The 56979-nt window shown below is 41.9% G+C and carries 59 protein-coding genes and 1 pseudogene (1 of these 60 cut by a window edge); 21 read left to right on the forward strand and 39 right to left on the reverse strand.

The annotated features are described in order from the left end of the window. The 9 genes from WJM94_RS07245 to WJM94_RS07285 form a co-directional block, all read right to left on the reverse strand. Positions 1-465: the 5' portion of a triose-phosphate isomerase gene (locus WJM94_RS07245; RefSeq protein WP_444493576.1), read on the reverse strand. Its footprint begins 306 nt before the window's first position; only the first 465 of its 771 coding nucleotides appear in the window; the start codon lies at positions 463-465; its stop codon lies beyond the left edge, outside the window. A gap of 22 nt (positions 466-487) precedes the next feature. Beyond that, a complete protein-coding gene (gene rpiB, locus WJM94_RS07250) occupies positions 488-946 on the reverse strand; it encodes a ribose 5-phosphate isomerase B (RefSeq protein WP_444493577.1) in 459 nt (152 codons plus the stop codon). A gap of 84 nt (positions 947-1030) precedes the next feature. Further along, positions 1031-1789 (reverse strand): DeoR/GlpR family DNA-binding transcription regulator, encoded by a 759-nt coding sequence (locus WJM94_RS07255; RefSeq protein ID WP_444493578.1) that lies wholly within the window; start codon positions 1787-1789, stop codon positions 1031-1033. Positions 1790-1821: 32 nt separating this feature from the next. Further along, a complete protein-coding gene (locus WJM94_RS07260; RefSeq protein ID WP_444493579.1) occupies positions 1822-3087 on the reverse strand; it encodes a TRAP transporter large permease in 1266 nt (421 codons plus the stop codon). Positions 3088-3089: 2 nt separating this feature from the next. Continuing rightward, on the reverse strand, positions 3090-3608 hold the full coding sequence (locus WJM94_RS07265) for a TRAP transporter small permease (RefSeq protein ID WP_444493580.1): 519 nt from the start codon (positions 3606-3608) through the stop codon (positions 3090-3092). A gap of 44 nt (positions 3609-3652) precedes the next feature. Further along, positions 3653-4639 carry a TRAP transporter substrate-binding protein DctP gene (gene dctP, locus WJM94_RS07270; RefSeq protein WP_444493581.1) on the reverse strand — a complete coding sequence of 329 codons (987 nt, stop codon included), beginning with the start codon at positions 4637-4639 and terminating at the stop codon, positions 3653-3655. 46 nt (positions 4640-4685) lie between these two features. Then, a complete protein-coding gene (locus WJM94_RS07275; RefSeq protein ID WP_444493582.1) occupies positions 4686-5522 on the reverse strand; it encodes a phosphogluconate dehydrogenase C-terminal domain-containing protein in 837 nt (278 codons plus the stop codon). A gap of 12 nt (positions 5523-5534) precedes the next feature. Continuing rightward, positions 5535-6749 (reverse strand): RuBisCO large subunit C-terminal-like domain-containing protein, encoded by a 1215-nt coding sequence (locus WJM94_RS07280; RefSeq protein ID WP_444493583.1) that lies wholly within the window; start codon positions 6747-6749, stop codon positions 5535-5537. 2 nt (positions 6750-6751) lie between these two features. Beyond that, a complete protein-coding gene (locus WJM94_RS07285; protein ID WP_444493584.1) occupies positions 6752-8080 on the reverse strand; it encodes a four-carbon acid sugar kinase family protein in 1329 nt (442 codons plus the stop codon). A 304-nt stretch (positions 8081-8384) separates the two neighbouring features. Here WJM94_RS07285 and glpX point away from each other — a divergent pair, with 304 nt between their 5' ends. Continuing rightward, a complete protein-coding gene (glpX, locus tag WJM94_RS07290) occupies positions 8385-9383 on the forward strand; it encodes a class II fructose-bisphosphatase (protein ID WP_444493585.1) in 999 nt (332 codons plus the stop codon). A 189-nt stretch (positions 9384-9572) separates the two neighbouring features. Here the strand turns inward: glpX and WJM94_RS07295 are convergent, their stop codons facing one another. The 4 genes from WJM94_RS07295 to WJM94_RS07310 form a co-directional block, all read right to left on the reverse strand. Continuing rightward, positions 9573-10670, reverse strand: coding sequence for an alkene reductase (locus tag WJM94_RS07295; RefSeq protein WP_444493586.1), 1098 nt, complete (start codon positions 10668-10670; stop codon positions 9573-9575). A 134-nt stretch (positions 10671-10804) separates the two neighbouring features. Next, entirely contained in the window at positions 10805-11686 is an 882-nt protein-coding gene (locus WJM94_RS07300; RefSeq protein WP_444493587.1) for a LysR substrate-binding domain-containing protein, read from the reverse strand. A 109-nt stretch (positions 11687-11795) separates the two neighbouring features. Next, positions 11796-12452, reverse strand: a complete 657-nt coding sequence (locus tag WJM94_RS07305) for a nitroreductase family protein (RefSeq protein ID WP_444493588.1) — start codon at positions 12450-12452, stop codon at positions 11796-11798. 201 nt (positions 12453-12653) lie between these two features. Then, positions 12654-13556, reverse strand: a complete 903-nt coding sequence (locus WJM94_RS07310) for a LysR family transcriptional regulator (RefSeq protein ID WP_444493589.1) — start codon at positions 13554-13556, stop codon at positions 12654-12656. A 476-nt stretch (positions 13557-14032) separates the two neighbouring features. Between WJM94_RS07310 and fdhA the strand changes: the two genes are divergently transcribed. Both fdhA and WJM94_RS07320 read left to right on the forward strand, forming a co-directional pair. Beyond that, positions 14033-15235: a formaldehyde dehydrogenase, glutathione-independent gene (gene fdhA / locus WJM94_RS07315; protein ID WP_444493590.1), complete on the forward strand. Its 1203-nt coding sequence runs from the start codon at positions 14033-14035 to the stop codon at positions 15233-15235. Between the two features lie 478 nt (positions 15236-15713). After that, complete coding sequence (locus tag WJM94_RS07320) at positions 15714-16640, forward strand: LysR family transcriptional regulator (RefSeq protein WP_444493591.1); 927 nt, start codon at positions 15714-15716, stop codon at positions 16638-16640. A 146-nt stretch (positions 16641-16786) separates the two neighbouring features. Here WJM94_RS07320 and WJM94_RS07325 read toward each other — a convergent pair whose 3' ends face one another. After that, a complete protein-coding gene (locus tag WJM94_RS07325; protein WP_444493592.1) occupies positions 16787-17128 on the reverse strand; it encodes a DUF3316 domain-containing protein in 342 nt (113 codons plus the stop codon). Positions 17129-17883: 755 nt separating this feature from the next. Between WJM94_RS07325 and WJM94_RS07330 the strand changes: the two genes are divergently transcribed. Together WJM94_RS07330 and WJM94_RS07335 are read left to right on the forward strand one after the other, a co-directional pair. Then, positions 17884-19518 carry a glycosyltransferase family 39 protein gene (locus tag WJM94_RS07330; RefSeq protein WP_444493593.1) on the forward strand — a complete coding sequence of 545 codons (1635 nt, stop codon included), beginning with the start codon at positions 17884-17886 and terminating at the stop codon, positions 19516-19518. A 203-nt stretch (positions 19519-19721) separates the two neighbouring features. Beyond that, the gene (locus WJM94_RS07335) at positions 19722-20057 is read left to right on the forward strand and encodes a DUF1840 domain-containing protein (protein WP_444493594.1); all 336 of its coding nucleotides are present in this window, start codon (positions 19722-19724) and stop codon (positions 20055-20057) included. An 88-nt stretch (positions 20058-20145) separates the two neighbouring features. On the opposite strand, the pseudogene WJM94_RS07340 reads toward WJM94_RS07335, so the two are convergent. Beyond that, positions 20146-20319 (reverse strand): annotated as a pseudogene (locus WJM94_RS07340) (helix-turn-helix domain-containing protein); the annotation flags it as partial. A 214-nt stretch (positions 20320-20533) separates the two neighbouring features. Between WJM94_RS07340 and WJM94_RS07345 the strand changes: the two are divergent. The 3 genes from WJM94_RS07345 to WJM94_RS07355 all read left to right on the forward strand — a co-directional run bounded on the left by WJM94_RS07345 (position 20534) and on the right by WJM94_RS07355 (position 23882). Continuing rightward, entirely contained in the window at positions 20534-21358 is an 825-nt protein-coding gene (locus WJM94_RS07345) for a bestrophin-like domain (protein ID WP_444493595.1), read from the forward strand. 490 nt (positions 21359-21848) lie between these two features. Further along, positions 21849-22823, forward strand: a complete 975-nt coding sequence (locus WJM94_RS07350; RefSeq protein WP_444493596.1) for a DUF1852 domain-containing protein — start codon at positions 21849-21851, stop codon at positions 22821-22823. A gap of 30 nt (positions 22824-22853) precedes the next feature. Further along, on the forward strand, positions 22854-23882 hold the full coding sequence (locus WJM94_RS07355) for a methionine synthase (RefSeq protein WP_444493597.1): 1029 nt from the start codon (positions 22854-22856) through the stop codon (positions 23880-23882). A 502-nt stretch (positions 23883-24384) separates the two neighbouring features. On the opposite strand, the gene WJM94_RS07360 is transcribed toward WJM94_RS07355, so the two are convergent. Further along, positions 24385-24945 carry a zinc-dependent alcohol dehydrogenase family protein gene (locus WJM94_RS07360; protein ID WP_444493598.1) on the reverse strand — a complete coding sequence of 187 codons (561 nt, stop codon included), beginning with the start codon at positions 24943-24945 and terminating at the stop codon, positions 24385-24387. Further along, the gene (locus tag WJM94_RS07365) at positions 24927-25286 is read right to left on the reverse strand and encodes an alcohol dehydrogenase catalytic domain-containing protein (protein WP_444493599.1); all 360 of its coding nucleotides are present in this window, start codon (positions 25284-25286) and stop codon (positions 24927-24929) included. The genes WJM94_RS07360 and WJM94_RS07365 overlap by 19 nt, the downstream gene beginning before the upstream one ends. A gap of 751 nt (positions 25287-26037) precedes the next feature. Between WJM94_RS07365 and WJM94_RS07370 the strand changes: the two genes are divergently transcribed. After that, positions 26038-26322 carry a putative quinol monooxygenase gene (locus WJM94_RS07370; protein ID WP_444493600.1) on the forward strand — a complete coding sequence of 95 codons (285 nt, stop codon included), beginning with the start codon at positions 26038-26040 and terminating at the stop codon, positions 26320-26322. Positions 26323-26629: 307 nt separating this feature from the next. Here WJM94_RS07370 and WJM94_RS07375 read toward each other — a convergent pair whose 3' ends face one another. Next, positions 26630-27535, reverse strand: coding sequence for a sugar phosphate isomerase/epimerase family protein (locus WJM94_RS07375; protein ID WP_444493601.1), 906 nt, complete (start codon positions 27533-27535; stop codon positions 26630-26632). A gap of 448 nt (positions 27536-27983) precedes the next feature. On the opposite strand from WJM94_RS07375, the gene WJM94_RS07380 reads away from it, so the two are divergent. Next, positions 27984-28469, forward strand: coding sequence for a DUF2938 family protein (locus WJM94_RS07380; protein WP_444493602.1), 486 nt, complete (start codon positions 27984-27986; stop codon positions 28467-28469). A gap of 113 nt (positions 28470-28582) precedes the next feature. On the opposite strand, the gene WJM94_RS07385 is transcribed toward WJM94_RS07380, so the two are convergent. The 12 genes from WJM94_RS07385 to WJM94_RS07440 form a co-directional block, all read right to left on the reverse strand. Then, complete coding sequence (locus WJM94_RS07385; RefSeq protein ID WP_444493603.1) at positions 28583-29173, reverse strand: TetR/AcrR family transcriptional regulator; 591 nt, start codon at positions 29171-29173, stop codon at positions 28583-28585. A 168-nt stretch (positions 29174-29341) separates the two neighbouring features. Next, the gene (gene trxB, locus WJM94_RS07390) at positions 29342-30289 is read right to left on the reverse strand and encodes a thioredoxin-disulfide reductase (RefSeq protein ID WP_444493604.1); all 948 of its coding nucleotides are present in this window, start codon (positions 30287-30289) and stop codon (positions 29342-29344) included. 16 nt (positions 30290-30305) lie between these two features. Next, positions 30306-30632: a thioredoxin family protein gene (locus WJM94_RS07395; RefSeq protein ID WP_444493605.1), complete on the reverse strand. Its 327-nt coding sequence runs from the start codon at positions 30630-30632 to the stop codon at positions 30306-30308. A gap of 99 nt (positions 30633-30731) precedes the next feature. Beyond that, positions 30732-31055, reverse strand: coding sequence for a thioredoxin family protein (locus tag WJM94_RS07400; RefSeq protein WP_444493606.1), 324 nt, complete (start codon positions 31053-31055; stop codon positions 30732-30734). A gap of 11 nt (positions 31056-31066) precedes the next feature. Beyond that, positions 31067-31495 (reverse strand): OsmC family protein, encoded by a 429-nt coding sequence (locus tag WJM94_RS07405; protein WP_444493607.1) that lies wholly within the window; start codon positions 31493-31495, stop codon positions 31067-31069. A gap of 40 nt (positions 31496-31535) precedes the next feature. Further along, positions 31536-32720 (reverse strand): MFS transporter, encoded by a 1185-nt coding sequence (locus WJM94_RS07410; protein ID WP_444493608.1) that lies wholly within the window; start codon positions 32718-32720, stop codon positions 31536-31538. Positions 32721-32971: 251 nt separating this feature from the next. After that, complete coding sequence (locus WJM94_RS07415; protein WP_444493609.1) at positions 32972-33286, reverse strand: ArsR/SmtB family transcription factor; 315 nt, start codon at positions 33284-33286, stop codon at positions 32972-32974. 121 nt (positions 33287-33407) lie between these two features. Beyond that, entirely contained in the window at positions 33408-34802 is a 1395-nt protein-coding gene (gene lpdA, locus WJM94_RS07420) for a dihydrolipoyl dehydrogenase (protein WP_444493610.1), read from the reverse strand. Positions 34803-35056: 254 nt separating this feature from the next. After that, positions 35057-35686: an ArsR/SmtB family transcription factor gene (locus tag WJM94_RS07425; RefSeq protein WP_444493611.1), complete on the reverse strand. Its 630-nt coding sequence runs from the start codon at positions 35684-35686 to the stop codon at positions 35057-35059. A gap of 350 nt (positions 35687-36036) precedes the next feature. Further along, positions 36037-36453, reverse strand: a complete 417-nt coding sequence (locus WJM94_RS07430; RefSeq protein ID WP_444493612.1) for an ester cyclase — start codon at positions 36451-36453, stop codon at positions 36037-36039. A 280-nt stretch (positions 36454-36733) separates the two neighbouring features. After that, entirely contained in the window at positions 36734-37078 is a 345-nt protein-coding gene (locus WJM94_RS07435; RefSeq protein ID WP_444493613.1) for a YajD family HNH nuclease, read from the reverse strand. A 450-nt stretch (positions 37079-37528) separates the two neighbouring features. Further along, a complete protein-coding gene (locus tag WJM94_RS07440; RefSeq protein ID WP_444493614.1) occupies positions 37529-38980 on the reverse strand; it encodes a RimK family protein in 1452 nt (483 codons plus the stop codon). A 73-nt stretch (positions 38981-39053) separates the two neighbouring features. Here WJM94_RS07440 and rimI point away from each other — a divergent pair, with 73 nt between their 5' ends. Further along, positions 39054-40163 (forward strand): ribosomal protein S18-alanine N-acetyltransferase, encoded by a 1110-nt coding sequence (rimI, locus tag WJM94_RS07445; RefSeq protein ID WP_444493615.1) that lies wholly within the window; start codon positions 39054-39056, stop codon positions 40161-40163. A 696-nt stretch (positions 40164-40859) separates the two neighbouring features. On the opposite strand, the gene WJM94_RS07450 is transcribed toward rimI, so the two are convergent. Next, positions 40860-41183: a heavy metal-binding domain-containing protein gene (locus WJM94_RS07450; protein WP_444493616.1), complete on the reverse strand. Its 324-nt coding sequence runs from the start codon at positions 41181-41183 to the stop codon at positions 40860-40862. 237 nt (positions 41184-41420) lie between these two features. After that, a complete protein-coding gene (locus WJM94_RS07455; protein ID WP_444493617.1) occupies positions 41421-42302 on the reverse strand; it encodes a LysR substrate-binding domain-containing protein in 882 nt (293 codons plus the stop codon). Positions 42303-42456: 154 nt separating this feature from the next. Between WJM94_RS07455 and WJM94_RS07460 the strand changes: the two genes are divergently transcribed. Both WJM94_RS07460 and WJM94_RS07465 read left to right on the forward strand, forming a co-directional pair. Then, complete coding sequence (locus WJM94_RS07460) at positions 42457-43656, forward strand: MFS transporter (protein ID WP_444493618.1); 1200 nt, start codon at positions 42457-42459, stop codon at positions 43654-43656. A gap of 480 nt (positions 43657-44136) precedes the next feature. Then, positions 44137-44748 (forward strand): START domain-containing protein, encoded by a 612-nt coding sequence (locus WJM94_RS07465; protein ID WP_444493908.1) that lies wholly within the window; start codon positions 44137-44139, stop codon positions 44746-44748. A 589-nt stretch (positions 44749-45337) separates the two neighbouring features. On the opposite strand, the gene WJM94_RS07470 is transcribed toward WJM94_RS07465, so the two are convergent. Next, entirely contained in the window at positions 45338-45691 is a 354-nt protein-coding gene (locus WJM94_RS07470; RefSeq protein ID WP_444493619.1) for a DUF1428 domain-containing protein, read from the reverse strand. Between the two features lie 166 nt (positions 45692-45857). Here WJM94_RS07470 and WJM94_RS07475 point away from each other — a divergent pair, with 166 nt between their 5' ends. Continuing rightward, positions 45858-46841, forward strand: a complete 984-nt coding sequence (locus tag WJM94_RS07475; RefSeq protein ID WP_444493620.1) for a zinc-dependent alcohol dehydrogenase family protein — start codon at positions 45858-45860, stop codon at positions 46839-46841. A gap of 69 nt (positions 46842-46910) precedes the next feature. On the opposite strand, the gene WJM94_RS07480 is transcribed toward WJM94_RS07475, so the two are convergent. Both WJM94_RS07480 and ppiC read right to left on the reverse strand, forming a co-directional pair. Beyond that, positions 46911-47495: an NADPH-dependent FMN reductase gene (locus WJM94_RS07480; protein ID WP_444493621.1), complete on the reverse strand. Its 585-nt coding sequence runs from the start codon at positions 47493-47495 to the stop codon at positions 46911-46913. Between the two features lie 312 nt (positions 47496-47807). After that, on the reverse strand, positions 47808-48149 hold the full coding sequence (gene ppiC, locus WJM94_RS07485) for a peptidylprolyl isomerase PpiC (RefSeq protein WP_444493622.1): 342 nt from the start codon (positions 48147-48149) through the stop codon (positions 47808-47810). 205 nt (positions 48150-48354) lie between these two features. Here ppiC and WJM94_RS07490 point away from each other — a divergent pair, with 205 nt between their 5' ends. Continuing rightward, positions 48355-49269 (forward strand): chemotaxis protein, encoded by a 915-nt coding sequence (locus tag WJM94_RS07490; RefSeq protein ID WP_444493623.1) that lies wholly within the window; start codon positions 48355-48357, stop codon positions 49267-49269. A 19-nt stretch (positions 49270-49288) separates the two neighbouring features. On the opposite strand, the gene WJM94_RS07495 is transcribed toward WJM94_RS07490, so the two are convergent. The 3 genes from WJM94_RS07495 to hutX all read right to left on the reverse strand — a co-directional run bounded on the left by WJM94_RS07495 (position 49289) and on the right by hutX (position 51067). Next, entirely contained in the window at positions 49289-49825 is a 537-nt protein-coding gene (locus WJM94_RS07495; protein ID WP_444493624.1) for an ATP:cob(I)alamin adenosyltransferase, read from the reverse strand. 89 nt (positions 49826-49914) lie between these two features. Next, positions 49915-50445 (reverse strand): heme utilization protein HutZ, encoded by a 531-nt coding sequence (gene hutZ / locus WJM94_RS07500; RefSeq protein WP_444493625.1) that lies wholly within the window; start codon positions 50443-50445, stop codon positions 49915-49917. Positions 50446-50563: 118 nt separating this feature from the next. Continuing rightward, positions 50564-51067, reverse strand: a complete 504-nt coding sequence (gene hutX / locus WJM94_RS07505) for a heme utilization cystosolic carrier protein HutX (RefSeq protein WP_444493626.1) — start codon at positions 51065-51067, stop codon at positions 50564-50566. A gap of 256 nt (positions 51068-51323) precedes the next feature. Between hutX and WJM94_RS07510 the strand changes: the two genes are divergently transcribed. Genes WJM94_RS07510 through WJM94_RS07535 form a run of 6 tightly spaced genes read left to right on the forward strand, consistent with a single transcriptional unit; the run spans position 51324 to position 55907 of the window. Continuing rightward, entirely contained in the window at positions 51324-52076 is a 753-nt protein-coding gene (locus WJM94_RS07510) for a TonB family protein (protein ID WP_444493627.1), read from the forward strand. Further along, a complete protein-coding gene (locus WJM94_RS07515) occupies positions 52076-52774 on the forward strand; it encodes a MotA/TolQ/ExbB proton channel family protein (RefSeq protein WP_444493628.1) in 699 nt (232 codons plus the stop codon). Before WJM94_RS07510 ends, WJM94_RS07515 begins: the two co-directional genes overlap by 1 nt. Next, on the forward strand, positions 52771-53184 hold the full coding sequence (locus WJM94_RS07520) for an ExbD/TolR family protein (protein WP_444493629.1): 414 nt from the start codon (positions 52771-52773) through the stop codon (positions 53182-53184). The genes WJM94_RS07515 and WJM94_RS07520 overlap by 4 nt, the downstream gene beginning before the upstream one ends. A 27-nt stretch (positions 53185-53211) precedes the next feature. Then, positions 53212-54078 carry a heme/hemin ABC transporter substrate-binding protein gene (locus WJM94_RS07525; protein ID WP_444493630.1) on the forward strand — a complete coding sequence of 289 codons (867 nt, stop codon included), beginning with the start codon at positions 53212-53214 and terminating at the stop codon, positions 54076-54078. A 9-nt stretch (positions 54079-54087) separates the two neighbouring features. Beyond that, positions 54088-55125, forward strand: a complete 1038-nt coding sequence (locus WJM94_RS07530) for a FecCD family ABC transporter permease (RefSeq protein ID WP_444493631.1) — start codon at positions 54088-54090, stop codon at positions 55123-55125. Next, on the forward strand, positions 55125-55907 hold the full coding sequence (locus WJM94_RS07535; protein WP_444493632.1) for a heme ABC transporter ATP-binding protein: 783 nt from the start codon (positions 55125-55127) through the stop codon (positions 55905-55907). The genes WJM94_RS07530 and WJM94_RS07535 overlap by 1 nt, the downstream gene beginning before the upstream one ends. A gap of 90 nt (positions 55908-55997) precedes the next feature. On the opposite strand, the gene WJM94_RS07540 is transcribed toward WJM94_RS07535, so the two are convergent. Further along, entirely contained in the window at positions 55998-56459 is a 462-nt protein-coding gene (locus WJM94_RS07540; RefSeq protein WP_444493633.1) for a TetR/AcrR family transcriptional regulator, read from the reverse strand. Positions 56460-56979 lie beyond the last annotated feature (520 nt).

The raw sequence follows: 56979 nt of genomic DNA on the forward strand, positions 1-56979 counted from the left end.
TACTTCGTGTAAAGCAATTTTTACCTGACGTACAACGGACTCTACTGAAACATTCCAATTTTTCTCTTGCTCGGTATCGCCAACACAAACCAGTGGTCGTAGACCATGTTTTAACGCTGCAAGTACTTTTTTATTTACAGTATCGTCATTTTCACCAAACATATGACGGCGTTCTGAATGCCCAATTTCTACGATGTCTATACCGCAGTCTTTTAACATCAGAGGAGAAACCTCTCCGGTAAAAGCACCTTGGTCTTCCCAGCCCATATTCTGCGCCCCAACCAAAATATTAGCAGACTGCGCGACTTTGCTAACACGCTCTATATATGGAAAAGGAGGAATAGTGAATACCTGACTTTTACAATCAATACTCTGCAAATATGTCGTAATAGTATCTATCCACTCATCGGCCTCACGGCCAATTTTATTCATTTTCCAACTAGTACCTACCCAAAAAGGCTTCATAGATCCTCCTTTATAACTGAGCTTACGCACGAATAGTGTGGAATTCTGAATCAATTTCATTGATCCGATTTACTTTAGGCGTAGAAGGACCATCCGAAAATTCAGATTCTAACCAGGTATCTAGAATACTTTTGGCGAGTTCTGGCCCAATAACTCTAGCTCCCATGGTAATGATCTGTGCGTTATTACTCTTTCTTGCACGCTCTGCCGAAAATGTGTCGTGGCAGAGAGCTGCGCGAATTCCCGGAACTTTATTAGCGACGATACATACACCAATACCGGTACCACATAAGAGTATCCCGCGCTCAAAGTCACCTTGACTTACTGCAACTGCAACATCTTTTGCAATATCAGGGTAGATATGGTCATCGCCTTGCTTGAGTCCCAAATCAGTGAACTCAATATTTTTATCTGACAAATGTTTTTTGAGAATTTCTTTTAATTCAAAAGCAGCATCATCACATCCAATTGCAATTTTCATATTACTTTCCTTTTTACGCGTACAGGGGTCTACGTGAAATAATTCACGCAGACATAATTAAATAGATATTTAAGTTAAGTGAAGTTAAATAAAATTAACTTTTGACTTTATTGATTGTAATAAATCTTTATTTTGAGGACTTATATTACAATCAGTAAATATTTCCTCAAATTGTTCCAACTCAGCAATTTTATATAAAGAGCTGTTGCCGTATTTACTGCTATCTGCTACTAACACACTCTTCTTAGCACTTTTCATCATATCGATTTTGAGTGTCGACTTGTGCTCAGTTGGTGCAGTAACACCATGCTCAACGTTCCAGAAATTACAACTTATAAAAGCAAGGTCTGTGATAATAGATTGAAGTAGCCTTCTTGCGTGTTCGCCAATACAAGATTGGCTAGAACTATCTATTTTTCCACCAAATACCGTTACTTCTATTTGCTTAAACTGGCTTAAAAATAACGCAATCCTTAAATCTGGTGTAATAACCCTTAGAGGTAAATGCGTAATATTTTTCGCAATTTCCATAGTTGTCGTGCCAGCATCAAGAATAATGGTATTTCCACCTTCAATTAATTTTGCAGCTTCTTTACATATTCGGATTTTTTCTGATTTAAATAATTCATTTTTCTCTTGAAAAGAAAGCTGTGTCGCAACAAAATTATTTAAAGTCACTCCTCCATGTGTTCTTCGAACTACTCCCTGGCTATCTAATTCAACTAAATCCCTACGGATAGTCGCTGGCGAGACATTGACATGAGGAACAAGCTCTTCTACCGTAGCGAGTTTTCTATCCTTAAGGTAGTCAACTATCTTATTAAACCTTTGCTCTTTCTTCATTGAGAACTAATACCTACTGCCAAATAACCTATCTAATTTACCCACATAAGCGTAATGCTTGGGAAGATTGTAATTACAACAAGGCAGCATATCAAAGTGATCAATGGGATAAGTGTCGATTTCACCACTTTTTCGACCTGAATATTCGCGACTTGGCTCGCTGCGAACAAAGTAACTCCCAAAGGTGGTGTGAACATACCGATCGCTAAGTTAACCACCATTACTACTCCGAAGTGCACAGGATCGATACCGTAGATCACAGCAATCGGTGTCAAAATCGGCGCTAGTAATAGTATTGCGGCAGAGGTTTCCACGAACATCCCAACAACTAAGAGTAAAACATTCACCGCCAGTAGAAATTGAAGCCCTGTGGAAAAGCTATCCGTTGCAAATGTTGCTAATGTTTGTGGTATATCTGAACGACTCACCAAAAAACTCAGTAAAGATGCTGCGGCAATAATAAGCATCACGGAAGTTGTCGCAATAGCTGAACGTTTCAAGATGTCAGGAATATCTTTAAGAGAAATTTCCTTGTAAACAACTAAACCTAAAAACAGACCGTATATAACAGCAACCGCTGAGGCTTCTGTTGGTGTGAATATTCCTCCGTAAATACCACCTAGGATGATCGTCGGCATCAATATCGCCAGAACTGCATCTTTTAGCGACGACCAGAAACTTTCTCGGCCGACAGAGTCATTCTTGCCATAGCCACAAACCCTACACCAAATAATAACCATGAGGATAAGAGCTCCACCCATAAGCAAACCAGGTCCTATAGCTGCGAGAAACAACTTACCAATTGATGTGTTAGTACTTACTCCATACATGATCAGTGGAACCGATGGGGGAATAACGATACCAAGATTTGCAGATGAAGCTTGTATTGCTGTTGCAACCTTCTTTGGATAACCGTGCATGATCATTGCTGGTAATAAGATCGAGCCAACTGCATACGTTGTAGCGACACTAGATCCCGAAACAGCGGCGAATATCATACTGGTAATAACGCAAGCCATCGCTAGACCACCTTGGATATTACCAACCAAAGATTTAGCAAACTTGACCAAGCGCTTCGAAACGCCACCCTGCCCCATAATATTGCCCGCAAGGATAAACAGAGGCACCGCCATCAATGGAAAGCTATCTAACCCAATAAACATCCGCTGTGGAATGATAACTAACGGAAGGTTACTGAAAGCATAAAGCCCAATCGCACATGCAATAACGATAGAAACTGCAATTGGAACCGACAACGTAATACAAGATAGTAGTAAAGAAACTATAGCTGTTGGCATAATTAAACCTCGCTTTCATTACTGGTTTTGTAATGGCCTAACTCTAAATGCGTTTCTACATTTAAAAGATGCCACTCTAGTAATGCCGGTATCGTTAACAAAGCGCCAACAGGGATACTGATATACAACCAGAAAGCTGAGATATCCACCATTGAAACATTCTGAGATTTTACTCTTACTGCCATTTCCCATCCGTACCAGATGAGGATTCCCAAGAAAAATATCACCAGTAGTGTCACCAATCGCTTCGCCCAAAGATTTAGGGAATTAGGGAGCAGGTCTACGAAGAAACCGATCGTAATCATGCTACCTTCTCTGAATACACAACTCATCGTGAGATAGACCATCCAAACCATCATGATCCTGGCGGTTATCTCCGACCAAGTGGAGGGCGAGCCAAATACAAATCGAGTAATTACCTGATAAAACACCAATATGGCCAGTAACCCTAACAATACCGCTGATAACATAAGTACTGAATGGGATAAAAATCGACTAAACCTAATTACAAGTTTCGACATCATCGACTCCTCAGGCCAAGGCTTGCGCCCTGGCCTTTACTTCGTTATTTCATTGCTTTGATTTCAGCCATACGGTCGGTAAAGCCCATTTGTCCTGCCAACTTGTTCCTTACGTCTTCTGTCGCTGCAATAAACGGTGTGATATCCACTTTTTCGATAGTCATACCTTTTTGCTTCAACTCATCAAACGCTTCGTTTTCTAGACGTTCGCGAGTGTTACGCATTACGATAGCAGCCTTGCTAGCTGAGGCTTGAACCCACTCTTGTTCTTGTTTAGATAATCCATCCCAATAGCTTTGAGACATCGCAATAACAGCAGGACTATACAAATGCTGAGTCAGAGACGCCTCTTTTTGCACTTCGTATAACTTAGAAGTTACTGCCAAGTTAATTGGGTTTTCTTGACCATCAATTGTACCCTGCTGTAATGCGGTGAACACTTCAGTCCACGACATAGGCACTGGAGATGCACCTAAAGCTTCAAATGTCGCAATATGTACTTTGTTTTCCATGGTACGAATCTTGCGGCCTTTTAAGTCTTCAGGTGTAGTGATTGGCTCACCGTTATACGTGATCTGTCTGAAACCATTTTCACCCCATGCAAGCCCTTTGATTTGGTGTGCAGACATACCATCTAGAATGGCCTGGCCTATGTGACTGTCCAAAACCTTATGTGCGTGATCATAGCTTTCGAAGACATAGGGAAAGTCGAAAAGATAAACATCTTTGTCGAAGTTGCCCAAAGGCCCAGTCGAAGAGATGGTCATTTCGATAATACCAAGCTGCAAACTCTCTACAACTTCTCGCTCTCCCCCAAGAGCCCCTGCGGGTTTAAGGTCTACGGTTAAGTCCTTGTTGCTTAGCGTCTCCAGTTCTTGTTTAAACGCTTTCGCCGCTTCACCGTGCTGTGAATCGAGGGTTTGAGTGAAGGCTATATTGATCGTCTTAGCCTGAGAAACCATCGGTATTAAAAGCAAACTTCCCAACGCAACGTACTTAGAAAATTTGCAATTTGTCATCTTCATTGTCATTGTCTCATCCTTGTTTCACGTCTTTTGTAGTAGTTGTTATCATTTATTAGGTAATTAGCTGAATACTGTGTGCAAGCTCGTCCTTGTTGAATACTTTTTTCCAGTCTGGATGAAGAAGTTTTTCCAAACCATTGTCGATGGCTTTATTACAGGCGTCAGAGAACTGACCTTCGATTTCATCAAAGATAACGGCAGCCAAAATGTTCATATGGCCAAGTAAAAAGTCACGTGCACAGTCGTATGGCACACCCGCTTCAACAACCTCGTCCATGGCTTGACGCATTGCAGTCAGTAGCGTTGCACACACTGTTTCGGACAGACCAGGTTCTAGCATCGCCATTTGATGTAAGGTCACTCGGTACGAATCTTTGATTGGCGCATAGATAGTTTTAGCAATATCTTCACCCAAGTCCCACGCAGAGTCAGGCCCTTGAAGCAAGGTAGAAACAACACTCTGCTTAGCATGTAGACCACCAAAATGGTCATTGAGAGCTTGTTCGTTCAACTCTTTATTAAAGATCACTGGATGGCACGGATGAGTAATGAAATAAACCAGATCTTCACGCTCAGGCAGATGCCCAGCGAAAGGCGCTGCGGCGTCAAGGATTACCACCATGGTTCCGGATTTTAACTGCTCACAAACTTGTGCAGCGATATTGCCGATTAACGTATCAGGGACAGCTAGAATTACGACATCTGATTGCTGCAAGGCTGCATTTTGATCTTGAGGACCAATGGCGTCTATATCCAATATTTCTTTTAAGCGCAGACGACCCGCTTCACTAATTTCCACGTGATTAACTTTGTAATCAGATGCTTTAAGGTTTTTTGACAGGCGCATACCCATTTTGCCACCTGCACCGATCAACGATATTGTTGTCATAAATACTCCGTTTTATTTACCGCTATTTGAAAAATAAGCCAATGCTTGAGCCAACTCTTCATGAGTTTCAGCATAGTCTTGTAAGCTTTTGTTAATTAAACAGGAATCCCATGCTTGCCTGATTGCTTTAACCCCACCTTGGGCGCCCATTGGGTGGCCATGGATCCCCCCACCGCCCAAATACATTAAGTCTGTTGATTTGTCAGTTCGTAAGTATGTCTCAGGAACTTGGCCGCCCCACTGACCAGAACAGAACACTGGTAATGCTGCTTTAGTCTCACCCAATGGAAGTATCATGTCGTTGTATGCTTGAATCACTGAGTCGTTGTCTTGCCAGTATTTACCGTCGATACCATTAATCTGTAGATGATCGATACCGAGTAAACGCCACACTTTTTGCCAAACTCGAAATGAGATACCCCATTCGCTCCGCTCATGAAATGCCAAGCCATTGGTGTGGGCATGCAAAATAACATCACTGAACTTATTGAGAGAATCCAATCCACAAATACCGATTTGGTTGACGTTAATAACCGCTGCATCGCCACCATTTTTGATTAAGTAATCATGGTTCCGCTCAATTTCACCAATGTCGGAGTGACAAATATTGAATGCGTAAATCACCTTCTTGCCTGATTTTTGTTGCCATTCATCAATAACAGGCATGATCGAATCAATTCGTTTTTTCACGTGAGAATAAGGAGGACTTTGTAGCTTCTCATCATCTTTGATGAAATCGATATCCGCTTCTAACAATTGCTTTACCAATTTAGCGCTATCGAACGGCGTTATACCGATATTTGGTTTTAATATTCCGCCAACAACCGGACCTCTGCTTATACCCAGTTTGGAGTAAGTACCTTCGATCCCAAACTTCGGTCCACGAAATTGACTAATAAATAAAGGGGAAAAGTAGATATCTTCAATCATCAAGCTTTTAATTGGTTTGATTGAAGAAACACCACCACAAGCAATAGTAAAAATAGCTGATAGATCATATCCCGAGAGATCAATAGGGTAAGAGATAATAATCTCACCTTCATACTGACAACCGTCGAACTTTTGCTTGATGCTGACAATATCCGCACAAAAGTTAATAAATGCTTCTTTGGAAACTTCTGGAATTTTAGTAAACGTACCAGTGGTTTGATCGTTACAAATTTTCTCTGCTATTTTTTCGAGGTTTAAATCACTACTCACTCGATATGTAACTTCAAATCTATCCATGATTATTCCTCACCCAAAAGTAATTTTACAAAAAAGTCGTCACCACCCATTTGCCCACCTTTAAGCGCCACTTCCAATCCATTGAAATTGGGTTGCTTTGAGTGCGTGCGACACAATGGAACGCCTGGAAATAATGGAGCGACAAAAGTCAGAGCGTCGACATCCAAGCTTTGTAAGCAGTAGCCAGATGTATCTCCACCAGCGACAGCAAGCCTGTCAATCAAACCGCTATCCGCGACTTTCGCCGCAATGTTCCCAAGGAACTGACCTAGAATTTGATCAAATGATTGGCAATCACTGCCTTGCACAAAAGCAAGTGTCTCTTCGCTTGGTCCCAGCGCTGAATAGACCAAAGGTGAGATGTTATCAGCGAGCAACTCTGTACAACGCTCAATAATTTCGCACAAGTAAGAACGACGAGTTGTCTCATCCAGAAGTCGGGCGACTTCTAGCTTGATTGGCGCAAACCCATGCTCAATCGCGTAGCTAATCTGCGCACTGGTGATCAATGAACAACTGCCAGATAACGCGAGCATCTTGCTTTTACTTGCAAATCCGCTGCTTTCGACTCTGTTTGAATCACAGTAGATGGCATCTTCAAATCCTGAAGACGAGACAGTGAAGTGCATACCATCATCGCTATTTTCACGAATCAATGTACCGGCTTGTGCCAGTGATGCCTCATCGTAACTATCGAATATCACCACTTTCTGTGCATTAATGTAGGTAGATAGCAACGATTGAGGAGCTTTCGCGCTGTACATCGCTAGATTGAAAGAAACACAATCATCACTGCCCAGAGCTTGCATATGTTTGATCAAATTCGATTGTGTCATTGGTGTTGCCGGATGACAGCTCATCACCGGGTGACGGTCAATCGGAAATACTTCACCTTTATAATCGGCAAACAGCTCACCAAAGCAGACATAACGTTTTATCTTTGGTGTACCGACAACAATTGATGTCCAAGCAGGTTTAATCACCTCAACCCCAACTTTTAATGCTGTCGAGATATTGCCTTTCGCAACGTTCGAGTCAAAGGTCGAGCACACTTTGTAGTGCACATACTTTGGCTCCACGGACTTCAGAAACTCAAACACAGCCGGAAGCTCAGTCTTCATCCAAACGGGGTCTTTACTTCGGCTAACACCAGCAAGTCCGACACAAGAATAGTCTTCGAATTCGGCAAGCTCTGAAGGCGTAGGTATGCGCAACCATAGCACTGTCTTTTTACCTTTTAGGCTTAAGCTCTCCAAAACATCAGTAGAACCAGTAAAGTCATCACCGTAATACGCCAATTCTTTTCCGTTAGTTAACATCGTACCTGCCATTTCCTAGATACCTATATCATCATATTCAAATCAACTATCGTTGAACCTTGCCACTTCAAATTGATTTTTTATAATCATTCAATCATTTTTAATCACAATAATCCCATTTACTTTTTATTCAACAGTGAACGTCTTGAAAGTTGATTTAACGCACACAAATCGGATAAAACGCTCTTTTATTGAATAAACACTCTACTAAAAGGTTAAAAACGATTAAAAATCGGACTTTTGATCAAGTTAACAGACAAGAACAAAGTGACTAAATATAGTCACGATGATTGAATTTAATCAAAAGGACGAAAACATGGATGAGAGACTTTCCTATGCATTTGTGAAAGTGACAGAATCTGCCGCACTTTCTAGCTTCAAACACTTGGGGCAAGGACGAAAAGAAATTGCAGATGCTGCCGCTGTTGATGCTATGCGTTCAACACTTAATCAAATGAGCATAAATGGACGTGTAGTCATCGGCGAGGGACAAATCGACCATGCACCGATGCTTTATATTGGCGAGCAACTAGGAAAAGGAGGTGAAGCTATCGACATTGCGGTTGATCCAATAGATGGAACTAGAATGGTTGCAACTGGGCAAAATAATGCGATCGCCGTTCTTGCCGCCGCACCAAAAGGTCAAATACTGGCTGCGCCCGACATGTATATGGAAAAGCTCGTAGTGAGCGCTAAAGCAAAAGGATCTATCGATTTAGAGCGTCCACTCATGACCAATCTTCGAGACATCGCGCAGGCTCTATATAAGCCATTAAACCAACTTCGTGTCGTGACACTTTCGAAGCCACGCCATCAAGACTTAATTAAAGAGCTACGAGAACATAGTGTGCAGGTATTCGAATATCCTGATGGTGATATTATCGCTAGCTTGCAAACGTGCTTACCTAGTGCTCCGTTCGATGTTATGTATTGTATAGGTGGTGCGCCAGAAGGCATCATTTCAGCCGCTGCCGTTAAAGCTCTAGGCGGAGACATGCAAGGCAGATTGTTACTTCGTAGCGAAGTGAAAGGAAAAAGTGATCAAAACTTAGCTTATGATGTTGCCGAACAACAGCAATGTGAGGCATCAGGAGCGACACCAGGTAAGGTTTACTCACTAAATGAACTTATTTCTGCCCATGAAATTCTGTTTTGTGCAACGGGAATTACTGATGGGCATATCCTATCTGGCATAGAAATAACCGATAAAACCATCAGCAGTGAAAGCATACTTATAGACGATAGCGGTAGTATCCGACTCATTCGAAATACAAAAGCGGCCAAACAGTACAATCAAACTGCTGTTGCTGTTTAGCGCTTATTTATGACACATCGATTCGATTTCTACGAGTGCTAGTAAACTAGTATCTTTTAATGAGGCTTAGCGGCATAAACCCGAGATAAAACTATTATGTTTCATCTCGGAACAGAGCACTTTACACTTAAATCGCCAACTACTCTTTGGTAATTGCCGCTAGTCTTTTGAAAACACTTACTAAATATTTTAAGCCGAGTAGACCGGATAATCGGTCAGCCCTTTCTCGCCGCCACCAAATAACGTATCAGGATCATGATTCGCCCACGGCTGACCATTTTTAATTCGAGCCGGGAGATCAGGATTTGATACAAATGGACGACCGAAACCAATCATATCAGCCAAGCCTGAATCCAGCGCTTGAACCGCTTTTTCAACGTTATATTTACCAGCGTAAATAAGCGCTCCAGAGAAAGCATTACGCAGTTCCTGTTTGAACGTGACTGGCATTAATGGTGCGTCTTCCCAGTCAGCTTCCGCTATGTGCAAATAAGCAATATTGTGCTGATTCAGTAACTTCGCGGCGGCCACATAGGTTTCTTCTGGATTCGCATCAACCGTACCGTTCAACGTTGTTAACGGAGCGAGTCGCACGCCAACGCGATCAGAGCCAATCGCTTCACACAACTCGGTTACGACTTCATCAAGAAAACGCAGGCGATTTGCTAAGCTGCCACCATACTGATCGGTGCGATTATTCGATTCAGAATCAATGAACTGGTTAACAAGATATCCATTTGCCGCATGGAGCTCGATACCATCAAACCCGGCCAACAACGCATTCTTAGCAGCTTGATGATAGAGGTCCAAAACATGTCGGATATCATCCAGTGTCATCTCTCTTGGTTCAGCAGTATCCACAAATCCAGGAGCGTCAGTACCATTATCAATAAAGACCTTTACACCTTCTGCACGAATTGCGGATGCAGAAATAGGTTGCTCACCATGAATATTGTCCGGATGAGTAACGCGGCCAACATGCCATAATTGAGCAAAAATGACTCCGCCCTCAGCATGCACGGCATCAGTCACCTTTTTCCAGCCAGCAATTTGTTCTTCACTGTAGATACCTGGCGTCCACGCATACCCCTTTCCGTTTGGAGCAATTTGGGTGCCTTCGCCCACTATCAGACCAGCGCTGGCACGCTGAGCATAGTATTTCGCCATCAACTCATTTGCCGCATCATTGGGTTGGGTTGCCCTCGAACGAGTCATCGGAGGCATAGCAATGCGGTTAGACAACTGAAAACGACCTACTTTAAGGGGTTGAAATAATGCGTCAGTCATAAGTTCCTCAACTAATCTGTGAATACTCGTTTATGCCGAGGATTCTAGCAGTGAACCATAGACCGATTAAGAAACGAAAGGACAAAACATTTTTGCAATTTTTGCAAAAATAACAAGTTCAAAGCAGGCAGTTATTAGAGCGTAAGCCGGGGTTTAATAAAATCTATGAACGCTGATATCCGACGAGCAACATGAGAGGATTTGTAATACACCGCATGGATCATTTCTCGGTCAGACGATTCTTTTGTATATGTGTCCAAAAGTGCAACTAAGCGCCCTGAAGCAATGTCTTTCTTTACCATATACCCAGATAAACAACTGATACCATTACCGGACAAAACGAGCTGACGAACCGTCTCACCACTGCTACAGGCGATTGTGGGTTCAATATAATCAACACCTTGTACTGGCCATACATTCAAAGCTCTGGGAGAGGTAAAGCCGATGATGTCGTGCTGGCTGAGATCTTCAGGTGTAAAAGGAAAGCCTCTTCTGGCGAGATAATCGGGAGATGCGACAACAAACAAAACACTCTTACCTAAGAATGAAGAATGCAGAGAGGAATCCGACAGCTTACCGATACGGATGGCCACATCCGTGCGCTTTTCCAGCAGATCGACGTAACCTTCGTTGGAAGACAACTCTAGCTCAATATCGGGATAGGTATTCCTGAATTCTTGGGCAATAGGAACCAGTTGATTCAACATAAACGGACTGGCGGCATCAACCCGAAGCTTTCCCCGCGGCAATTCTCGGCTAACGACCAAGTCTTCTTCGGCCTGACGAAGATGCTGTAAACCAGAGCGAACCGAATCTACAAATCGCTCACCTTCTTCCGTTAACTCTAAGCGACGAGTCGTTCGATTTAAGATGGTTATTCCCAGTTGCTTTTCTACTCGGCTCACTGAGCGGGAGACTTTGGCAACTTGAATACCTAACACTTCAGCGGCTTGTGAAAAACTGCCACTGTCTATGACATTTACCAGTATTTCGAGATCATCGGATCGTGTCAGCATCTCAATTCCGTTTATTGCAAAAATGACAAAATTAGTCTCGCTATAATAGCGAAACTAATTCGTATGAAAAGTGCTGAGTTGTCTTACTGCTGGCAGGTAATAGGGGAAATTACAACGTCGTGATTACGTCATCTAAAGCCAAACGCGCTTTTGGCAAGCCATAGTTGTAGTCTTCGTCATCTTTGTGATAACCAATCGCCAAAGCAACTTCACACACATGGCCATCCAGTTCTTCTTTGAACTCTTCACCAATTAGAGCAGCATCGACACCTTCCATCGGAGTCGAATCAATGCCTAGTCTTGCGAGTGTGTGCAATAAATTACCAAGTGCCAAATACACCTGAGCTTTAGTCCAGTTACCGTTATAACCTGCTTGATCCGTATTCGCTTGTGCGAAAGCGTATGCACCCATAAATCTGTCGTACATATCCGCAGGTAAATGACCTGATGTCACTTCTGCATCAACACGTTTTGCATATTTTTCTTTGGTAAATTTAGGATCGTATGCCAAAAGAATCGTGTGTGACGCTTCTTTAGCATGAGGCTGATTAAATTGGTGCATGTTCTCAAACGTATTGTGGAAACGCTCTTTAGCTTCATCACTCTCAATGACGATAAACTTCCAAGGCTGAGAATTAATAGATGATGCAGATAGACGAATCGCCTCTTTGATGATTGCCATGTCCTCTTGAGAGATGCGTTTCTCCGCATCATATTTCTTTGTAGTATAACGACGATTCAAATCTTTGATTACTTGATGAGACATTTTCATATCCTTTTTAAATACAACTATATAGAAGCGGAGCTTAGCATGACAACTAGAAGAGCTTCACCAATGACGCCATATTACAGCCATATTGAAAAGTTGATAATACCTACAACCTTTAAATCACTTTATAGATTTCATTGAAAATAGATTCCCCCACTCTCAACTCGTGATGAGTGAGACGTTTTATTGCTATCCGCTCTACGCTAGATTTACTTCCCAATACGTTGGGTGACCATAGTATTCAGCAAAATAATCGATAAACGCCCTCACTTTCGGCGCAATCAAACGTGAGCTTGGGTAAACAGCCCAGATGCTTGCATCCGCAGCCAGTGGATAATCTTGCAAAATTTCGACTAATTCACCGCGATCCAACTGCTGATAAACGCTCCATATTGAGTTGATAGAGATACCAAGCCCATCGATAGTCGCATCACGCATAGCATCACCATTATCCGTTCTAAAACGACCAGTCGTGCGAATACTCAATGGACCGTTACATGTTTTAAATACCCAGTTCTCCATTCCCATCAGGTTAATACATTCATGATTAACTAGGTTTTGGGGACGTTCAGGCGTGCCAAATTTCTCAAGATATTCTGGAGAAGCAACGACAATTCTCCGGTCGGAAGCCAACTTCCTTGCCACAAGAGCCGAATCTTTAAGCTCCGCAACACGTATTGCGACATCAAATCCGCCTTCAACCATGTCAATAATCGAATCGGAAAATCGAAAATCCACAGTAATTTCAGGGTACTGAGACATAAAACCTTTTAAGGCGGGAATCAAATGCATCCGACCAAACGATGCTGGCGCGGTCACTCGTAGTGTTCCCGTTGGATTGTAATGCCCAGCCCCTACAGCCCCTCTGGCGGCTTCTACCGAGGCTAATACTTCCTCCGCATAGGGTAAAAACGCCTGCCCCTCCTGCGTAAGGGCTACCTTCCGTGTGGTTCGATGAACTAAACGAACGCCCAAACTATCTTCTAGCTTGTTGATATGTGCACTGGCCACCGCTGGAGATAAACCGAGTTCATGCCCCGCCTTGCTAATGCTCTGACTGGACGCTAAACGAACGAATAGTTTTAAGTGTTCTATATTCATCTTAAATTCGTTCTCACCTACAAATCCTTAATCGATTTTTGCTCAAATCAGCGGGTCATTTTATCCAAAATTTAGCTCACCAGATTAATAATCTCGATTGTTGTACATACCAAATCAAACAATTAATGTGCCTGTTTAGCCAATTTTGACCTTGTTCTATCACTTTATTACACACTTGTGAGCTTGGTCTCAGCATGAATTTTCTTATCCCAATCGCGTCGTAAACGCACCAAAATGCGGCGCAATGCGACATATGTGTGCATTGCGTGAGCGCTATTCTCCGACATGAAAGTCAAACAAAAGCACCAATAAATCTTAACTAACATGAGCTGAGATGCTGTTTTCACCATGGGCTTAAGTCGCCAGTCGCCTTAATGGTTTGATAAATAGGATAATTAAAAGCTGTAGTCATCGTTAACGGATTTCACTGGTAAAGGAACCACTAGAACTATAATACGCCTCAACAAGGAGACCTTATGTCCTACGAAAAATCAAACCGTGCCGTTGTCTACAAAGGCCCGGGCAAAGTTGCTGTCGAGTCGATCCCTTATCCGGAGCTAGCACTGGGCAATCGTAAGTGTGAACACGGCGTGATCCTTAAAGTACTAACTACAAATATCTGTGGTAGTGACCAACACATGGTGCGTGGACGCACGACCGCAGAAGAAGGCTTAGTCCTGGGCCACGAAATCACCGGGATAATTCTAGAAAAAGGACGCGATGTCGAATTTGTTGATGTCGGTGATATCGTTTCTGTACCGTTTAACATTGCTTGTGGTCGTTGCAGAAACTGTAAATCCGGCATGACAGGAATCTGTCTGAATGTAAACCCAGCCCGTCCTGGTGCGGCGTACGGCTATGTTGACATGGGTGGATGGGTTGGCGGTCAGTCTGAATACGTTATGGTGCCATATGCGGACTTCAACTTACTTAAATTCCCAGATCCTGATCAAGCACGAGAAAAAATTCAGGATTTAACCTTACTGTCTGACATTTTCCCAACAGGCTTCCACGGCTGTGTAACTGCGGGAGTGGGTCCAGGTTCAACAGTATATATTGCGGGTGCAGGTCCAGTTGGTCTGGCAGCAGCAGTATCAGCCCAGTTACTTGGAGCAGCGTGTGTCATCGTTGGTGATATGATTCCAGAACGCTTGGCACAAGCTCGTAGTTTTGGCTGTGAAACCATTGACCTGCGCGAAGACGGCAGCATGGAAGACAAAATAGAAGCCATTCTGAACGACCGCGAAGTTGACTGTTTTGTTGACTGTGTTGGTTTCGAAGCGCATGGATGTGGCTGTGGTGGTCATACTCAAGAAGCACCAGCCACTGTACTGAACTCAGCAATGCAGGTGACTCGCGCTGGTGGTTCAATCGGTATTCCTGGCCTATACGTTACGGATGATCCGGGTGCGAAAGACGAAGCGGCGAAACAAGGTGCACTGAGCATGCGCTTTGGTCTTGGCTGGGCGAAATCTCATTCATTCCATACTGGCCAATGCCCTGTGATGAAATATCACCGTGGCCTGATGCAATCTATTTTGTTTGATAAAGTAAAAATCGCTGATGCGGTAAACGTACAAATGATTTCGCTTGATCAAGCACCACAAGGTTATGCCGATTTTGATGGTGGTGCAGCGAAGAAATTCGTTATTGACCCACATGGAGAGTTTAGCTCTTAATTTAATCGAGAGTAACTCTTCATATACTAATCAAGGTTTTAGGGGCTAGGTTATTAAGTTATCCGAAATTCAACGATAATAACTGCGATCGTTTAAATGGGCTTGACTCCCCTAATGCGGACTGATTTTCAGTCCGCCTTTTTATATTTTCAGGATTATATAATCGGAATCTATCATACAATCGAAAACGAGCCATTTATTGATTAACACTATTTATTTTTTATTTACTGACTTAAAAATAAGAAAATAAATAGCTCATTTTCTATCACCTACAAATAATCAACACTTAATTATCGTAGATTTAATCCATTTCCTTTTAAAATATACCAATAGTTAATCAATCATTTGGTTGAAACTTCCGGATCATAAACGCCACACTTTATCCCATTTTTAGGCGCTATAATTTTATTGTAACGCTAAATTAAATATTGATAATATCTATCATATTGAACGATCAGGTAATCACGTAGGTATACACATGGATCTTGCAAGTAGATTGGATCTACTACTCGAAGTTTCTAAGCAGGGCTCATTCGCACAGGCTGCAGATGCGCGTGGCATTGACCGCTCGGTGCTATCTAAACAGATAAGAAAACTAGAGGATTCCCTTGGCCTAAGGCTGCTTAACCGCTCAACACGATCACTATCACTGACTCCTGCCGGTGAAGTAATAGTAAAACAAGCACAGCAAGTCAGGGATGCTTTAGACAAAACCCGTCAACTAGCAGATACATTCGGTGATACACCTAGAGGTAACCTTAGAATTTCCAGCACATCGCTATTTGGTCGGAAATACCTGAAAGACTGTATTGTTGCTTTTCTGAAAAAATATCCAGAAGTCAGTGTTGAAATCGTTCTTAACGATCGAAAGGTTGATCTCATTGGAGAACGTTATGATTTGGTTTTTAGAGTTGGTGACCCTGTAGACTCCAATCTGGTTGCAAAAAAGCTCGCGAATCATCAGTTACTTTTACTTGCATCAAAAGAGTTTGTGTCTGAATACGGCTATCCAGAGACTCCTGAAGATCTGGCAGCCTTACCAGCTGTTATTTATTCCAACGGTACTTATCAGATGAACAAAGTGCAGTTGACGTCAATGAGAGACGGAGAAGAGCATACCGTTACCATTACGGCTCAAGGTCGCTATCACGTCAATGAAGTGGAGTTGCTAATGGATGGAGCACAATCAGGTTTAGGCTACGCCATTGTTGGTCAATTGATGCTCACAAAACATATGGATGAGATGCAGTTAATTCGGTTATTACCTGACTATAAAATCTCATACACAGGTGGGCTGTATGCACTGTACCCACACCGAAACCAGCCGCCTCTTGTAAAGCTATTTATTGAAACGGTAGAAAATACTATTGGTAATCCACCTATATGGGAAAGCTATATGACGTAAATTAAATAAATTGATTGTTACATTTATAAATACTCAATTTACGTCAACATCGAATGTGCTTACACTTAATATTGGGGACAAATCTCATATCCCCAATTTATTCAAAACTATTTTTTTAGGTGTTTTTATTTCTAGGGAATACATACTTAGTCATGTGGTCTCATTGCGTTGAAATGATAGTCCACATTTAGAATTGCTCGGTATTGTATATTGTCACGGGCATACGCCACTTCTTTAATAACAACTTGACTATCATCGATGTTGATATTATTTACGTTAGTGTAGCTAAATAAACCAAGTTCACGTCGTAATTCTGATTTAGACATTGAATTTAATGAGTCTGATAAATCAAATCCTGCGTTTAATGCTTGCTCTCTACTTTGGTAAGTACCTGCATCCATATGTGTTTGTTGATTCAGTGTAATATTTGAAGCAAATACGGATGAAGCCATAAAAATACCAGCAGTTAGTACGAATAACTTTTTCATAATAAAACCCTTTCTTGTATTAATTAATATTGATAGATGCCTATCTCGTTTTGTTGGGATTATTATTGATGTTTAAAATTAGAAGATAAAGAGAGGTTTCAGCATTTCACTATGGACAAAATGGCACTAATAGACCAAATGGCTAGCGCTAAGGGGAGTTCAGATTACACGCGAAAGGCGATATGGCACTTTGATTTGGATCAATGCACTAACGCTTCTAAACCGCCTTTCGCTAGTTCAAGTTACTCCAGAGCATGCCGTTCACACGCTCGACTTCCACATAACTATGAACAACAGGTTTAAGGCCACCTTCACCTTGCCAAGACTGAAAAGCAACATGAATAGTCCGCCTTCATAGAGAAGATACGAGCAATGAACAGAAGTACTCACTGAGAATTCAACCTAAGAAACGAGCATCTAAATAAATCTGAAATCGAATTCAACTAAAATTCGACATCTGACCGTATAGAATTTCAGGCAGCCGATTTGGGGAAGAATTCGAGCCTAACTCATAAGTACAATCTATATTACTTTTATAAGGCTTAGTTCGTAGTGTGAAAATCCTCTGGATTAAACTTAAACTCTGAAAGAAATTACTTCCTATCGTCAAAGATATTGATATTCTAGCTATGTGTAAAAAATGTAACAATACCAATAACTTTAAAGATCTGGCTCGCATTCATCATTCATATGAATGATGTCATAAATAGGATTAATGAACTACTTTTAAGCACTAGTAGTAGGTAAGGACACCAATGAAAGATAGGAAACAACCTTTATCCGGCTCTTCACAATTTCAATATACCGCGTTGGCAGTATTCCTAGCGCTATTCTTCATTGCCGTGAACGTCTGGTTTCGGCCAATCTTCCCCATAGACGAAACCCGCTATGTATCTGTCGCGTGGGAAATGTGGCTCAATAACGACTGGTTGGTACCACACCTGAACGGATTACCATACGATCACAAGCCACCGTTTATGTTTTGGCTTTTCAGCGTTGTCTGGTCTATGTTTGGTACGTCCGATACGGTGACACGCCTTGTCGTCCCTGTATTTTCTATGCTAAACCTCTATTTAGTCGGGAAGCTAGCAGAAAAAATATATCCTGACTCGCCAAAAGTGAAATGGTTATCTCCCCTTGTATTGATCAGTTTTCTCGGCTGGTTTCTGTATTCTGGCATGATCATGTTTGATTTACTGCTTGCAGTATTCATTCAGCTTGCCGTGCTGTACTTTTGGCAATCTACAGAATCCAACCGCCCAATATTGCCTTTACTGAGCGGGCTATGCCTCGGATTTGGGATGCTGACTAAAGGTCCCGTGGTTTTTGTCTATTTTATTCCATTCCTACTTTTAGCCCGTCTTTGGCACCCCGCACGCTTCCCCATCAATGTTACTTATTTCAAAGCCGTTTTTAAGACACTGGGCGTTGCTATCGGCATCATTTTGCTATGGGCGATACCTGCGGCATTTTCTGGCGGTGAAGAGTATGCGAAAGCGATTTTCTGGGGGCAATCTGCAGGAAGGGTACAGGACTCTTTTGCACATGCACGTCCTTTTTACTGGTACTTAGTACTATTACCAGCATTGCTCTTTCCTTGGCTGTTTCTGATTAGTTTCTGGCGCAGCCGCCCTTGGAAACTAACGGACCGACGAGATACATTCTGTTTTTCCCTGTTTGTGTTTGTGGTTGGGATATTCAGTTGTTTCAGTGGGAAGCAGATTCACTACTTGTTGCCCGCTTTTCCTTTTGCCGCACTTTGGATCGCCAACAGGGTCAATACAGAGAAGTTCAAAACTGAGCCGGTTGTCATTGCAATAGTGGCTCTGATTACTGCTGCAATCTTCAGTGCACCACTGTGGATCGAAAAAGCGTTTCGCAGCACAGAAATTAATGACGTTTATCTAAGTTGGGGGCTGCTACCCGCTCTGTTACTCGGATTACTTCTTTGGAGAAAAACGCTTCCTGTCGAGCGTCTTGTTCTTCACATCGGCGCACTAGTATTGAGTTTGTCAGCGTTAATGGCGAGTTTGTCCCCTGTGCTGAATAATGTCTATGACGTAACCGATACTGGCCGCCAGATCCACCAACTTCAATCCCAAGGATATAATGTTTCTTACGTCGGTAAATACCACAACACCTTCGGCTTTGCAGGCAGATTAGAGAAGCCTCTGAACTTAGTGCCCGCCTCCAAGCAAGAGAGGGACGCATTTTTAAGCACTGAGCCAGGTTATACCGTCTGGGTTCAACGTAAAAAAACGCAATCACTGACAACAAACGCCATCTACATGACGCCATTTCGTGGCAGGTGGCTGTTCATCATTGATAATCAAGTACTTGAAAAAGTACTACGAGAAGCAGATGACAGTAACACTACCTCTGCCCCTTAACAAAAGTACTATCTAAAACTCATCATTTAGGATACAAACCCGATAATAGAGAGTGAATAAACCGACTATTATTTAGAGTTTATCTTCGATACGACTTCGTGACTCCTGATCTGGGTAATGCCAGAACAGGAGTCACATCTGACTTTTCTTTGGGTAAAAGTGTTATTCTTTTCAAAAGATTCAAGTGAAAACAGGAGCTGTACATGCTTATTACATTTCGCTGCAAAAGCTATGCTAATGTCACAATGTTCGGTGACATTGGGTTGCAAATGATAAAAATGATGGGTCATAGTGGCACAGTACCCGGTGCTATTCTTGCCACAGATCTCCCTGAGGCACTTTCTAAATTAACATCGTCACTCGCGACAGAAAGTGTAGCGGCTCAAAAAGACACCTCTGCCACTAGAGATGTCGAAGATGATGAAGAGGAAGCGCTAGCTGAACAGGCAGTAAGTCTGAATCGCCGCGCCTTTCCACTAATAGAATTATTAAAGTCTGCGATAGATACTCAATGCGACGTAATGTGGGATACCCCATAACATTTGCGTCAGACATATCAGAGTATTTCGTAGCAGCTAATGTATTAAAGGCTTTCACAACTTCAAAGTAAAACACTTTTCCTTGAGCCGTAGGTATTAATCGGCCTTTGATTCTTTCAAAAAGCTGCAGTCCTACCCTATGCTCCATTGCCGCAATCAGTTTACTCGCGGCTGGGTGAGTCAGGTACAAACTATTCTCTGCGGCTGTTACTGTTCTTAATTCGTTAACGGCTTTGAAAGCATGGCGTTGCTGAAATTTCATTCAAGTTATCCTATCCGGCTTGCTCTTATTGCCATTCCGCTATTAACTATCAAGACAGCATATCGACGATAAGTTTTTAATCAATATGAAGTAATTAAAATAGAAGACGGGAAATTTACGACAATTTTTGTTGCAACAGATAACTTAAAAAAGGTCAAACAAAGCGAAGAAATCAGTTCCATACTTATAAAAAAATAATTTCTTCGGAGGGTATATGTCGCTGTCTTCTTACATTGATTCGTTGTCAATATTCCTCGTACTTCTCGTTATCTTTGTTTTGATCTGCCTAATTTTTGAAATTGGCTATCGTACAGCGCGAAAACTCTCCGACGAAACCTTTCATCAGTCAATTGGCCCTATGGCAACGGGATTAGCCAGTCTGCTTGCCTTTATATTAGCAATCACATTCAGTATGGCGGCGGTCAAATCTGCAGATCGCAAACAAATAGTTTTAACAGAATCTAATATCATCGGCACAACGGTATTGCGGACTTCACTTCTATCAGAACCTTACCGAAGTCGAAGCCGTGAGTTATTACGTGAATACGTGTCACTGCGAATTGTAAAAAATAAATCAGAAAATCAAGACTATATCCTGCAAGCTATCCAACGTAGTGAACAAATACACGTTGCTTTGTGGCAACAAGCCGTCGCGGCTCATGAAACGACGCCACCAGCGATGATAATGCTCTACATCGACTCACTGAATGAGTTGATAGACATTCACTCAGAACGCGTGAATAAAGGCATGCGAGGTCGCATACCTGTCAGTATATGGATCACGTTAGGAATACTAACCTTCTTGACCATTTCACTGAACGGAATTCAGGTAGGCACACAACACCAAGGCCGGGCGTTAATAGCTGCTATCCCATTTGCTTTAGCCTTTTCTTTAGTTCTGACATTGATTGTGGAATTGGATAGACCTAACCGCAGTATTATCGTTATTAGCCAACAGCCACTGATCGATCTGGAAAACAGTCTGGGAACCCTTATTCAACCTGTGGATTTAGAAGCAGTCCCCAGCGAGAACGAATAATGACCACAATGAATCGATGATAGCCTACCACACGATTACATTGGCAATATTTAGCATCGGGCATTGAGAGGAAGAAATCGATAAGAGGAGCTCAAGGTGCCTTCTGACATAAATTCAACTCAGAGATTGACAGTACGTTTATCGCGCAGCCCAGTAACCTAATCTACAGAACCCATTTCTGGTTAAAGACCATTTAGAAGTTCTTTAGCGAATGCACAGTTTATCTAGGATGAATACGCATTAAACGGAAAGTCAACTTCTAGGTTTTATGTTCAATTCAAACAGATCATGAATATTTCTCATGCAGCACATTACGTAAAAACATTGTTATTCACGTAGCCATCTGGTTATAAAAACACTCAGGAAATAACTATAAAACATACTTAAGTTAAAAGTCAGTTAGGTTATTTAATAAATAATTAAAGAAAGCCTGAGTGAAATCGCTCGGTATTAACTTGGGTTTTACCTCAAAAGTTGGATAGAAAGTACCATGAATAAAGACTTCACATTTACCATTAAGAGCATCTGTCTTGATGAAAATTATCATCCTTCAGACAACACGCGTTTAACCACCAACTTTGCTAATTTAGCGCGGGGAGAACATCGTCAAGCTAATTTACGTAATGCTTTAAAAATGGTTGATGATCGTTTTAATTCATTGGCGAATTGGGATAATCCGACCGGAGACCGCTATTCTGTCGAGCTTGAAATCATCTCTGCTGATATCAACCTTGATGGTAGTGGTCAGACTTTCCCGTCGATTGAAGTATTAAAAACAAATATTGTTGATCATAAAACTAACCAACGGATTGAAGGTATCGTAGGAAATAACTTTTCTTCTTATGTTCGTGATTATGATTTTAGTGTGTTACTGCTCGATCATAATAAGAATCAACCTAAATTCAGTATCCCGGATAATTTTGGTGATCTACACGGAAAAATCTTTAAGTCTTTTGTAAACTCAGAAGCTTATAAAGAAAATTTTAGTAAGCCACCCGTTATTTGTCTCAGTGTTTCAGATAGCAAAATCTATCATCGCACTGACAATCAGCATCCGGTGCTGGGTTTTGAATACCAGCCAAATGAATCTTCATTGACCGAGCAGTATTTCAAAAAAATGGGATTACAGGTTCGGTATTTTATGCCAGAAAATAGTGTGGCGCCTTTCGCTTTCTATTTCTTTGGTGATTTGCTCAATGACTACACTAACCTTGAGCTTATAAGCACGATAAGCACAATGGAAACATTTCAAAAGATTTACCGACCTGAAATTTATAATGCGCATACTACGGCGGGTAAATCCTATCAACCCAATTTGAAGAACCAAGATCATTCACTGACACAAATTATTTATGACCGTGAAGAACGCAGCCAATTGGCAATTGTGCAGGGCAAATTTGCTGAAGACCACTTCATCAAACCATACCAAACCGTTCTTGAGCAATGGTCTGCTAATTACGCTTAATAATTAACGAAATATACAACGGCTTATACTATGAAAAAACTATTCCCTACCTCAACTGCGGGCAGCTTACCTAAGCCCACATGGCTTGCACAACCGGAAGTACTCTGGTCACCTTGGAAATTGGAAGGCCAGGAACTCATTGACGGAAAACACGATGCATTAAGAGTAGCATTACAAGAACAGCAACAGGCGGGTATTGATATCGTTAGTGATGGTGAACAAACACGCCAGCATTTTGTGACGACATTTATTGAGCATCTAAACGGTGTGGATTTTGAGAACCGTAAAACCGTTAAAATTCGTGATCGTTATGATGCAAGTGTCCCAACGGTTGTTGGTGCGGTTTCTCGCCAAAAACCTGTTTTTGTTGAAGATGCCAAATTTTTACGTCAGCAAACCAACAAACCTATTAAATGGGCACTACCTGGCCCTATGACCATGATCGATACACTTTATGATGATCACTACAAAAGTCGTGAAAAACTAGCCTGGGAATTTGCCAAAATTCTGAACCAGGAAGCCAAAGAGTTAGAAGCTGCAGGTGTTGATATTATCCAATTCGATGAGCCGGCATTTAATGTCTTTTTTGACGAGGTCAATGACTGGGGAATCGCAACGTTAGAAAGAGCAATTGAAGGGCTAAAATGCGAAACAGCCGTGCATATTTGCTATGGCTACGGCATCAAAGCCAATACCGACTGGAAAAAGACGTTGGGCACTGAATGGAGACAATATGAAGAAGTGTTTCCTAAACTGCAAAAGTCTAATATCGATATCATCTCACTAGAATGTCACAACTCTCATGTGCCAATGGAACTACTCGAACTGATTCGAGGTAAAAAAGTGATGGTCGGAGCGATTGATGTAGCGAGCAATAGCATCGAAACTCCAGAAGACGTTGCCAACACCCTAAGAGAAGCGCTGAAGTATGTCGATGCAGATAAACTCTATCCTTGTACCAACTGTGGCATGGCACCTTTATCTCGCCAGGTAGCATCGGGCAAGCTGAACGCATTAAGTGCTGGTGTAGAAATCCTTAGAAAAGAACTCTCTGCTTAGTATTCACTGATTATATTCATCTATGACAGGGTTACGTTTTTCGGTTTGATTGGATTCAGCATCCATGATCAAACCCGTAACCCTTCATAGTTAGTTACACAGCTGGCAGATGCTTGTTGTCGCTTAGTTTTACGCAATTCCAAGTTGTCAATTACCGATTCAATCGATAATTGATAACTTTAAGTATCGCAACGTTGCTCTAATTTCACGACAAGCTAAAAACTCTAACTGACCATCCCAATAAAACAGGGATGGTTACAATATTCTCGAGTCAAGTGGAATTGAGCGGTATACCATCTAATTAATGATTTAGGGCAACCTGCTAGTTATTTGAGTTCGTGAAAGTTATTCAGGGCTCCATTAGCATCAATACTGCTTCTGAGTCCCATCAAACCGTAGAACGTTGTCTAAGTCGCTATACTGAAAAAAACCGGACAATTGAACTTTACTCGGTTTTGCTCAAAATAAAGGAAAAAAGGCGATGAATAAAAAGAGTTTTCGATTACCACTCTAAACAGATTTTTCCAAAATGGTTGCCTGTTTCTTGGTAACAAAACGCTTCCGCTAATTGCTCAAATTTGTAAACTTTATCGATCACTGGTCTGACATCGTTGGCTTCTAAGGCTGAAATATACTCTTTCTGCTGTTGGCGATTTCCTACGACTAAACCTTGCAGACGGGCTTGTTTTGCCATTAACAATGCTGTTGGCACCACTCCTTTCCCATCGGTCAGCTCCATAACTTTCTGTGACCAGTTTGGGTGAGTTCTATAGTTAATACCGTGTGCAACTCCTATTGCTTTAGCTCGCTCTAACTTTTCGTCAGAAGATGAAGTAACAATCACTTTCGCTCCCAACATATTGGCAATTTGAATGGCCGCAATTGAAACACCACCGGTACCTAGTGTCAAAATGGTATCACCAGCTTTAGTTTGCCCATCCCCCACAAGGGCACGCCATGCTGTAAGCCCTGCGGTTGTTATAGTGGCGGATTCGATATGTGACCAATCTTTAGGAGCATGAGTAAACGCACTTTTATCACGAATTACAACTTCACTTGCCATCCCGTCGATACCATCTCCTGGAGTATGGGAAAACTACCAACAGCCTCAAAAGCTGGTCCAGCAGGCCATTGAGGGAAAAAGCATGACACAACATTGTCGCCAATTTGAAACTCGGTAACGCCTTCGCCAACTTCCTCAACAACACCGGCACCATCAGACATTAATAGTCTGTTATCTGCTGTTGGGACGGTTCCGTTAGCAACAAGAAGGTCATGAAAGTTAAGTGAAGATTCCTTGATTGCCACTTTTATCTGACCCGGGCTAGGTTGGCCTGGAGTATCCGATTCCTTCACATAGATATTATCAAAGCCACCTGGCGATTTTAACAAAACAGATTTCATTTCCGTTTTCCTTTTAAGCTAATTGATGCATGCTATGACTCTCTAATAAGCTTGAAGTATTTTCTGTCATTAGAATTTTAATGGTTGAAGCAATGGTATTGATAAAACCCAGATCGTAATAGATTAGATTTCGTCAGTTATCTATGGTTATTGCTTCGATCATATAAAAAGATAGCCCCAATTGAGTTAACTTATATATTAAAATCGACGTTGAAGATAACACGATCCCCGTAGACATACGCGTCTGTACTATAGACCGCTTAATTAAATAAATGCTGTCAGCACCAAACTTGCTGACTCGCAGATGGACATTTATGAGTCACGACCACGGACTTGTTTCTATCTTTCAGATAACTTCTTGTATACCAAAAAGTCAAAAACCACCGTTGTCAGCGGTGGTCAATGTGCAAGGAACTGGACAAAACCTTTCACCTCGGTCAGGAGTATCAGATTTACTTTATGCAGTATTTGGTTAACAGTATTCAGTACCTCTACCGTGCCTGATACATTTTTGCCCCAAGACCACTAGATTAGTTGCTTGTCCATTTGCGCTTTTACTATTTAGTCCTAGCTAAAGTCATTCGAACGCCAGCATTTACTTAAGTGACTAGGCTCAAAATACCACATTTCCCAATGGTTCAGTTTTTCGAAAGCAATTAGTTGAGTATTGAATTAAGCTACTTTCAATACAACCAAGGTGTTATTCTCAATATTTGTGCTTTGGCATATCCGCTAATAACGAGGGCTAAAAATGTATAAGTTTCTGATCACGATAAAATTAAAACCGAATACTCTGGAAAAAATCCTTGAAAAAGCACCAGCGGTACAAGTGCTGACCCGTGCAGAGCCAGGCTGTATTCATTATGATTTTTTTACTTGCACAGATGATCCAAATAAGCTTGTTTTTATCGAGTGCTTTGAATCAAAAGAAGATCATGACTGGCACTGTGAACAGGCATACACCAAAGAATTCATAACTTTTCACGAACAGTTCCATGAATCTCTGAGTTTTGAACAGGTCAACATCAGTGAATAAAAGAACTCATTAAAAATAATACGATTTTGACAAAGTTTCTGGTCCAGCTTTGCTCATGTGCTATCCGCAATCAGACATGAGCAAAATTTAGCCAGCCATCTCATTTTGCCCAGTTCCCTATCAGATAAGTACTTATGGACAGAACCGTTTCAGTGATTTTTCTAAATTATCAAGTAACGGATAACTTCAAGTATGGGAAAGTCACTTAGCGTACTTCAATTGAGGAGCACGGGGAGACATAATGATAAAAAAGTAGAGACACACTAATGCTTGTCTCTACTGTTGAAGAACCAGAGCGTTTAATTAATTATTTAAGGAGTAATTCGCGTTCAATTCTTTCCCTGGCTTCTATAGCTTGAGTTGCCATTTTTTCAGGGAAGCCGAAGTAAGACACGCAAGCAATCGCATCACCACCAACCTTGAACTTTTTATTAGCGAAGTCCATGTCACGCAGTGTTGAAAAAACAGCATCAAAATCTACGTCACCTTCTCCCATAGCCAGATGCTGGTGAACCGTTACATCAGCAGATCCTTTTCCATTTAGCCATGGTGGATTTAATATGTAACACGTGTCTAAGGTCTGATTAAATGTATCAGCAAAAAGTACATGGGATAAATCATCGCCAGCATACTGCAGCATCTGACGTACATCACCTTTGCCTTGGTCATAAAAAAATCCGTGTGCAGCTGAGTACACGTAGGTCAGGTTGTCTGAGCGAAATGATTTTACCAAATCACAAGTCTCATTATTCAACTCACAAAAATCATAAGGGTGCGATTGGATTTCAACACGTATACCTTCTTTTTCAAATAAAGGAAGGAGTTCTTCCATAGAACGAAACCACATTCCATTACAAATTTCTTTCTGATTTGGATCGCCAGAAAGTTCGGTATTAATCACCTGAACATCCATATCAACAGCAATTTCAATCAATCTTTTCCAATTTGCTACCGCATGTCGGCGTTGTTCTTCTGTCGGACCAGACCAACGATAGACACAAATAAAGGAAGAGATATCAACGCCAGCTTGTCTGAGGGCTTTCTTGTACTCTGCCTCACATTCTCGGGAGAACAGCGGATGTTTATAAAAAGGATTAATACGCGGGTGAGGAGACTGTTCAATATATTTATAACCCCAGTCTGCAACTTGGTGAACCATATCGGAAATACTCATCTGCTTTGCGAGTACATCTACATCAAATGCAATCTTCATCTTTACTCCAAATTTTAGTCAACAAATAACCACTCTTATAAATCTCATAATCTAACGAACATTAGATTATATATTTCACTAATGGTGTAAAGTGAAATATTTAATTCATTAGGACTATCTTTGGATTCCGTGATGACGCTTGAAAAATCAAAAGAAAGCCAAGCATACCGTTGCTTTTAACCATGCGCTAGTAGGTACTTTAGTCTTGATTAATACTGACGTTAACACTGTCCATCCTCACTATTCCACTGTACTATAGAATAACAGATTTAAGTATGAAGCAGCACAGTCTACGCACCAACGCTAGTACACTGCAAACAGAACTGACTCAAGAATCCAACGAACTCACATACTTAATACTCCGACTTAAATTGTAGACTCGTGGTTCTATGGAATTAGGGTCTATTGACCCATCCGTCAGCGAATAAAAACAGAGGAAAGAAGAAAAATGGAGAATATGTTGTATTTTTGCCTAGTAGTGGGCATTGGCTCAACCATCATTCTGGATTTATGGGTAACACTTGTTGAAAAATTGCTTGGCATTCCACAAACCAATTGGGGCATAGTCGGACGTTGGATTTTCGGAATACCAAAAGGGAACTGGGTTTTAGATACATCAATTGATAAAGCCCCAAATGCACAAGAAAAGACGCTAGGTTGGCTATTTCATTATGTCGTCGGTATTGGTTACGCTGTCCTGATCATTCTATTGTTTGGCGCTAGTTTTATTGATGAACCTAGTATAATGCCAATCATTGTTGTCGGATTGGTACTAAGCACCCTTGCTGGATTAGCCATTTTAATGCCTGCGTTAGGGGCTGGTTTTATGGGACGATTAGTACCAAACTGGTTTGCGATGTTTATCTATTTAGCCGTTGCACACGCGGTATTCGCAGCAGGCCAATACGGTTTCTCTATGTTGTATATTTCATAACGAGATAACAACGTGCTGAACACTTAAGGTGGCAGCTTGCTCTGTAGTCACCTCATTCAATTTTCCAATTTCAAACCTTTCTCGTACAACAGCACTTTTAACTTAAGCAATACTCACCACTGTTCTAAAAACACTTCACATGCCGCAAGTAGTTGCTCACGACCCATGCCATCTCTTGATTGAATAGAAAGGCCATTGATGAATGTATCAAGCATCATAACAAAACCTTCAGAATCTAGGCTTTGTGGCCACTCTCCGCCCCTTAACCCTCGTTGGACACAACTCATTAACGCACTTCGAATATCATTCCGTACTGAAAGTGCCATCTGCTCTATTTCTTTATTATCATCACAACAATTAAGCCCGGAAAGCACCGCCATACATCCTGTCGGTGTCATTGGGGAAGTTTGCATGTTAATGGTTTTAATCAGCATATTCTTAATCGCTGACTTTGCAGGGACACTTTCATTATTGAGTTCAGAAAGTGTCTCGCCACAGGTATGCGTGTAAAGCTCCAGACACTCTTGATACAGTGCTCGTTTAGAACCAAATGCGGCGTAAAAACTGGCAGCAGAAAGATTCCCCAAAACTGCTCGAAGTTCAGCCAGTGATGTACCTTCAAACCCTTTTTGCCAAAACAGATCCATTGCTTTTTTTACCGCTTCATCACGGTTAAATTCTCTGGGACGCCCTGTTCGAGCCATATCAATACCTCACAAAATAAAGGGAATACATTAATTCGTTGCCAGTTGAAGAACTGAATATTTTAACTGATTTAAAAGCAACAAGCCCGAAACATATACCATGTTTTCGGGCCTGATTTTTACTAAATGTAATCTATATAGCATCACTTAGAACACTATTTCACCCAATTAGTCACTTAAGCTTGCTAAGTATTGTTCAGCATCAAGTGCTGCCATACAAACGGTGCCCGCTGAAGTGATCGCCTGACGATAGTGACTGTCACTCACATCACCGGCAGCAAACACTCCCGGAATACTGGTCATAGTGGCGTTGCCATTCGTACCAGAATTCACTTTCAGATAGCCATTATTCATCTCTAACTGATCCTGAAAAATCCCCGTATTCGGTTTATGTCCAATGGCAATGAATACACCATCCAGCTCAAGATTTTCTGTCTCTTGCGTTGTGGTCGATTTGATTCGTAAACCGGTCACACCCATATCATCGCCCAACACTTCATCGAGTGTGGAATGCCATTTGATAGTGACTTTCCCTTGTTTTACTTTCTCAAACAATCGGTCTTGCAGTACCTTTTCCGACGTTAACTGGTCGCGTCGATGAATCAAGGTAACGTGTGAAGCGATATTGGAGAGATACAAGGCTTCCTCAACCGCAGTATTACCACCACCGACAACAGCAACCGGTTTATTTCTGTAGAAGAAACCATCGCAAGTTGCACAAGCAGAAACGCTACGCCCTTTAAAGGCTTCTTCACTCTCCAGACCCAAATACTTAGCGGTTGCACCAGTCGCTATAATCAGCGCGTCTGCCGTATAAGTGCTTTCACCTTTCAACACAAAAGGCTTCTGATTCAGGTCAACCTGAGTAATGTAGTCATACTCTATCTCAGTGTTAAACCTTTCAGCGTGTTCTTTTAGTTGCACCATTAACTCTGGTCCCTGAATGCCATCAGGGTAACCCGGCCAGTTTTCAACATCCGTTGTAGTCGTAAGCTGGCCACCAACTTCGATACCAGTGATTAATAGAGGCTCAAGGTTAGCCCGGGCGGCATAAATTGCAGCGGTATAACCGGCAGGACCAGAACCCAAGATGATTAATTTGCGATGTTTACTCATACTCTGACGCCTCTGCTTATTTTGCGCTTAGTACAAGTTCTTCCAGTTTTGGAGCTGGCATCATACCCGCAGAGCGAGTCACTTCTTTGCCATCTTTAAATACAACCACTGTAGGAATACTTCTTACGCCTAGTTGAGCTGCCACTGATGGAAATTCATCAATATTCACTTCACCCATAATTAATGAATCATCAGAAACACGGCTTGCCACTTCATCATAGATTGGTGACATCATGCGACAAGGCATACACCACTCCGCCCATAAGCGAACAGCAAATGTAGAACCATTTTGTAGGTTTTCCTGGAATGTAGTGTCATTTAGTGTAGTGACTTTGGATGTCATAATTTGTTCTCCTAATTATTATGGAATAACCAATCCATAATTCAGATGTGCAAAGTCGTCATTTAATCGTTACTTTGCCGCATTAATAAAATTGGTGTGTTACTTGATATATTTTTCAACCTGACGCTGAAGATCATCACTGAGGATCACACCATCGATTCTTTTTACTTCTTTACCATTCTTGTAGATGACGATAGTTGGGATACTTCTGATACGACACCGCTCAGTGAGTTCCTGATGTCTGTCAACATTCACATCATAAAATTCAGCTTTGCCACTGAGTTTCTTTTCTGTTTGTTGGTATACCCTAGTCATCATCCGGCAAGGAGGACACCAACTTGCCCAGAATCGAAACAGGGAAACTCCCTGTTTCTGCTTAACAACCTGATTAAATCGCTTGGTATTCGCATCTAAAACCGGCATGTGGATTTAACTTATTCAGCGAAAGTGACGTTTGCCTGTGCGGTCACTTCCACACCCGCTTTGCGTGCAAGGTTTCCGATCAGACAAATCTTGTCAGCCTTGGCTGTGTATTCTGTTGCCTTAGCAACGTCGTCTTGTGTTGCCGCTTTTGACAATACAATGTTTGCGATGTGATGAATGGTAAAATTATCACCTTCTTCCTGAGCTGTGGTTTCCACTTTCATAGAGTCCAGAGGAAGCTTTTTGTTATCAGAAATGGCTGTTAACGTAGAAAGAAAGCACGCAGCGGTAGACGATACATACAGCTCTTTTGGATTGCTGTATTCACCCAAACCACCGTAGACAGCTGGAATGCTGATTTTAGTCTCCATGCCTTCACTCTCGATCAAACCTGAACCTTTCATACCACCTTGCCAAGATAGATCTAATTTAATATCCATGATTTCTCCTCACTATATGTATCTAAAAATTTGAATTTACTTATTCTTGTGTTGCTAACTTTTTGCTGTCTTTTGACTCCAATACACCGCTGTAAACAATCAGCAATACACTGATAGCGACCACGGCCGCAGCGGCGGGTGCCGTTGCCAATAGGCCATATTTCGCAACAACGAAGCCACCAACCGAAGCGCCAACGGCAATACCAAGGTTGAACGCGGCGATATTCATACTGGATGAAGCATCAATCGCTTGCGGGAAATGCTTCTCTGCTTGCTGTACAACATACAACTGAAGAACCGGCACGCTACCAAATGCTGCTGCACCCCAAATCATAACTAACGGAATAACGTAGTATTTGTTAGTTGCAACGAAGCCAAACAGAAGCAGTGTCAGAGCCAACGAAATAAAAATGCCTGCTGATGCTTTCAACGGACCTTTTTTATCCGCCCATTTCGCCGCGTAAGTGTTGCCAAACACAACGGCGATACCGTAGAAAATCAGAATGGTGCCGATTGCTGACGTTGAAAATCCGGTAATTTTGCCCAGGATTTCTGACAGGTAGGTATACGCGATAAATGAACCGCCATAGCCTATCCCCGTGATCAGGAATACCAGTAGCATGCGTGGAACACCGATAACAGAAAGTTGTTTGAATACACTTGCTGGTTTAGGGCGCTTAAGGTTTGCGGGTAACAAGAACCAAAGTGAAACCATACTCACAAAACCCAGTACACTAATTAGCGCAAATGCCGCACGCCAGTTGAGCCATTCAGTGATAAAAGCCCCTGCCGGAACACCAGAAACAATCGCGACAGTCATACCAGAAAAGACAATACCGATCGCGCGGCCAGACTTATCTTTAGACACTAAATCCGCAGCAATCACTGTTGCGATGGAATAAAAAACACCTTGAACCACACCCGCTAAAACACGACCTAAAAGAAGTAACGAATAGCTTGGAGCAAGAGTCGTTAACAAGTTCGCCAGAGCAAACAGAAGCATCAACCCAACGGTTAATTTTCTGCGGTCATATTTGCTCGAAAGTGCAGTTAAAATCGGAGCTGCAACCGCAACACCTAACGCGTAGTAAGAAACAAGCAGTCCAGCCGTCGGAATGTCGACATTCATGTCACCTGCGATAACGGGCAAGATACCCACTACCACAAATTCTGCCATACCAATCCCGAACGCAGCTGCTGCGAGTGCATATAAAGCAACAGGCATAATTAAAAAAACCTCAATTGTAGAACGACTGATCTACAATTTATGATCGACAAAGATTTCTGTCAACACATTTAAAGATCGACCGTTCCACAATTAAGTAGAAAGTGATTATTCAGTAAAAACAACTTCAACCTAATTTATTGTTTTTAATAAAATTAGTGATTAATGACTGACGGGTGGATATTCTGAAAATTTTTAGCTTAGACGTTAAGCGAATAGAAAAAAGGACTTGGGTGAGGAATATATTTAACTTATCTCATATGCGCTATTGTTCGCCAATTATTAAGCAAAGCGACATCCATAATATGACGATACAAATCTAATATTTCTGTGGTGCTCACACGATAATACACTCGATTTCCCTCTCTACGAGTGGTTAATACACCATGAGTCCTCATGACACGTAAGTGAGCTGAAACAGATTTGACACCAATCCCCATTGCGTTGGATAAGTCTTCAACACACCTTTCATGCTCGCTGAGTAGATCAATTAACTGTAAACGCTTTTCGTGACCAAGTGCTCTCACAAAGTCACCCACATTTTCATACGTAGTAGAATCTAACAAAATCGGTTCCTCTAGATAAACGCATTTCGAACAGCGTTTACAAATAATCCCTCTGGATGAAAATCACTGACCAAAACTAAAAAAAGGGCTACCCGAATGGATAGCCCTATCAACAAGCTAATTATGGATATGCTTTATAAATCGCATGACCAAATACATCTTCCGCCGCCTCATGAACCCCTTCTGCAATGGTTGGGTGACCATGAATCGTTGAGATGATATCTTCAATGGTCGCACCCATCTTAATAGCCAGTGCGCCTTCGTGAATCATATCGCTCGCACGTGGACCAAGGATGTGCATGCCTAGTACTTTTTCAGTTTTAACATCAACAACAAACTTAACTGTACCGTGCTGTTGAACGATCATAGTTTTTGCATTACCTGCTAAATCAGATTTACCAAGTTTAATGTCGCCAACGGCTTCTTTAGCCGCTTTTTCTGACAAACCAACACTAGCAAATTCAGGGCTTGTATAAACACAAGCTGGAGTTGTTGAACCGTCAAACGCTACTTCACTACCTTTAACCATATTCTTCGCAGCAACGATGCCCTGTTCCATAGCAACGTGAGCTAGCATGTAACCACCAGTACAGTCACCTAATGCGTAGATATGAGGTACATTTGTTTGCATGTATTCATTAACAGCGATAGCACCTTTCTCTACAGCAACGCCGGTGTTTTCAAGGCCAAAACCAGTTACTAGTGGTTTACGGCCTACTGACATCAGCACAGTAGAAGCTGATAGTGATTCCTGACCATTTTCAGTTTCGAAGAATACTTGCACACCCTTATCTTGTTTCTCAATTGCAGAAACTTTAGCGTTCACACGGATATCAACACCTTCTGCAATCAAAGCTTGAGCAAGCTGTTCAGATAATTCGTCATCCATATGAGACAGAATTTTGTAGTGCGCTTCGATGATTGACACTTTAGAACCAAGACGAGCCATAAGCTGAGCAAACTCAACACCAATTACACCACCACCGATGATGACTAATTCTTCTGGAACTTCAGTCAGAGAAAGTGCTTCATTACTAGTGATAACCTCAGGTAAATCAGAGCCAGGAATATTGATCATGGTAGGAACAGAACCAGTTGCCAATACAAGCTTGTCGAATTCAATCTCCTGCTCTGTACCATCAGCGGCAACCACTTTTGCTCTATGATCAGAAATGATTTCAGCAGTACCGTATAGAACTTCTACGTTTTTGCTTTCAACTAACCCGTTTACGCCGGTAGTGATCGTATCAAGAATGTGACGTTTACGCTTTTGTAGTTGCTCCATATCTACTGAAGCAACTCCAACATTAATACCTAATTCTGCAGCATGCTTAATCTCATGAAGCACATCTGTAGTATGCAATAGCGTTTTAGTTGGGATACAACCCTGGTGTAAACAAGTACCACCTAGTTTGTATTTCTCAACAACGATAGCTTTCGCACCAAATTCAACTGCTTTAATTGCCGCTACATGACCACCAGGACCACCACCAATCACTAAAATGTCAGTTTTCATAAAAAGCCTCTATATCCAATATTCTAAAGATTTTAAGAATTAACTGACAGTGAGATTAGCATAAGGAAGGAAACAAAAATTGCTTCTGATCAATATTATTCTAGTAATCTAATGATTTTTAGAATTGTGAGTATCTGCTAGTAATTTGCAGAGCAAAAGAGACATTAACTCAATTGCTTTTGTCTTCCTATAGATAGGGGGGAAATAGATTACATGACACTATAATCTATTGATTAAAATGGCATTAAGTCGAATTACTTCGCAACTTCAAACCCTGACGCAGCCCATTCATCTAAGCCATTGCGATACATTTTTACGTTCAGCCCTTTGTCCTTAAGGATATTTGTCGCATCAATAGCTTGAATACAATAGTAGCCCTCGCAATAAACGACGATCATCTCATCTGAATTTTCATAGTTTTCGGCCCATTGTGTAAGTTCATCAACAGGAATAGAAATTGCGCTAGGAATATGACCTTCTTCGTACATATCGGATTCACGAACATCCAATAACACAGTTTTCTTCGACTCTAATGCACCAAGTAGGTCTTTAAGCGTAAGGCAAAAATCACTATTTTTGTCTAAAGGGGTGATATCTTTATTGGATAATGCCACTTCCCATAAAGACTGAAATAATTTCAATATGTTGTCGTTACGTAGTCGATAATAAACCCTAAGACCTTCTTTACGTGTAGTAAGGATTCCCTGAGTTCTCATGACCTTAAGGTGGGCAGAAACTGATTTAACGCCAATTCCCATAGCGGTAGCTAAGTCTTCAACACAACGCTCATGGCTACTAAGCAGCTCTATAATTAATAACCGCTTTTCATGCCCTAAAGCTTTTGCAAACTCACCAACATTTTCATACGCATAAGAATCAACCAAACTTCTGTCTCCAAACCCAATACTCGTGACTAGTCAGGTGAGTATACATTGGCAGGGTTTACAAATCATCATTAACAAATTCTATGTAACCACGTGAACAACTGCATTAGAAAGATGGGTCAAATGACCAGCCCACAAAATGTTGCGAGCAAATGATCTAAGTGGAAATGAGGCAAAATCAATTCAGTCATACGTGACTGAATTGAAGATGGATAAAAGTAAGGCAAGCAGATGGGAGTAGGAAAAAGTTGAATTGCGACTCGGTGTTAAACAGGTTTCTATCGCTACAATAAACGGCAACGACGGAGGTGCAGTGTGCCGCAGTGAGTTTGATAACCTTGCTAGGTGAGCTATGCCCAGCCGAGTTGTTGAAGACTGATAGTATCATTCCATATTTTAGTCATATGCCTGATAAGGTCACCTTCAAATTGAATCGCATAGACATAATCAGCTTCGACAGTATTCCCTGTAGGATCGACCGGTCCACCCGGACCAGTTTGTGTACCATGAAAGACAGCGAAAGCAGTAACAGTATTCCGCTCTTTGTCTTCTGAAAAACTTTTCAATTCGTACCGACCATCTGGAATAGGTGTTAATAACCCCTTCGTCCATGTTGTATAAGCTTCTAGGCTGTCAATATCTGCCAATGTGCCAGCCTGAGAGGAAAAAGTTGCACCAGAGTGACAATAAGATTTGCATGCATCCCAGCCTTTCCCTGTTTCACATGCGTCGAAAAATTTCATGGCGGTTTCTAATCTGTTGCTCATGAGTTATTTCTCCTTTGTTTATTACTGTCTACTCTTTGGTATAGCACTGTTTCCTTGTTATATCAGGCAACGGTACTTATTTAATACGTCATACTAAAACAATTGCTTCTTCAGCCATTAGAAAAATTCGGTCAGTGAATGACAGTAGAAGTGTATGAAAAAACTCAAACCAAATGATTTTTTGGCACTTTTGAGGTAGAAGGTACCCACCGGGCAGGAATGAGTCAGCCGATAGCTGACTGACTTTGCACAAGCCTCAAATAGCTTGAGTACTATAGAATCACTTCTTCATCATCTTTGCGAGATCAGCAAATGGATTGTATGTCGCCCCTTGGTGTTCATCTTCACCAGGCTTGATTTCACTACCATAACGTTCATGTTCTAGGTATTTACTATGCTCATGATCGTGGCAATAGAGACACAACAACTCCCAGTTACTGCCATCTTCTGGATTATTAGTGTGATCATGATCTTTGTGATGAACCGTTAATTCACGCAGATTTGAGTATACAAACTCTCGTGCACACCTTCCGCATACCCAAGGATAGAGTTTAAGTGCTTTCTCTCGATAACCAGCTTCTTTACGTGCATAACTGGCACTGGTTCCGTAATAATCTGATGACATATTTGTATCCCTATGTGTTACTTAATCTCGGATGCTAGCACGAGCACAAGTTGGAAAAAATGATTAAGGTTAAGCCTCACGCTGCTCTTCATAATCAGGTCATGAGGCGCGCAATGTCGAGCGAGAAGCCGAAATCAGGACATTACAAACCTATTTTAGTCCCGAGCTCTATCTTCCTCAATAGGGTAGGAACACCGGTGGAACAAAGTTGGTTAAATGAACAAGACTATTAAAATAAGTGCTAGTAAAGAGGATGCACTTAATCAGCTGGTGATTGAACTGTTGTTCTAAATGATTGGGGAGCGCTTTCGATTTATCAAACAGCTCCGTTAAAACGGAGCTGAACCTGGATGTGATAGCTTAACTATTGAGGCAGCTTCTCGCTAAATTCGAAAAATAAGACAGTTTGGTTATCGCTATTCTAATAAAAGTCAATTTAACGACAAACTCTTAAAGTCCACGCATTTGAATGCGACGCAAAAACTCGGTTACGATTCGGTCGTAGAGTAGGTCGCCTAAAAACGCATCTTCAACATGATGATCAATGCTTGGGTTGTCATTGACTTCAATAACATAGGCTTTATCGTCAATCTCTTTGACATCAACCCCATAGATTCCACTACCTATTAAATTCGCGGCCTTGATTGCGGCATCAATCACTGATTTAGGGGCATGTTTTATATCAAGAGTTTCAAAGCCGCCTGAAGTAACTTTGCCAGTATCATGATGTTTGTAAATCTGCCAGTGCCCACGGCTCATAAGGTATTTACACACAAAGATTGGTTGACGGTTTAGAACACCAATACGCCAATCAAAATCGGTTGGCAAATACTCCTGAGCTAATACTAACGTGCTTTTCTCAAATACTTTCTGACATTGTACGGCTAGCTCTTCGCGATTCTTAACTTTAACAACGCCAATGGAAAATGCACCATCTGGCACTTTTAAGACCATTGGAAAACCGATGCTGAGCGCCGCATCTTCCAGCATATTATCCGCACCCGCACGTAGAATCATACTGTTAGGAATTGGTACTTTATTTAAAGTAAGTAACTCGGTCAAAAATACCTTGTTTGTACATTTCATGATCGACTCAGGATCATCCATGACCACTAGACCGAGGTTTTCTGCAGCTTTAGCAAATTTGTAGGTAAAGTTGGAAATATTGGTCGTTGCACGAATAAAAAGACCATCAAACTCCCCTAGTTTTCCTATGTCATTTGGCCCAATAACTTCCATATTAATCCCTATGCGATTCGCTGCGCGTTGAAATCGTCGAATTGCTTTTGGATCGGAAGGTGGCATTTTCTCTTCTGGGTCAATAAGAACGGCAATATCGTAACGATATTTTTTGCTTTTCTTTCTATTGCGCCATACTTTGTGTGAAAACATCTCTAATGACTCGGCAAAGAAATCTTGCTCGCTATCATTCAATGACTGGAATGCGCACGCTTCTAATCGAGCCAATTGCCATTTTTTATTTATACGGATAAAGCTTGCATCAAGAACTGGCACCATAAAATGCTCAAATATCCGGTGAGCCGCATTTTCTAAGCCTTTTAATTCAGTGCGGCCAAAATAAATCTTCGCATCGATCTTATCCTGATTACCAAAATGACGTTCAAAATCGTTTTGTCTGAGGTTTAGCATGAACTGTTGGCTGAGGTCGTTAATCGTCATGACTCGTGGTATGACTCGATGGTTTCTTGCTTCGGCCATCAGCGAGCAATAATAGCCATTGCTCATGTAATCATAAGAACGACAGAGATTGATGAGCTGAATGTTTTTATTTTCAGTAAAAGCACCGCTAGTGAGGTAATCATTAATAGAAACAACATTTTCAGATGGAAAATACTGTTTCCAGTCGCTTAGTTCATCGGTAACAATAAGGATGTTTGCCATGCGTTAATTCCTATTGAGAGAATTCCGTTTTTACTCTTAAATAACAGCATTAAACCAACTTATCGAGGCTGCAATGAAATATAGCAACGCTCAACTCTGTGATTTAGATGCACTGCTCCACTTGGAGAATGAGGTATTCACCAGTGATAAAATCAGCCCTAGACAAATGAAACGATTTATTCAATCCGATCACAGCCAACTCTTTGTCGCGAAAGAGGGTGAGCAGCTCGCTGGATATGCCTTAGTGCTTTTTAACCAAGCGACACAACTTGCACGTCTCTACTCTATCGCCGTGTCTCCAGATTTTAGGGGCCAAGGCGTTGCAAACAAGTTAATTACACAATGCGAAGAAAGCACTGTTGGACGCGGATACATTACTCTAAGACTTGAAGTTAGAGAAGATAATTCATCAGCAATAAAACTGTATGAAAAGCATGGGTTCAAGCCATTAAAAACTTTAATTCATTACTATGATGATCTGGTTGACGGACTAAGGATGCAAAAGCGACTAGTGACGCTTGGTCCAAGGTTGACTCTGCCGATGCCACTCTATGTACAAACTCTTCCGTTCACTTGTGGGGCGGCTTGTTTGCTAATGAGCTTTGCTGCCCTCGGGGGAACCAAACAGCCGACTCGTAAGAAAGAAGTCCAGCTCTGGCGAGAAGCGACGACCATTTTTATGGCCGGAGGACATGGTGGCTGCAGTGGCCAGGGCTTAGCGCTTGCTGCTCATCGCCGAGGTTTCTCTGTTGAGTTGTGGTCACACTCGAAAGATACACCATTTATCCATTCCGTTCGTGACCCACTGAAAAAATCGGTCATTGAACTTGTCCATGCTGATTTTGTTGATCAAATCGCACAAACAGATATCCAAGTTCAGGAAGAGCCCCCAAAAATCAAGCAAATCGAGGAATGGATTGAAAAAGGAGCAGCGGTTTTATTGCTTATTAGTACCTATCGTTTCAACGGTTGCAAAGAGCCACACTGGATTGTTCTTAGCGGAATGAGTGAACAATTTTTTTATTTTCACGATCCATTAGTGGAAGACCCTAAAAACGTTGTGTCTGCCGCTTCTATCCCGGTAGGGAAAAGCGCTCTGGATCAGATAGTAGGATTTGGTAAACAAAAACATACTGCATGTGTGGTCATATTTCCCAAACGAAATGAAGCAACAGTTTTCTAAACTTAATCAGAAGGCAGAAACCCAAAAAAGAAAAAACGGACTAATAACACTGATGTTAGCGGCGAATATGTTGTCAACATAACGTTCGACGACTATGAATATTATAGTAAGAAGTGCAATTTAGGTTGACACTATGCTCAGTTCAAAATGGGTGGGAAAATGGCGTCGTCAAAGGAAATTAGGTTTTGTGAACAGTGTCTATGCGAAACGACACATACTATCGTGCATAAAAGACCATCTTTACAGGCAAAAATGGTAGAACGTTTTGCTGAAAAGGCGAAAGAGGGGGTGATTGAAAAATTGGATGAGGAGTTAGATCTTTCAACGAGTCATAGTATTTGTGAGAAGTGTGGAAAGATAACGTCCTACTGAGTTTGGAAATAGCGCTCATATATTTATAGTTGCGTACATGTATAACAACAACTAGTACGTGACTGCACCATAAAATGGCCTGATTTAGACAGTAAATCAGGCAAAATTCTACGAAATACCAAGAGTTACGAAACAATTTTAAACAGCTCAATGAGAGAAATAACTCTCAGATAAATGGCAAAAGTGACGGTCCGCCAAGTAACAGGATGGCTGCAAAGATCCATTTCCTATTTTTCATTAAACGTCCTTGTAAAGGATTGATACACATAACCTTCTGTTATAAAAAATAACGCGGGTTTTGAGTCTATCTAAACGCGCTGCTGTTTACTTTTTAAACCTTACAGCCGTTCCACTGACACTGACCATCATCATGCCACCTTGCTGACCTACTACTTCATAGTCAATATCAATACCAACAATACCATCAGCACCTAAACGCTTTGCTTGTTCTTCCATCTCGGCAAAAGCTATTCTTCGCGCTTTCCCCATTTCCTCTTCATAAGCGCCCGATCTACCGCCGACGACATCTCGGATTGCTCCAAAGATATCTTTGAATATGTTCGCACCTAAAATAGCCTCTCCAACAACTACATCTAAATAGTCTTGTATTTCTCTGCCATCCACTGATGACGTCGTCGTTTTTAACATGCTAATTCCTTCATTTGTAAGCCGATAACACTTATTCCGTGGCACTAGGCACTTGATTTGGTTCTATAATGCAGCCTTTCGTATTCAACCTCAAAATAAAATCAGAGAGTTAGATCGCACATTGCACGCTTAGCCTTCAATCAGCAACGTAGAGCCATAAGAACATTCCATTCCCCTCTACTTTCAAGCTTCAAACTGGAAAAGAGTAATAAGAACGATTGAAAATTGACTGCCGTATCATAACGACAATCTAGGTTGGATGAAGTCGATAAAAGCCGAGATTCGCCTTGAGACAGAAGACGACTTGTAATAAACAGCATTGACTTGCTCTCGTCCAATATCAGCAAACTGTTCAGACTCTAAAAGAGGGATTAGTCGTCCTTCTTCAATATCTTTTTTCACCATAAAACCCGATAAGCACGCAATACCATTGCCAGCTAAGACTAACTGACGAACCGTTTCACCATTGCTTGAGGTAAAAGTTGGCTTTAAGACATCAAACCCTTTTAATGGCCAGTGGTTAAGAATCTTAGGGCTAGAAAAACCGATAGTTTCGTATTGCGCTAAATCTGCGGTTAGCTTTGGAATCCCTCGCCGAGAAATGTAGTCCGGAGAAGCGACAATATAGAGTGGACTCTTACCCAGTGGACGGGCATGTAATGTTGAATCCGTTAATTTCCCGATACGAATAGCAAGATCAGTTCTTTTCTCGATGAGGTCAACAAAGCCTTCGTTGGATGTGAGCTCGAGCTGAATATCAGGGTAAGAGTCCTTAAATCCCTGAACAAGAGGGACTAACTGATGGAATATGAAAGGGCTAGCTGCGTCGACACGTAACGTGCCTTTAGGCAGCTCTCCTCGCGAAATGATCTCTTCCTCAGCCTTCTGGAGTTGCGCTAACCCGATTCGAACAGAAGCAACAAATTGTCGACCTTCATCCGTGAGTTCTACACGACGAGTGGTGCGATTCAATATCGACACGCCAAGTTGTTTTTCTATCTTGCTTACCGCGCGGGATACTCGTGCTAATTGGATATCTAGCACTTCTGCAGCTGCCGAAAAACCACCACTGTCAACAACTGCTAATAAAATTTCCAAGTCATCAGAACGCGTCAACATCACTTTCCCCACACAAGTCATACACCCAACCAATTATTGCACTTATAACAAATATCATTTGCCATAAACATCGTTTTTCACAATTAATGATTTACGCATAATCCAGCTCTCGAAAGAACAACAAAATATGACTCAATTAATAGGAAGAGAGATTATGCCTTTAGCACTTCTTGCATTGACGCTCAGCGCCTTTGCTATTGGAACAACGGAATTCGTTATTGTAGGGCTTATTCCAACCATGGCCTTAGACTTACAGGTATCCCTGCCCTCTGCAGGACTCTTAGTGAGCCTATATGCTCTTGGTGTTGCGGTTGGCGCACCAGTATTGACAGCCCTAACAGGCAATTGGAATCGAAAAAGTGTTTTACTTGCCGTCATGTCGCTATTTGTGGCGGGTAATGTATTGGCATGGCAAGCTCCGGGTTACAACACTCTGATTTTAGCGCGCATTCTTACTGGACTAGCACATGGTGTATTCTTTTCAATCGGTTCTACAATTGCTACAGGACTGGTTTCAAAAGAAAAAGCAGCTAGTGCCATCGCGATCATGTTTACAGGCTTAACAGTCGCGCTGGTAACAGGGGTGCCGCTAGGTACTTACATCGGGCAATCTTTTGGTTGGCAGGCGACGTTCTTGATAGTAGCGGTTCTTGGTTTGGTTGCTTTAATCGGAAGCGCGTTTTTGGTGCCAAGTAACCTCAAGCAACCTCCTGTGACTAAGTTGACGTCACAACTAAAAGTATTGACGCAACCTCGCTTGCTACTGGTCTACGCAATCACTGCTTTGGGCTATGGCGGCACATTTACTGCCTTTACTTTTTTAGCCCCGATTTTGGAAGAGGTATCGGGATTTGATTCAAGTGCGATTAGCTTGATCATGTTGGTGTACGGCGTTTCTGTCGCGGTGGGCAACATTTGGGGTGGAAAAATGGCTGATAAAATGGGGCCGATTAAAGCACTCAAAGTTATCTTTTCTGCTCTTGCTACTGTTCTGCTTGTATTTAACTTTTCTGCAGTCAACCCTGTAGCTGCTGTTGCCACCATTTTAGTTTGGGGAGCGTTTGCGTTCGGTAATGTTCCTGGCTTACAAGTTTATGTAGTGCAACTGGCAGAAAAGCACACACCTGACGCCATAGATGTCGCTTCAGGTCTGAACATTGCTGCATTTAACGTCGGTATAGCACTAGGCTCTTGGGGAGGCGGTATGATCGTTGCGAAAGCTGGCCTAATGAATACACCATGGATAGGAGCTGTTATCGTAGCTATCGCTCTAGCTCTCACTAGCTTGAGTGGTAAACTCGATAAACACGCCAAAGATAGCTCAGATTTTAATAATGTAACGCAGCGCATTTAGCGAAATTTTCCGAAGGATTTCGTTTGTTCTTAACCAGCTAAAGATTACTTTGGCTGGTTTTGCATTTTTAAAAGTCAGGCCAACAAAGTTTGAACTACCCTAAACCAAAAATTGCTTTCGACGGTAGTCGTCACATACTAACCGATCATTCGCTTTATAGAACATCGCAGCTCACTTTCACTCGCGAAGGGAAATCTAACTATTTTTTTGCAATAGCTCCAACAAGGCATAATCGTCTTTATCGAGTGGCATAGCAGCCATTCCGTGAGAAATTTTCTCACCAACGCTATGAAATTACAGCAAGGTAACCTAATCGCTGATCGTTGTTCTCTAAGATGGATGTTTCTAAGCGATCGACGGTCTCATTTAATATTAGTCCGTACTTTGTTGTATATAGAAGATCAAATTGTATAAGCTTGATATCAAGACAGTTTTACGAGTAAGGGAATCATGACAAATTTACGAGTTAGCGTACTTATTATGTCCGTGTTAATGTCATGTACGGCGAGCGCGGTAGTGGGCAACTACTGGCAGTTTGAAAACAATGATGACGGAATAACCATTTACACGCATGAGCATAAAAAAGGCTTGGTTGAGATTCGCGCTCAGATGTTCACTCCAACCACTTACGGCGCATTTTTAACGCTGCTGGAAGACAGTGACAATATTCCTAATTGGGTTGATAACGCCAGCCACAGTCGAGTTCTACAACAAATTTCAGCCACTGAAAACATCGTCTATACGCAATTTTCCGCTCCATGGCCGGCAAAAAATCGAGACATGGTTACGTATTCTAAGTATTGGCTTGATGAGCTAGGATTCACATTAAAAATCCAAGACGCGCCAGAATCAACGCTTGCAGAGCAAAGCGGCTATATTCGTATTCACTCCGTTGATGTCATGTGGAAATTACAGAAACTTACCAATGGCACTACGTTTATTGAGTACAAGGCATTTGCTGACCCAGGTGGAGTACTGCCAAATTGGTTAGTAAACAATCTCTCTAAACAGAGTGCCCGAACAACATTTACCAAATTAAGAGAGCAACTGCCCAGATACCAGCAATACTCTCACCCCCAAATAGCTGAGTGAGTTCAATACGTACTTAGGCAAAAATTGATTTAAGGTTGACCCAATAAGTTGTCTGGTTTGGATGATAACAAAGATGATTCAAAGTAAATAAGATAAGAACAACTCTGACTAAACACTTACTCCATATCGTCTTAGACAGCGAGTGATACGCTGTGCGGATAATGCTTGCTGAGAGAAGTATTTGGGACGTGGATGATGCTGTCGAGAACCAAAATTTAATAAATGCGATGCATATTAAATTTCGATTCCATATGAAGCTTGTTTAGGTAGTAAAAAACTCTACACGGTGACCTTGATCATCCGCTAACACCATGTGTTATGACTCAATTTGACTACTTACATTACACATTTTGAACGGAGCCAAACTATACTTACGAACCTATAGGCAATCTTTCTCTATCTACTTTAAAACCAAACCATAGATATCTTTCGAGCATCTTGCGTTAGCCATTTAGTACATTGAAGAGATTTACAGTTAACGTTCAGTATTGAAAAGATAGCTAGAAACGCGTTAGAGATGCGTCCCTAACGCGGGAATATTAGAATAGAAAAATACTTTTGAGTTTTTACACTTTCATGCATTTACTGATTATTTTTCTAAAATGACATCAAAACCACCATAGATAAGTCGCTTACCATCAAACGGCATTGGGTTATTGTCTGGACTCATTCGCGAATCTTCCATCACTCGCCGCCAGCCAGCATCTCGGACTTCTTTAGATGGCCAGATAACCCATGAGAACACGACGGTCTCATTATTCTCCGCTTTTACCGCCATTGGGAACGACGTTATTTTACCGTCAGGAACATCACTTCCCCAAGTTTCGACTACCTTTAATGCCCCGAATTCTATGAACATTCCCGCTGCTATTTCTGCGTGTTCAATATATTTTTCTTTGTTTACTGTTGGTACAGCAGCAACAAAGCCATCGACATATGACATAGCTGAACTCCTTTTTAGTGGAGTTATAACCATAGTCCAATGCAGTAAAAGCATCTAACCCTTTTGAGAAGACTGTGGACATTCAGATTATCTATGGTTAACAATGCCAGCCTAGAGCAGGTCACCTAGGTATTCTGCTGTATTTACACAATCAAGTAGCTTTGAGATGACCATGATAAACACACGAGTCAAGCAACTTTATTTCGGAAATCCGAAAGAGACATTGATGTTAGAAAATGTACCTTTAGACTCGCTTGAAAACGACAAAATCCGTGTCCAAATTGCAGCAACCAATATTAATCCAAGCGATCTATTGTCTATTCATGGAATTGGTCAGTATCGTCATAGTCATAAGCCTCCCAGAATCCCCGGATTTGAGGCTGTTGGACAAGTTATAGAGTCCAATCACGATGATTTTTCCGTGGGACAAAAAGTCGTCGTTGCAACAAAAGGTACATGGCAGAAGTACATTGATGTATCACCTGATAACCTTTTCCATATTCCTGATACCTTAGAAAATGGTTACGCTTGTCAATTGTATATTAATTCGTTAACGGCTTGGGTTATGACCACCGAGATAACAAAGTTGACGAACGATGACGTTCTCATCATCAATGCTGGCAATTCAGCCATTGGTAAAATATTTGCCCAGCTATCTTTATCACTTGGATACACACTTCTTGTCGTCACATCACAACCTGAAAATTATCGGTATGATTCAATCCAAGTGTTAAATGCAAAAGATGATTTAATCTATCAAATTCATAATCTTGGATTACCTAAACCTAATGTCGCATTTGATGCTATAGGTGGAAAAGCTGGCACAACGCTCATCCAAGTCCTTGGTGATAACGCGCGATTTATCAACTATGGCACTCTTTCAATGGAATTATATGAGCCTCGCTTTTTCGAATACGCGAAAACTTACAATATCGACTTCAGCACTTTTTTCTTACGTTACTGGGAAAACAAGGTTGGTAAGGATGTTCGGCGCGAAAAATTTACTATTATGTTGAACCACTTCATCCGCAATAAAATACAGCTAGATGTAGACCGATATCTTCCATTAGATGCAGTTCACACTGCTATCGATATTATTGAAGCTAAATCTTCGACTTTACACGGCAAGATTATTTTAACCCCCATGTAAATCCTAAATAACTTTTCCAAATGAAAAATGGCAGCTCATTCATATCTAGAGCTGCCACTGAAAATGTACTTATTCTGCTTTTGGTGGGGTACGTGGCAGTACAGTGAGCACTCGCACAATAAAAGCGTGTAACTCAGTCATGTAGTTGCTTAAGAACTGGGCAGTACCCTCGTCGGTGACTAAGCCATCTTCAGTTATGAGTCCCGGTTTAAACTGTACATACGCCTCAACGGTATTCATCAGTGGGGAGTTACAGAAACATAACACGCCACGTAGGCTTTGCTGCGCCAAAGCGGTTCCGATAGAACCCGGTGACGTTCCGATCACGCCTGACGGTTTAGCGGTAAACGAGTTCTGTCCCCACGGACGACTCGCCCAGTCGATGGCATTTTTCAGCCCGCCCGGTATTGAACGGTTATACTCCGGAGTCACAAAGAGTATGCCATCCATTTCGGCTATCGCCTGCTTAAATGCGCGTGCAACTGGAGGGAAATCTTCATCATAATCAGGGCTGTATAGAGGCAAATCTTTTATGGGAATTTCAATCAACTCAAGCTCAGGCGGTGCAAGGCGAGACAACGCTTTTGCGAGTAATCGGTTGATTGAGTTGGAAGATAAGCTACCGACGAAGTAGCCAACTTTATAAGTTGCCATACAATCTATCTCCTTCTCTGTTTTTTGGTACTCAAATTCTAATTGAGTCTTTCAGTAACAACTCAATGGCTAGTATTTTGAACCTCATAAAGTGTAGTTCAAACGTATGTAGAGCCAGTCGAAATAGTGACCTTTTATTAAAGAGATTGGGGGAGAGAGACAGAGGATTGTTGAAGCTTAAACAGAGTGGTTCAACAAGAGATTAAGTAAGTCCGCTAGCCCTAGTAGATAATTTAGATCATGTTTTGAGGCCGTGAATATATGATTAAGGCACTAAAGTCGTTGCTTATAGTGCCTTAAACAGAATCGTTTCTACGTTCGGTAAAGAACTTTTACCACATGCCAGCCAAATTTCGTCTTAACTAAGTGCGGGGTCAGAACTTCACCTGAAAAACAAACTTTGTCGAACTGTGGCACCATCTGACCACGACGAAACTCGCCAAGGTCACCGCCACGTTTGCCAGACGGACAAGTAGAGTATTTCTTTGCCAGTGTCTGAAACTTAGCCCCTTTTTTAAGTTGCTCGATGATATCTTCTGCTTGCTCTTTATGTTTCACAAGAATGTGTAATGCGGCTGCTGTATTTGCCATTTGTCTATCTCTCACTATTCTGGTGGCGCAAGTGTACCGAATACGTCCTAGGACGCCAAACATTTCTCTCGACACGCTTATGGCAGGAGAACCTGTTTACACTGTACCCTTACGAAAATAGTGCAAGGTTTAAGCAACCATAAGCATCCTAACTCCCTAAAAATAAATAGATTGTCTAAAAAGTTCACTTTTAAGTCTAAGTCAGTTGAAGCCATCGGTTTATACGATTAGATTAGACGCAAACAAGTGATATTCATAAGGTTATTTCATGGCAAAAGTCGTTAGTAAAGCGAATCAATCTCAGGGCATGTTGGTATTTAAACTCACCCTGCAACAACACTTCGCGATAGGTACACTGAAAGTCCGTGAAATAGTTCCTTATATGCCAACAACCAAGATCCCTTACTCGCATCATCATGTCATTGGCACCGTTACAATTCGTGATTTAACCGTACCAGTTATTGATATGTCCGCCGCCGTGGGATTCCGTCCAATTAGCAAAGAAGAGTATCAGAACTGTTATCTGATCGTGACGGACTGCTTACGAACCGTTGTTGCCTTTATGGTGCGCAGTATTGAAAAGATCATTGACTGCGACTGGAAAACCATAGAATCACCACCAGTGAGCGCTGGTAAAAACATTTTCGTAACTGGCATTTTCCGCTATGAAGATAAGATGGTTCAAATGCTGGATGTAGAATTGCTGCTATCAAAGATCTACCCGCAGTATGAGAACTCAAAAATTCCAATGCTTACCGATCTGGAGCGTGAGCGTCTCAAAGCGTTGAGCATTTTGTTGGTCGATGACTCATCGATTGCTCGTAAACAGCTTAGCGATGCGTTAGATAGCATTAACATTCCTTACCAAATTTGTAAAAATGGCTCTGACGCATTGCAATTGATGAAAAAGGAAGCGGAAGAACATCGCCCTGTTGATCTATTGGTGAGTGATATTGAAATGCCCGGTCTAGACGGTTATGAATTGGCATTTGAAGTACAAAACGATTCCGCGCTAAACCAATCTTACCGAATTCTGCACACTTCTCTTTCAAGTGAAATCTGTCTCGACCGAGCACACCAAGTCGGTGCTCATGAAGCTCTTGAAAAGTTCAATGCTGGCGAGTTAATTGAAGCCATGCTGCGTGGTGCAAAAGAGCTTGAAGCAAAAGCGATGGCTTCATAATAATCATTAAGCCTGAAGATTACTGATTACCGGGCATCTTATAGCTGCGTGAGACAAATTCTGTCTCTTTAACGTCATTAATATGATTGATGTAAGATGCCAAGCTATAGAGCGTATTAGCCAACAAGTTAGCATAGCGAAAGAGTATTGAATCTGGCTGCTTTTTGCCTGAGTGCTCGACAAGGACCAGAGCTCGTACTGTTTTCTTAGCCAGACAACGACATAAATGCAGTTGACTCGATACCGGGCCACCAGGCAGAACGAAACCTTTAAAGCCTCCATCAATCCGAGCTTTTATAGCTTCATAATCCGCTTTCAGTTCCTCCACCTCTGACTCAGAGATCGCTAACTTACCTCGAACCGAGCCATTTAAGTGATAAACGTTAGGCTGCATTCGGGTAAGAATATCGCGGCTGAACTCATCCAACTCCAGAGCTAATACCAAGCCTATTCGACTACAGAGCTCGTCGGCGGTGATCTCGAAATCACATACAGGGCTATCTTCGTAGATAAAGGGGTAACAAATCTCGCTCAGTTCCTTGCTTACTGGCTTCATGCTGTTTTTCCAATATGAAAAAAGGGAGCCAGTATAACTGAACTCCCAGATTTATTAATAAATTAGCGTAGAACGTTATAAACGTATCTTTAAGCGCTTTCGATTTTTTTGTGACCTTCCTGAAGGTGAACAAAATCAACAAGATCATCCCCAGAAACTTGGTATGCCTGTCCAAACCCTTTGACGAAAAGACCTTGTTCCGCTTTTAGATTAAACAGGACAAAATCTTCTAGTTGGCTCAAGCCGTCAATGATCTCACCGAAACGATCTTTCATCTGAGTAACAACTTGTTCCCATAGCTGTGTGTCGCGTTCAACAACCGTCGCAACCGCATCAAATGTCAGACGCTTACGCGCGAATAGCTGTTTAGACGTATCTTCATCTTCAATCATCATCAGCGACACATTTGGGTTTTCTAAAAGATTACGCGCGTGACGCGCTATCTGTGAGATAAGGACAAAGTAACCTTCCTGGTTTTGTACAAAAGGAGCGTAACTCACATTAGGTCTGCCTGCACCATCGACCGTCGCAAGCTGCAGTGTTCGACGCCCCTGACGAAACTCTTTGATTTCTGGTTCCAGACGACCTTGAAGACGTTCTTGTTTAACCTGTTGATCCATTTTTTATTCCTGACTTCTTTATATTCTTATCCCGACTTAAAATCGGTTATGTTTCGCTAAACCACCACTTTTAAGGGAGTTCACCTTAAAGATGGAGACTTACAAAGGTGTATTCACATTACTTGTTAAGCTCAGCTTGCATTGCTCGAAAAGCGGCAACTTGCTCTTCGATAAGCTCACGCTGCTTATTACGACCCAAGTACACCTTGAAGATATTGCTGCCGCATTCTGAGAAGAAACCAAAATAGTGGCTTTCCCGTCCCATAAATGGCTTGCTGACTAACGCGACATGCTTGATGTTCTCAAGCTTCAAGTGTCCATGCAGCTCACCCTCTCTACCCATTAGGTTGTAATAGCCTCGAGCAACTTTTCCTTTCGGAAATGGCGCTTTTACCTCAAAGATAGAACCGAACGAATGAACAATAGTCGTTACAGGGCCAAAACCAGCCAGGTATTCCAGAATGGTTTGAGCGTGTTCACCCGGTGCAATCGCCACCATGTTCTGTGGAAGAGCAGCGACCACTTCAAACTCTGATACACCCAACTTTTCCGCTATTGCTAACGGTAGTAGTTGAGGTTCTTGTTCTATCAGAGATTCAACCTGTTTCTTAATGGATTCCATTATTTTACCTTTTTAATTATTGGATACTTTTTGCATTGTGTCCTTCATATCCGAGGTCGATGTCTGATTCGTCAACTTATAAATATCGACAATCATTTAATCTCACTTCCCACCTACAAAACAACGAATAGACGTTATCCAAAAAACTGCAAGGATGATAATTCCACATCAAATGATAATGCAATTGATAATTGATCTTATTTGTAACATGGTTAATAATCTGCTCACATTTTCACAATCATGCTGAGATTTACCCGTGGACCTACAAAGATATGTAATAGCAGGAGGCGCTTCACTCGTCATTCATGCCGTACTTCTTTTTGTCTCTCAAGAGACGAAAGTGTTCGCGATGCCAGCAGGAAATAAAGCAAGTTCAGTAACTCTGAACCTCGTGGCAGCACCAAAGTTACTTTCAGCAGAGCCCGCCGCCAAAGAGATAGTTCAACAGTCAGAGCCAGAAATTAAAAAGCAGTTCGAGTCGAAACCAGTGCCTGAACCAGTAAAAAAGGCGGTTGAAAAACCAATCGTTAAAAAGGATGCGCTCAAGAAAAAACCCACTGAAAGCAAGCCGGAACCGATCAAAAAAACTAACGCGACTCAGCAACCAGAGGCGGTTGTAAATAAAGAACCCAAACCGACCAAAGAAAAAGAGAAATTAACCAAGAAAGAGGATTCTCAACCCAAATCATCACCGACAGAACAATCAAAAGGCGTGAGTTCTCAGCCAGTGTTGCTAGAAAAGCCGACATTTGTCTCACAGCCAATCCAACCACGCTACCCCCGCTCAGCTCGAACACGAGGAATCGAAGGCGTGGCAGTTTATGAAATTTGGTTAGATGAAAATGGCAATCAGCTAAAACAAGTACTTATAGAATCTTCTGGTGCTGACATGCTTGATAACTCAGCACTTAGTGCCATCAAACAATGGCAATTTTCACCACATATTTCTGGCGGTCTAAAAGTCGCCCACCGAGTACAAATCCCAGTTCGTTTTAAGTTGGATGGATAATGGAACAGTTACAACAATTACAATCTCAATTTGGTCTTATGACATGGCCTTTGATCACTTGCTCTACCCTGACAGTAATGATCATCGCCGAAAGACTATTCCAGATATTTATTAGCTTTGGGGTCGGTAAAGCAGCAATTCGACAACAATTAACTGGCCTTGAACCAACCAATCGCAAAGAGATCAAAGCTCTTGCAGAAAAACTCTCTGACAAGCGTCCGCTTTTATACCGTGGTGTCTCTATGCTGTTGGCACACCACTCTTTTTCTAAATCTCTGCGTGAAGACGCCGCGAATATTTGGCTGCAAGAAAAGCGTCATCAACTACATTCAGGGCTTCGTCTACTTACGCTCATTGGCGTGATCAGCCCATTGATTGGCTTGCTGGGCACCGTTTTAGGTCTCATCGATATGTTCAACAGCATTGCTATATCCACAGGAAACATTACCCCGAATGATCTGGCAGATGGACTTGGTTTAGCCATGCGTACTACTGCTGCAGGTTTGATTATTGCACTTCCGGCCATTTCAGGTGCTCAGCTTATAGGCTTATGGGCGGACAGAGTCATCGCAAAACTCGAACATACACTGAACTACGTTAACTTGTGGCTGGAAGGCATTTCTCTGCAACATGTCTCTGCGGACAACGCCAAAGTAACCTCTATAGCATCGCGCTCAATTGAGGTGAGCACGCCATGATAAAAGCTAATCAAGACAGTCGTCATCACGGCCTTACCCCAGACCTAACGCCATTGTTAGACATCATTTTTATCGTAATGGTGTTTCTCATGCTGACCACAGCAGTCAAGCTTGATTCGCTGGATGTCAATTTACCAAGCTCTGATTCACAAGCCGTGTCGAATATCGACCAACAGTCCATCACGGTCAATATCCTCAAGGAAGCGCCGTATTGGGCTATCAACAGCCAAACCTATATTGATTGGAATAACTTTACGCTCGCATTACTCGAAGAGAGCAAATCAACCGACAAACCTATCGTAATTGGTGCTGAAAAGACTGCGGACATTCAGTCACTCGTTCAGCTTCTCGGCTTTTTACAGGAAAACGGAATTCACGCGACCCAGCTCATTACTGAAGAGTCGCGATAACAAAAACATAAGATAGAGATTATTTTAATGAAGAAAACTTTGTCACCAACTCGAACTGTACTTACTGCTGCTGTAACGCTATTAGCAAGTTCGAACCTCTTTGCCAATGAAGCCCCTTCAAAACACATTGTTAGCGCAGGAAGTGCCGTTACTGAGTTATTGATAGCATTAGATGCAAAAGAGAGTCTGGTTGCCGTTGATGTAACCAGCGATTTACCTCACGGTATGACTCTTCCAACCGTTGGTTACCACCGCCAACTTTCGGCAGAAGGATTACTCTCACTAAACCCGACCACACTGATCGGTTCAGATGAAATGGGGCCAGAGACAACGTTAAATCAGTTAAAATCAGCAGGAATTGAGGTAGAAGTCGTCAATACGGAACCCACCATCGAAGGCCTCTATCAACGTATCGAAGAAGTAGCCGGCATCATGAAACGCAAATCACAAGCTGCTGCTCTTAAAAAAGAAGTCTCAGAACAAATGGCGTTATTAGAAAGTAATCAGCCAGCAAATAAAGACAAAAAGAAGGTGTTGTTTCTGCTGATTCTTGAAGGTCGCCCAGCCAACGTGGCGGGGTTAGATACAACTCCTGATGCCATCATCAAGCTGGCAGGTGGGAAAAACCCAGTGGCAGAAAAGCTTTCCTCTTACAAACCGTTATCAACAGAAGCGATAGTTGAAATGCAACCTGACGTCATTTTGGTAAGTGGCCGAAGTTACGAAAACATGGGTGGCGCTGACGCTATCTTAAAAGCGATGCCACTACTCGCAGCAACACCGGCAGGTATGAACAAAAACATAATAACGATTGACGGGCACGCCTTAGTGGGCGGATTGGGTCTAAAAAGCCTTTCTGAAGCAAAACGCCTAAATAGACTGCTTTACCCATAGAGAAATTCCATGCTGTTAAGACGTATTCCCCTATCAACTACCCTACTCGGACTGTCTGGTTTTTTAGCAATTATAGCAATGACCTCCATTACCGTCGGTCCGATGAACATCAGCTTCGCAGAAAGTCTGCGGGGCTTGACGGGGCACCATTCAGAACTAGCTCCCCACATCCAAGTCGTCATCAATGAAATTCGTCTACCGAGAACCATCTTGTGCATGTTCATTGGTGCTATTTTGGCGATTTGTGGCGTCGTCATGCAGGGGTTATTTCGAAATCCACTGGCAGAGCCTGGAATCATTGGTGTCTCAGCTGGTGCCGCTTTAGGTGGCGCATTTGCTATTGTAGTTTTTGCTGATTTTAGTCAGAACAATCCGCAGTTAATGAATTTGGCTGCTCTGCCGTTATTTGCTTTTCTTGGCGGTGCTTTGACCACCATCCTCGTATATAAGCTTGGTACTGGTAAATTCGGTACGTCGGTCACCATTATGCTGCTTGCTGGTGTTGCGATTAGTGCAATCTCAGGGGCTGCAATTGGTTATATGAATTTCATCGCCGATGATCAAATGCTACGTGATTTGACACTATGGTCGATGGGATCGCTAGCTGGTGCAAACTGGTCTGGTATTGGACTAGCGGCCATTACTCTGGCGGTACTCATCTTTTTCTTTCATAAAAAGGCGATGGCGTTAAACGCACTATTGCTGGGTGAATCTGAAGCAAGACACCTTGGTATTCCAGTTCAGAAGTTAAAACGACAGTTGATTTTGCTCTCTGCAGTGGGCGTTGGTGTGACTGTGAGTATCTGCGGCGCAATAGGTTTTATTGGCCTTGTGATTCCTCATCTTGGTCGGATGCTTTCAGGACCGGATCACCGTAATTTGTTGCCTATTTCTGCATTGCTCGGCGCATTACTTCTGACTAGCGCAGACATGTTAGCCCGAAGGCTGGCAGCTCCAGCGGAGTTACCAGTGGGAATAGTAACGGCTTTACTGGGCGCACCGTTCTTTATTTATCTTTTGTTTCAACAAAAAGGGAAGATACTGTAATGAAGCAGGTTGTCTTGTCAGGCCGACATATTTCGATGAAGTACGGCAATCGCATTGTGCTTGATGACATCAGTATCGACATTCGAGCAGGTGAGGTCACCGCATTATTAGGACCAAACGGCGCAGGTAAAAGTACACTACTGAAGCTACTTTGCGGCGAAATACCTTCGACTAACGACATCACGTACTTCGAGACCAGCAAAGAACAGTGGCAACCGGAGCAACGCGCCAAGCATCTGGCTATGCTGCCTCAACACAGTACGTTAACTTTTCCGTTTCTTGCCCGTGAAGTAGTGGAACTTGGTGCGATTCCGCTTTCGTTATCTAACAAAGAAACCTGTGAGTTAGCGCTACATTACATGGAACAGACCGATGTGCTGCATCTGGCAGACAGGTTATACCCAGCACTATCCGGAGGTGAGAAACAGCGTTTGCACCTTGCTCGAGTGTTGACCCAATTACACCAGTCCGGCGACAAGAAAATTTTGATGTTGGACGAACCTACTTCAGCATTAGATCTTGCCCACCAGCATAATACGCTGAGAATAGCCCGCGAGGCAGCTAAAGCGAATAATGCAGCGGTTGTGATCGTATTACATGATCTGAACTTAGCCGCCCAATACGCCGACCGACTGGTTATCCTGCACAACGGAACATTGGTTTGTGATGCCAGCCCTTGGGATGCGCTTACAACAGAACGTATAGAGCAAGTGTATGGATATCGCTCTATCGTTACCAAACACCCGAGTTTAGACTTTCCTCAAGTGCATTCTGCGGCTTAACAAGAAGCACTTGCAGCAAGTATCACTTTGTTCTGTTACGAAAAACAAAGTCCCCGCTCGTATAGCGGGGCTTTTCTGTATTTCTATCAGTTACTTGCTCATTTGAATCAGCGAGCGACCAATTAACCATTCGAGCTCTTTATCACCACCAGCACCGAATTGGCTATCTACCATCTTATACAGACGATCAATACCATTAGCTGCAAACTCATGAGCATTTTCGGTCGTCACAATATGATGGAAAAGAAGTTTTAAAATGGCTAAGAATTCAGTGTCTTCTAGCGCTTTCATCCAACTTTCAGAAAAGGCATCTAAACCTTTATCGAATTTCAGATGGTCGACAAACATTTTGAAGATACGTGCATCAAGTGCTGCAGTAAAATCCGTTTTTTTAGGGAAGTGATGACTGATACCCGTACGTGATACACCAGTCTGCTGGCTCAACGTAGTGTATGACATTTTGTCATAACCAAGTCTAAGCAGCTGATCAACCACGGCATCCATAATCTTTTGGATAGTAATTTCGGTATCTTCTTTACTACGCTTTGGCATATTTTAAGCTCTTCTCTTTTAAATCCATCTAACTCACAACCGAACGAGGCGAGAATGAAATCTTCCTCAATCTTACATGTAGCACTTCCCAACCTAAGCCCAGATCGCCAATTAGAGCGGAAAGATGCTTCGCAATAACCCACTTATCATAGCCGTTTTGCCAAAACATACCATTTTTCAGAGGACGAAAAGTGAATAGCATCAGCACGTTGCACCAAACCGTCTATCAAAGCTTGCGGGAAGTTAAGAATGATAATCATGTAGAATTATTCATGTCACAAATACTCTTATAAATCGTTCTCTAGTTCAACTGACCAAACACAAATCGCATTCTTAATTAGGGTAATTACTCTTAAATATTGATACATATCACATTAAGTGCATGTCTGGTTGGGGTTCCCTCCTCATAATTCAATAAGAAACAATCTATCGCTAAGTGCTTTTTTATGCAAAATCATTCATTTCAGTAGATAGAGATCAAATACCTGCTAAAATACCCTTAGTTTTTACAAGAGGATTC

Source organism: Vibrio sp. YIC-376, from assembly GCF_052353105.1.
Lineage (GTDB): Bacteria > Pseudomonadota > Gammaproteobacteria > Enterobacterales > Vibrionaceae > Vibrio.

Excerpts from the sequence above, each read along its gene's own strand:
- WJM94_RS07470 (WP_444493619.1), bottom strand. The coding sequence starts at position 45,691 with ATGTCATATGTCGATGGCTTTGTTGCTGCTGTACCAACAGTAAACAAA.
- WJM94_RS07440 (WP_444493614.1), bottom strand. The coding sequence starts at position 38,980 with ATGGCAAACATCCTTATTGTTACCGATGAACTAAGCGACTGGAAACAG.
- WJM94_RS07370 (WP_444493600.1), top strand. The coding sequence starts at position 26,038 with ATGTATAAGTTTCTGATCACGATAAAATTAAAACCGAATACTCTGGAA.
- WJM94_RS07260 (WP_444493579.1), bottom strand. The coding sequence starts at position 3,087 with ATGCCAACAGCTATAGTTTCTTTACTACTATCTTGTATTACGTTGTCG.
- WJM94_RS07360 (WP_444493598.1), bottom strand. The coding sequence starts at position 24,945 with ATGGCAAGTGAAGTTGTAATTCGTGATAAAAGTGCGTTTACTCATGCT.
- WJM94_RS07525 (WP_444493630.1), top strand. The coding sequence starts at position 53,212 with ATGAAGAAAACTTTGTCACCAACTCGAACTGTACTTACTGCTGCTGTA.
- WJM94_RS07350 (WP_444493596.1), top strand. The coding sequence starts at position 21,849 with ATGAATAAAGACTTCACATTTACCATTAAGAGCATCTGTCTTGATGAA.
- WJM94_RS07265 (WP_444493580.1), bottom strand. The coding sequence starts at position 3,608 with ATGTCGAAACTTGTAATTAGGTTTAGTCGATTTTTATCCCATTCAGTA.
- WJM94_RS07320 (WP_444493591.1), top strand. The coding sequence starts at position 15,714 with ATGGATCTTGCAAGTAGATTGGATCTACTACTCGAAGTTTCTAAGCAG.
- hutZ (WP_444493625.1), bottom strand. The coding sequence starts at position 50,445 with ATGGATCAACAGGTTAAACAAGAACGTCTTCAAGGTCGTCTGGAACCA.
- WJM94_RS07435 (WP_444493613.1), bottom strand. The coding sequence starts at position 37,078 with ATGTCATCAGATTATTACGGAACCAGTGCCAGTTATGCACGTAAAGAA.
- WJM94_RS07400 (WP_444493606.1), bottom strand. The coding sequence starts at position 31,055 with ATGCCGGTTTTAGATGCGAATACCAAGCGATTTAATCAGGTTGTTAAG.
- WJM94_RS07330 (WP_444493593.1), top strand. The coding sequence starts at position 17,884 with ATGAAAGATAGGAAACAACCTTTATCCGGCTCTTCACAATTTCAATAT.
- WJM94_RS07460 (WP_444493618.1), top strand. The coding sequence starts at position 42,457 with ATGCCTTTAGCACTTCTTGCATTGACGCTCAGCGCCTTTGCTATTGGA.
- fdhA (WP_444493590.1), top strand. The coding sequence starts at position 14,033 with ATGTCCTACGAAAAATCAAACCGTGCCGTTGTCTACAAAGGCCCGGGC.
- WJM94_RS07295 (WP_444493586.1), bottom strand. The coding sequence starts at position 10,670 with ATGACTGACGCATTATTTCAACCCCTTAAAGTAGGTCGTTTTCAGTTG.
- WJM94_RS07520 (WP_444493629.1), top strand. The coding sequence starts at position 52,771 with ATGATAAAAGCTAATCAAGACAGTCGTCATCACGGCCTTACCCCAGAC.
- WJM94_RS07280 (WP_444493583.1), bottom strand. The coding sequence starts at position 6,749 with ATGGATAGATTTGAAGTTACATATCGAGTGAGTAGTGATTTAAACCTC.
- WJM94_RS07375 (WP_444493601.1), bottom strand. The coding sequence starts at position 27,535 with ATGAAGATTGCATTTGATGTAGATGTACTCGCAAAGCAGATGAGTATT.
- WJM94_RS07475 (WP_444493620.1), top strand. The coding sequence starts at position 45,858 with ATGACCATGATAAACACACGAGTCAAGCAACTTTATTTCGGAAATCCG.
- WJM94_RS07365 (WP_444493599.1), bottom strand. The coding sequence starts at position 25,286 with ATGAAATCTGTTTTGTTAAAATCGCCAGGTGGCTTTGATAATATCTAT.
- WJM94_RS07275 (WP_444493582.1), bottom strand. The coding sequence starts at position 5,522 with ATGACAACAATATCGTTGATCGGTGCAGGTGGCAAAATGGGTATGCGC.
- WJM94_RS07405 (WP_444493607.1), bottom strand. The coding sequence starts at position 31,495 with ATGGATATTAAATTAGATCTATCTTGGCAAGGTGGTATGAAAGGTTCA.
- dctP (WP_444493581.1), bottom strand. The coding sequence starts at position 4,639 with ATGACAATGAAGATGACAAATTGCAAATTTTCTAAGTACGTTGCGTTG.
- WJM94_RS07410 (WP_444493608.1), bottom strand. The coding sequence starts at position 32,720 with ATGCCTGTTGCTTTATATGCACTCGCAGCAGCTGCGTTCGGGATTGGT.
- WJM94_RS07530 (WP_444493631.1), top strand. The coding sequence starts at position 54,088 with ATGCTGTTAAGACGTATTCCCCTATCAACTACCCTACTCGGACTGTCT.
- WJM94_RS07515 (WP_444493628.1), top strand. The coding sequence starts at position 52,076 with ATGGAACAGTTACAACAATTACAATCTCAATTTGGTCTTATGACATGG.
- WJM94_RS07310 (WP_444493589.1), bottom strand. The coding sequence starts at position 13,556 with ATGAATATAGAACACTTAAAACTATTCGTTCGTTTAGCGTCCAGTCAG.
- WJM94_RS07380 (WP_444493602.1), top strand. The coding sequence starts at position 27,984 with ATGGAGAATATGTTGTATTTTTGCCTAGTAGTGGGCATTGGCTCAACC.
- trxB (WP_444493604.1), bottom strand. The coding sequence starts at position 30,289 with ATGAGTAAACATCGCAAATTAATCATCTTGGGTTCTGGTCCTGCCGGT.
- WJM94_RS07345 (WP_444493595.1), top strand. The coding sequence starts at position 20,534 with ATGTCGCTGTCTTCTTACATTGATTCGTTGTCAATATTCCTCGTACTT.
- hutX (WP_444493626.1), bottom strand. The coding sequence starts at position 51,067 with ATGGAATCCATTAAGAAACAGGTTGAATCTCTGATAGAACAAGAACCT.
- WJM94_RS07495 (WP_444493624.1), bottom strand. The coding sequence starts at position 49,825 with ATGAAGCCAGTAAGCAAGGAACTGAGCGAGATTTGTTACCCCTTTATC.
- glpX (WP_444493585.1), top strand. The coding sequence starts at position 8,385 with ATGGATGAGAGACTTTCCTATGCATTTGTGAAAGTGACAGAATCTGCC.
- rpiB (WP_444493577.1), bottom strand. The coding sequence starts at position 946 with ATGAAAATTGCAATTGGATGTGATGATGCTGCTTTTGAATTAAAAGAA.
- WJM94_RS07285 (WP_444493584.1), bottom strand. The coding sequence starts at position 8,080 with ATGGCAGGTACGATGTTAACTAACGGAAAAGAATTGGCGTATTACGGT.
- WJM94_RS07535 (WP_444493632.1), top strand. The coding sequence starts at position 55,125 with ATGAAGCAGGTTGTCTTGTCAGGCCGACATATTTCGATGAAGTACGGC.
- WJM94_RS07325 (WP_444493592.1), bottom strand. The coding sequence starts at position 17,128 with ATGAAAAAGTTATTCGTACTAACTGCTGGTATTTTTATGGCTTCATCC.
- WJM94_RS07455 (WP_444493617.1), bottom strand. The coding sequence starts at position 42,302 with ATGTTGACGCGTTCTGATGACTTGGAAATTTTATTAGCAGTTGTTGAC.
- WJM94_RS07540 (WP_444493633.1), bottom strand. The coding sequence starts at position 56,459 with ATGCCAAAGCGTAGTAAAGAAGATACCGAAATTACTATCCAAAAGATT.
- WJM94_RS07305 (WP_444493588.1), bottom strand. The coding sequence starts at position 12,452 with ATGTCTCATCAAGTAATCAAAGATTTGAATCGTCGTTATACTACAAAG.
- WJM94_RS07300 (WP_444493587.1), bottom strand. The coding sequence starts at position 11,686 with ATGCTGACACGATCCGATGATCTCGAAATACTGGTAAATGTCATAGAC.
- WJM94_RS07430 (WP_444493612.1), bottom strand. The coding sequence starts at position 36,453 with ATGAGCAACAGATTAGAAACCGCCATGAAATTTTTCGACGCATGTGAA.
- WJM94_RS07490 (WP_444493623.1), top strand. The coding sequence starts at position 48,355 with ATGGCAAAAGTCGTTAGTAAAGCGAATCAATCTCAGGGCATGTTGGTA.
- lpdA (WP_444493610.1), bottom strand. The coding sequence starts at position 34,802 with ATGAAAACTGACATTTTAGTGATTGGTGGTGGTCCTGGTGGTCATGTA.
- WJM94_RS07355 (WP_444493597.1), top strand. The coding sequence starts at position 22,854 with ATGAAAAAACTATTCCCTACCTCAACTGCGGGCAGCTTACCTAAGCCC.
- WJM94_RS07255 (WP_444493578.1), bottom strand. The coding sequence starts at position 1,789 with ATGAAGAAAGAGCAAAGGTTTAATAAGATAGTTGACTACCTTAAGGAT.
- rimI (WP_444493615.1), top strand. The coding sequence starts at position 39,054 with ATGAAATATAGCAACGCTCAACTCTGTGATTTAGATGCACTGCTCCAC.
- WJM94_RS07335 (WP_444493594.1), top strand. The coding sequence starts at position 19,722 with ATGCTTATTACATTTCGCTGCAAAAGCTATGCTAATGTCACAATGTTC.
- WJM94_RS07465 (WP_444493908.1), top strand. The coding sequence starts at position 44,137 with ATGTCCGTGTTAATGTCATGTACGGCGAGCGCGGTAGTGGGCAACTAC.
- WJM94_RS07450 (WP_444493616.1), bottom strand. The coding sequence starts at position 41,183 with ATGTTAAAAACGACGACGTCATCAGTGGATGGCAGAGAAATACAAGAC.
- WJM94_RS07480 (WP_444493621.1), bottom strand. The coding sequence starts at position 47,495 with ATGGCAACTTATAAAGTTGGCTACTTCGTCGGTAGCTTATCTTCCAAC.
- ppiC (WP_444493622.1), bottom strand. The coding sequence starts at position 48,149 with ATGTTTGGCGTCCTAGGACGTATTCGGTACACTTGCGCCACCAGAATA.
- WJM94_RS07395 (WP_444493605.1), bottom strand. The coding sequence starts at position 30,632 with ATGACATCCAAAGTCACTACACTAAATGACACTACATTCCAGGAAAAC.
- WJM94_RS07385 (WP_444493603.1), bottom strand. The coding sequence starts at position 29,173 with ATGGCTCGAACAGGGCGTCCCAGAGAATTTAACCGTGATGAAGCGGTA.